The sequence below is a fragment of the Croceitalea marina genome (assembly GCF_042684265.1).
GTDB lineage: Bacteria > Bacteroidota > Bacteroidia > Flavobacteriales > Flavobacteriaceae > Croceitalea > Croceitalea marina.
Genome location: NZ_JBHULB010000080.1, coordinates 1 through 57,671, shown reverse-complemented (window position 1 = coordinate 57,671; position 57,671 = coordinate 1). Strand labels below are relative to the sequence as shown.

General features: G+C 36.5%; 51 protein-coding genes and 3 tRNA genes (1 of these 54 running past the window's edge). 28 read left to right on the top strand and 26 right to left on the bottom strand.

Annotated elements, in window-relative coordinates; all coding sequences use genetic code 11:
* The 9 genes in view from ACFSQJ_RS16650 to ACFSQJ_RS16610 are tightly spaced (at most 46 nt apart) and all read left to right on the top strand, a layout consistent with a single transcriptional unit that may run on beyond the window.
* Positions 1-101, top strand: partial view of a hypothetical protein gene (locus ACFSQJ_RS16650; protein WP_089369763.1) — the 3' portion only. The gene continues 187 nt to the left of window position 1, outside the view; 101 of the gene's 288 nt are visible here — the last part of the coding sequence; its start codon lies beyond the left edge, outside the window; it ends in the stop codon at positions 99-101.
* Between the two features lie 36 nt (positions 102-137).
* Positions 138-422 carry a hypothetical protein gene (locus ACFSQJ_RS16645; protein ID WP_099543814.1) on the top strand — a complete coding sequence of 95 codons (285 nt, stop codon included), beginning with the start codon at positions 138-140 and terminating at the stop codon, positions 420-422.
* Positions 409-2,811: a TraG family conjugative transposon ATPase gene (locus ACFSQJ_RS16640; protein WP_099543816.1), complete on the top strand. Its 2,403-nt coding sequence runs from the start codon at positions 409-411 to the stop codon at positions 2,809-2,811. Before ACFSQJ_RS16645 ends, ACFSQJ_RS16640 begins: the two co-directional genes overlap by 14 nt.
* A 46-nt stretch (positions 2,812-2,857) precedes the next feature.
* Entirely contained in the window at positions 2,858-3,448 is a 591-nt protein-coding gene (locus ACFSQJ_RS16635; protein WP_099543978.1) for a conjugal transfer protein, read from the top strand.
* A gap of 2 nt (positions 3,449-3,450) precedes the next feature.
* A complete protein-coding gene (locus ACFSQJ_RS16630; protein ID WP_099543818.1) occupies positions 3,451-4,293 on the top strand; it encodes a hypothetical protein in 843 nt (280 codons plus the stop codon).
* 11 nt (positions 4,294-4,304) lie between these two features.
* The gene (locus ACFSQJ_RS16625; RefSeq protein ID WP_377768075.1) at positions 4,305-4,919 is read left to right on the top strand and encodes a conjugal transfer protein TraK; all 615 of its coding nucleotides are present in this window, start codon (positions 4,305-4,307) and stop codon (positions 4,917-4,919) included.
* Positions 4,909-5,838, top strand: a complete 930-nt coding sequence (gene traM, locus ACFSQJ_RS16620) for a conjugative transposon protein TraM (RefSeq protein WP_099543821.1) — start codon at positions 4,909-4,911, stop codon at positions 5,836-5,838. Before ACFSQJ_RS16625 ends, traM begins: the two co-directional genes overlap by 11 nt.
* Positions 5,835-6,665 carry a DUF4138 domain-containing protein gene (locus ACFSQJ_RS16615; protein ID WP_099543822.1) on the top strand — a complete coding sequence of 277 codons (831 nt, stop codon included), beginning with the start codon at positions 5,835-5,837 and terminating at the stop codon, positions 6,663-6,665. The genes traM and ACFSQJ_RS16615 overlap by 4 nt, the downstream gene beginning before the upstream one ends.
* 7 nt (positions 6,666-6,672) lie before the next feature.
* Positions 6,673-7,035, top strand: coding sequence for a hypothetical protein (locus ACFSQJ_RS16610; RefSeq protein WP_099543824.1), 363 nt, complete (start codon positions 6,673-6,675; stop codon positions 7,033-7,035).
* A 7-nt stretch (positions 7,036-7,042) separates the two neighbouring features.
* On the opposite strand, the gene ACFSQJ_RS16605 is transcribed toward ACFSQJ_RS16610, so the two are convergent.
* From ACFSQJ_RS16605 to ACFSQJ_RS16570, 8 genes are all read right to left on the bottom strand, one after another.
* Entirely contained in the window at positions 7,043-7,663 is a 621-nt protein-coding gene (locus tag ACFSQJ_RS16605; protein ID WP_099543826.1) for a hypothetical protein, read from the bottom strand.
* A 3-nt stretch (positions 7,664-7,666) separates the two neighbouring features.
* On the bottom strand, positions 7,667-10,771 hold the full coding sequence (locus ACFSQJ_RS16600) for an HsdM family class I SAM-dependent methyltransferase (protein ID WP_099543828.1): 3,105 nt from the start codon (positions 10,769-10,771) through the stop codon (positions 7,667-7,669).
* Between the two features lie 204 nt (positions 10,772-10,975).
* Positions 10,976-12,556, bottom strand: coding sequence for a type IV secretory system conjugative DNA transfer family protein (locus ACFSQJ_RS16595; RefSeq protein WP_099543830.1), 1,581 nt, complete (start codon positions 12,554-12,556; stop codon positions 10,976-10,978).
* Positions 12,557-12,561: 5 nt separating this feature from the next.
* Positions 12,562-13,593: a MobB family relaxase gene (mobB, locus tag ACFSQJ_RS16590; RefSeq protein WP_099543832.1), complete on the bottom strand. Its 1,032-nt coding sequence runs from the start codon at positions 13,591-13,593 to the stop codon at positions 12,562-12,564.
* 11 nt (positions 13,594-13,604) lie between these two features.
* The gene (locus ACFSQJ_RS16585; RefSeq protein ID WP_099543834.1) at positions 13,605-13,985 is read right to left on the bottom strand and encodes a BfmA/BtgA family mobilization protein; all 381 of its coding nucleotides are present in this window, start codon (positions 13,983-13,985) and stop codon (positions 13,605-13,607) included.
* A gap of 429 nt (positions 13,986-14,414) precedes the next feature.
* A complete protein-coding gene (locus ACFSQJ_RS16580) occupies positions 14,415-14,612 on the bottom strand; it encodes a hypothetical protein (protein ID WP_099543836.1) in 198 nt (65 codons plus the stop codon).
* A gap of 9 nt (positions 14,613-14,621) precedes the next feature.
* Positions 14,622-15,071, bottom strand: a complete 450-nt coding sequence (locus ACFSQJ_RS16575; protein WP_099543838.1) for a JAB domain-containing protein — start codon at positions 15,069-15,071, stop codon at positions 14,622-14,624.
* A gap of 76 nt (positions 15,072-15,147) precedes the next feature.
* On the bottom strand, positions 15,148-15,492 hold the full coding sequence (locus tag ACFSQJ_RS16570) for a single-stranded DNA-binding protein (RefSeq protein WP_099543840.1): 345 nt from the start codon (positions 15,490-15,492) through the stop codon (positions 15,148-15,150).
* A 944-nt stretch (positions 15,493-16,436) separates the two neighbouring features.
* Here ACFSQJ_RS16570 and ACFSQJ_RS16565 point away from each other — a divergent pair.
* Together ACFSQJ_RS16565 and ACFSQJ_RS16560 are read left to right on the top strand one after the other, a co-directional pair.
* Positions 16,437-18,809, top strand: a complete 2,373-nt coding sequence (locus tag ACFSQJ_RS16565) for a DEAD/DEAH box helicase (protein WP_262497600.1) — start codon at positions 16,437-16,439, stop codon at positions 18,807-18,809.
* A gap of 15 nt (positions 18,810-18,824) precedes the next feature.
* Positions 18,825-18,909, top strand: a tRNA-Phe gene (locus ACFSQJ_RS16560).
* A gap of 320 nt (positions 18,910-19,229) precedes the next feature.
* Here the strand turns inward: ACFSQJ_RS16560 and ACFSQJ_RS16555 are convergent.
* Positions 19,230-19,311, bottom strand: a tRNA-Leu gene (locus tag ACFSQJ_RS16555).
* 183 nt (positions 19,312-19,494) lie between these two features.
* Between ACFSQJ_RS16555 and ACFSQJ_RS16550 the strand changes: the two genes are divergently transcribed.
* From ACFSQJ_RS16550 to ACFSQJ_RS16530, 5 genes are all read left to right on the top strand, one after another.
* Entirely contained in the window at positions 19,495-20,883 is a 1,389-nt protein-coding gene (locus ACFSQJ_RS16550; protein ID WP_377768074.1) for a dipeptidase, read from the top strand.
* Between the two features lie 23 nt (positions 20,884-20,906).
* Complete coding sequence (locus tag ACFSQJ_RS16545) at positions 20,907-22,148, top strand: DoxX family protein (protein ID WP_377768073.1); 1,242 nt, start codon at positions 20,907-20,909, stop codon at positions 22,146-22,148.
* Positions 22,149-22,272: 124 nt separating this feature from the next.
* Positions 22,273-22,638 (top strand): BlaI/MecI/CopY family transcriptional regulator, encoded by a 366-nt coding sequence (locus ACFSQJ_RS16540; RefSeq protein WP_377768072.1) that lies wholly within the window; start codon positions 22,273-22,275, stop codon positions 22,636-22,638.
* A 2-nt stretch (positions 22,639-22,640) separates the two neighbouring features.
* Positions 22,641-25,055 (top strand): M56 family metallopeptidase, encoded by a 2,415-nt coding sequence (locus tag ACFSQJ_RS16535; protein WP_377768071.1) that lies wholly within the window; start codon positions 22,641-22,643, stop codon positions 25,053-25,055.
* 143 nt (positions 25,056-25,198) lie between these two features.
* The gene (locus ACFSQJ_RS16530; RefSeq protein ID WP_377768070.1) at positions 25,199-26,302 is read left to right on the top strand and encodes a DUF4407 domain-containing protein; all 1,104 of its coding nucleotides are present in this window, start codon (positions 25,199-25,201) and stop codon (positions 26,300-26,302) included.
* A 363-nt stretch (positions 26,303-26,665) separates the two neighbouring features.
* On the opposite strand, the gene ACFSQJ_RS16525 is transcribed toward ACFSQJ_RS16530, so the two are convergent.
* From ACFSQJ_RS16525 to ACFSQJ_RS16480, 10 genes are all read right to left on the bottom strand, one after another.
* Entirely contained in the window at positions 26,666-27,022 is a 357-nt protein-coding gene (locus tag ACFSQJ_RS16525) for an MmcQ/YjbR family DNA-binding protein (RefSeq protein ID WP_377768069.1), read from the bottom strand.
* Between the two features lie 3 nt (positions 27,023-27,025).
* The gene (locus tag ACFSQJ_RS16520) at positions 27,026-27,349 is read right to left on the bottom strand and encodes a Dabb family protein (protein ID WP_377768068.1); all 324 of its coding nucleotides are present in this window, start codon (positions 27,347-27,349) and stop codon (positions 27,026-27,028) included.
* A 72-nt stretch (positions 27,350-27,421) separates the two neighbouring features.
* Positions 27,422-28,048, bottom strand: coding sequence for a DUF4230 domain-containing protein (locus tag ACFSQJ_RS16515; RefSeq protein WP_377768067.1), 627 nt, complete (start codon positions 28,046-28,048; stop codon positions 27,422-27,424).
* An 11-nt stretch (positions 28,049-28,059) separates the two neighbouring features.
* The gene (locus tag ACFSQJ_RS16510; protein WP_377768066.1) at positions 28,060-28,809 is read right to left on the bottom strand and encodes a cyclase family protein; all 750 of its coding nucleotides are present in this window, start codon (positions 28,807-28,809) and stop codon (positions 28,060-28,062) included.
* Positions 28,809-29,942, bottom strand: a complete 1,134-nt coding sequence (gene hemW, locus ACFSQJ_RS16505) for a radical SAM family heme chaperone HemW (RefSeq protein ID WP_377768065.1) — start codon at positions 29,940-29,942, stop codon at positions 28,809-28,811. The genes ACFSQJ_RS16510 and hemW overlap by 1 nt, the downstream gene beginning before the upstream one ends.
* On the bottom strand, positions 29,942-30,493 hold the full coding sequence (gene ruvC / locus ACFSQJ_RS16500; RefSeq protein WP_377768064.1) for a crossover junction endodeoxyribonuclease RuvC: 552 nt from the start codon (positions 30,491-30,493) through the stop codon (positions 29,942-29,944). The genes hemW and ruvC overlap by 1 nt, the downstream gene beginning before the upstream one ends.
* A 1-nt stretch (position 30,494) precedes the next feature.
* The gene (locus ACFSQJ_RS16495; protein ID WP_377768063.1) at positions 30,495-30,974 is read right to left on the bottom strand and encodes a hypothetical protein; all 480 of its coding nucleotides are present in this window, start codon (positions 30,972-30,974) and stop codon (positions 30,495-30,497) included.
* A 44-nt stretch (positions 30,975-31,018) separates the two neighbouring features.
* Positions 31,019-32,158, bottom strand: a complete 1,140-nt coding sequence (locus ACFSQJ_RS16490) for a tetratricopeptide repeat protein (protein WP_377768062.1) — start codon at positions 32,156-32,158, stop codon at positions 31,019-31,021.
* 1 nt (position 32,159) lies between these two features.
* Complete coding sequence (locus ACFSQJ_RS16485; RefSeq protein WP_377768061.1) at positions 32,160-33,965, bottom strand: TonB family protein; 1,806 nt, start codon at positions 33,963-33,965, stop codon at positions 32,160-32,162.
* 106 nt (positions 33,966-34,071) lie between these two features.
* Positions 34,072-34,428 carry a BlaI/MecI/CopY family transcriptional regulator gene (locus ACFSQJ_RS16480; protein WP_377768060.1) on the bottom strand — a complete coding sequence of 119 codons (357 nt, stop codon included), beginning with the start codon at positions 34,426-34,428 and terminating at the stop codon, positions 34,072-34,074.
* A 181-nt stretch (positions 34,429-34,609) separates the two neighbouring features.
* Between ACFSQJ_RS16480 and ACFSQJ_RS16475 the strand changes: the two genes are divergently transcribed.
* The gene (locus tag ACFSQJ_RS16475; protein WP_377768059.1) at positions 34,610-35,122 is read left to right on the top strand and encodes a DUF456 domain-containing protein; all 513 of its coding nucleotides are present in this window, start codon (positions 34,610-34,612) and stop codon (positions 35,120-35,122) included.
* On the opposite strand, the gene ACFSQJ_RS16470 is transcribed toward ACFSQJ_RS16475, so the two are convergent.
* A complete protein-coding gene (locus ACFSQJ_RS16470; RefSeq protein WP_377768058.1) occupies positions 35,119-35,673 on the bottom strand; it encodes a nitroreductase family protein in 555 nt (184 codons plus the stop codon). The two genes, ACFSQJ_RS16475 and ACFSQJ_RS16470, sit on opposite strands and share 4 nt — an antisense overlap.
* 7 nt (positions 35,674-35,680) lie before the next feature.
* Positions 35,681-36,565: a LysR family transcriptional regulator gene (locus tag ACFSQJ_RS16465; protein WP_377768057.1), complete on the bottom strand. Its 885-nt coding sequence runs from the start codon at positions 36,563-36,565 to the stop codon at positions 35,681-35,683.
* An 89-nt stretch (positions 36,566-36,654) separates the two neighbouring features.
* Between ACFSQJ_RS16465 and hutH the strand changes: the two genes are divergently transcribed.
* From hutH to ACFSQJ_RS16435, 6 genes are all read left to right on the top strand, one after another.
* A complete protein-coding gene (hutH, locus tag ACFSQJ_RS16460; RefSeq protein WP_377768056.1) occupies positions 36,655-38,232 on the top strand; it encodes a histidine ammonia-lyase in 1,578 nt (525 codons plus the stop codon).
* Position 38,233: 1 nt separating this feature from the next.
* Complete coding sequence (gene hutI / locus ACFSQJ_RS16455; protein WP_377768055.1) at positions 38,234-39,457, top strand: imidazolonepropionase; 1,224 nt, start codon at positions 38,234-38,236, stop codon at positions 39,455-39,457.
* A gap of 103 nt (positions 39,458-39,560) precedes the next feature.
* Complete coding sequence (locus ACFSQJ_RS16450; protein ID WP_377768054.1) at positions 39,561-41,579, top strand: urocanate hydratase; 2,019 nt, start codon at positions 39,561-39,563, stop codon at positions 41,577-41,579.
* 4 nt (positions 41,580-41,583) lie between these two features.
* Positions 41,584-42,534, top strand: a complete 951-nt coding sequence (gene hutG / locus ACFSQJ_RS16445; RefSeq protein ID WP_377768053.1) for a formimidoylglutamase — start codon at positions 41,584-41,586, stop codon at positions 42,532-42,534.
* Positions 42,535-42,936: 402 nt separating this feature from the next.
* Complete coding sequence (locus ACFSQJ_RS16440; protein WP_377768052.1) at positions 42,937-43,308, top strand: DUF7009 family protein; 372 nt, start codon at positions 42,937-42,939, stop codon at positions 43,306-43,308.
* Positions 43,309-43,320: 12 nt separating this feature from the next.
* On the top strand, positions 43,321-45,624 hold the full coding sequence (locus tag ACFSQJ_RS16435; protein WP_377768051.1) for an FdhF/YdeP family oxidoreductase: 2,304 nt from the start codon (positions 43,321-43,323) through the stop codon (positions 45,622-45,624).
* Positions 45,625-45,629: 5 nt separating this feature from the next.
* On the opposite strand, the gene ACFSQJ_RS16430 is transcribed toward ACFSQJ_RS16435, so the two are convergent.
* The 5 genes from ACFSQJ_RS16430 to ACFSQJ_RS16410 all read right to left on the bottom strand — a co-directional run bounded on the left by ACFSQJ_RS16430 (position 45,630) and on the right by ACFSQJ_RS16410 (position 50,222).
* Positions 45,630-46,904 carry an aminotransferase class V-fold PLP-dependent enzyme gene (locus tag ACFSQJ_RS16430; RefSeq protein ID WP_377768050.1) on the bottom strand — a complete coding sequence of 425 codons (1,275 nt, stop codon included), beginning with the start codon at positions 46,902-46,904 and terminating at the stop codon, positions 45,630-45,632.
* 66 nt (positions 46,905-46,970) lie between these two features.
* On the bottom strand, positions 46,971-48,149 hold the full coding sequence (locus tag ACFSQJ_RS16425) for an acyl-CoA dehydrogenase family protein (RefSeq protein ID WP_377768049.1): 1,179 nt from the start codon (positions 48,147-48,149) through the stop codon (positions 46,971-46,973).
* 55 nt (positions 48,150-48,204) lie between these two features.
* Entirely contained in the window at positions 48,205-48,918 is a 714-nt protein-coding gene (locus ACFSQJ_RS16420; protein ID WP_377768048.1) for a tRNA1(Val) (adenine(37)-N6)-methyltransferase, read from the bottom strand.
* A gap of 114 nt (positions 48,919-49,032) precedes the next feature.
* Complete coding sequence (gene rimM / locus ACFSQJ_RS16415; protein ID WP_377768047.1) at positions 49,033-49,563, bottom strand: ribosome maturation factor RimM; 531 nt, start codon at positions 49,561-49,563, stop codon at positions 49,033-49,035.
* 11 nt (positions 49,564-49,574) lie between these two features.
* Positions 49,575-50,222, bottom strand: coding sequence for a 30S ribosomal protein S16 (locus ACFSQJ_RS16410; protein ID WP_377768046.1), 648 nt, complete (start codon positions 50,220-50,222; stop codon positions 49,575-49,577).
* A 266-nt stretch (positions 50,223-50,488) separates the two neighbouring features.
* On the opposite strand from ACFSQJ_RS16410, the gene ACFSQJ_RS16405 reads away from it, so the two are divergent.
* The 5 genes from ACFSQJ_RS16405 to ACFSQJ_RS16385 all read left to right on the top strand — a co-directional run bounded on the left by ACFSQJ_RS16405 (position 50,489) and on the right by ACFSQJ_RS16385 (position 57,061).
* Complete coding sequence (locus ACFSQJ_RS16405; RefSeq protein WP_377768045.1) at positions 50,489-50,944, top strand: ferritin-like domain-containing protein; 456 nt, start codon at positions 50,489-50,491, stop codon at positions 50,942-50,944.
* Between the two features lie 166 nt (positions 50,945-51,110).
* Positions 51,111-55,499 carry a DNA polymerase III subunit alpha gene (dnaE, locus tag ACFSQJ_RS16400; RefSeq protein WP_377768044.1) on the top strand — a complete coding sequence of 1,463 codons (4,389 nt, stop codon included), beginning with the start codon at positions 51,111-51,113 and terminating at the stop codon, positions 55,497-55,499.
* A gap of 100 nt (positions 55,500-55,599) precedes the next feature.
* On the top strand, positions 55,600-55,917 hold the full coding sequence (gene trxA, locus ACFSQJ_RS16395; RefSeq protein ID WP_339337500.1) for a thioredoxin: 318 nt from the start codon (positions 55,600-55,602) through the stop codon (positions 55,915-55,917).
* 71 nt (positions 55,918-55,988) lie between these two features.
* A complete protein-coding gene (locus ACFSQJ_RS16390; protein ID WP_377768043.1) occupies positions 55,989-56,918 on the top strand; it encodes a DUF58 domain-containing protein in 930 nt (309 codons plus the stop codon).
* 69 nt (positions 56,919-56,987) lie between these two features.
* Positions 56,988-57,061 (top strand) — tRNA-Asp (locus tag ACFSQJ_RS16385).
* Positions 57,062-57,671 lie beyond the last annotated feature (610 nt).

Below are 57,671 nucleotides of genomic sequence, written 5' to 3'. Positions count from 1 at the left end.
ATGCAGACCTTAAAAAAGGGATTACCAGAGTGCTTGTGTTTGTTTTGATTGCTGGCGCAGTTGTTGGCATCTTCACATACTTAATAGGAATCGTAGTATAAATGAACCCTCATCGAGGGCTTTATTAGAATAGCTGTATGAAGAAATACGAGGTCTATAAAAACATTAGGAAAAGGGCAGTCATTTTTGGGCTGCCTGTTTCCCTGTTTGCGTTAATGATGGTTTCCATTTTGGCTTCGCTGCTCATCATAATCTTCTCTTTCAGCTTCGGGATAATAATTGGAATACTCGTTTTTAATGCTGCCTTGTACGTAGCCTTAACGAGAATAACACATAACCCACAAATTTTTCAGATGGCTAAGGCTTTTCCAAGAATAATAAGTAACAAAAGAAACTCTGGCTTCAACTATGAACAAGATTAATCTTTCAGCATATCAACCTATTGCAGATATTCAAGACAATATCATATTTGCCAATAATGGCAATGTAGTCCTGTGCTATGAAGGAACGTTACCAGAGATTTATTCCTTATCTGAAAAAGACTTTGAGGACATACACGGTGCCTGGTTTCAGGCTTTGAAATCATTGCCTATTGGTACAGTAGTCCAAAAACAGGACATCTACCTTAAAAAGACCTATACTTCAGAAGCACTTCCCAATAGAACGTTTTTAGAAAAGGCTACGCACGACCACTTTAAAGGACGTGATTATATGGAACATCGTTGCTTTTTGTTCTTTACGCTCACTAAGAACAAGGCACTAAACAATTCAAAATATGTCAACCCTTTCCGAAAAGTTTCTAAGGGGATTGTCCAACAATTAGATGACAACATTAAAAGCTTTATCGGTTCTGTTAGTGATTCGGTTTCCTTCATAAACAATAGTCGTAAAATGAAGTTTGTTTCGCTCAACGCTCACGACATAAAGCAGTTAACCAATGGCTATTTCAATGGCTTTAATGATGGATTTGATACTGATATCATATTAGATAAAAAAAGCGTCAATATTGGCGAAAACCATTTTGATGCCCTGGCTATCAATAGCGAACTGTGCTTTGGCGAAAGTGTACAGAGTAGCAAAACCAATGAGAAATTCACTTCTGACGATTTTGTGTTTCATCAAGGGTTTATTGATGGCTTAGGGCTTACGCTTAATGAAAATCATATCGTCAATCAAATCTTATATCTGGATGACAAACAAAAGTGGCGTAAACTACTTGATAAGAAAGTTGAGGAACTCAACAAAAGTTCCAACTTCGGTTCGCAGAATAAAGTAGTCCTCGGTAAAATTCAGCATATCCTTGACCAAATCAACGCTGATGATAATGCACGCATTATTCGTGGTCATTTAAACATCATCTATTGGGACAAGAACCCAGAAAATTTAAGTCGAATTGGTTCAAAAATAAAGACCGAGTTTAAGGAACTAGACATTATTCCATACTACCCCAGAGGCGAGGAACGGAAGAACTATATACTAAATAGTTACTGCTGTTTTTCATCCAATTTTTCAAACAACGATTTATATGTTACTGATTTAAAACACGCCTTATGCCTTTTCATTAATAACACCAATTACAATTCCGATGCCATCGGAATCATCTTTAATGATAGGGAACATAACGTTCCAGTTCTAAAGGATGTTTGGGACGAGCGCAAGAAGCGCATTAAGGCACGAAACTTTGCCATTTTTGCCCCAACAGGTGAGGGCAAGTCCTTTTTGGCAAATAACATTCTACGCCAGTATTTTGAAAGTGGTGTCCGCCTGGTTATTATAGACCTCGGCGGATCCTACACCAAATTTGCCAAACTCTATCCCGAAAAATATACTGTGCTTCGCTATGAAAGTGGCAAAAACTTGGGTATCAATCCCTTTTATATAAGTGATACAAATGACCTGACACCTGAACGTTTGGAAGATTTATCAGTCTTTCTGTTTGAATTGTTTGCTTCAGACTTAAAAGTTACCAAAGCACAATCGGTTTCGGTCAAAAAGATATTGCGCCATTATTACAATAACACTACAAAAAATCATTCGCTGGATGGTTTCTACAACTTTATAGAGAGGAATCAGAAAGACCTTCTGGACACCTTAAAAATCCATCCCGACTACTTCAATATTACAAGCTTCTTGCACGTAATGTCCGAATATGTCGGCGATGGTCTATATAGCTTCCTTTTTGAAGTAAGCGAAGACCAGACCTATAAAATTGAGGATAAACGACTGATTGTTTTTGAGCTCGATGAAGTAAAGGATAACAAGGAAATCCTGTCAGTAATGTTGAAACTAATTAAGTCAGCCATCCAAAGAACTATTTGGAAAAACAGAGCTGAAAAAGGCATTATCCTTTTCGATGAGTTTGCAAAGCAATTGAAGTTTGAAAACGTATTGGAAAGTGTGGAATTCTACTATCAAGCGATTCGTAAACAGAATGGTGCGATAGGCATTATTCTTCAATCCATAAATCAGCTTCCCAACAATTCAACATCGGCAAGCATACTAGAAAATACACAGGTCATTTATAGCCTAAACAATGAAAAAGGTTATGACGAACTGGTCAAAAGACTCAATCTATCCAGCCACGATTTAAACCAATTAAAATCCATCAAAAACAATCTTTCTGGACCACGGAAGTATACCGAAATGTTCATCAAAATAGGAAAGGAAAGCAACATTTTTAGGCTGGAAGTTCCCAAAGAAGTGTACGCAGCCTACCTAACCGACGGACAGGAAAACGAGGCCATAATGGCCATTTATGAAAAGACCAATGATATGGAATTGGCTATTAAAAAATTCACATCTAAAACATAATATTATGAAATCGAAGATTCACGAATACCAAAACAAATTTTTTACAATGAGTAAAACAAAAATCAAAACAATCTTGTTCGGGCTATTCTTAACGGTTGGCCTTTTACTGCCTAGCGGTGCTACCGCTCAAGGAATGCCAGTTTATGACAATACCAACTTTGTAAGCTTGGTAAAATCGCTTGTGGAATCTGCAAAACAGACCTCACAGCTTATCAAATCCGTAAAGTTCTTGAAAGATGCAAAAGAGAGTATCGAGAAAGTATCAAGTGTGGTACAACAGCTCAGAGCTGTACAGGAAATTGCCCAGAACAATCAACGCCTTATCAACGTAATGCAAAACGATTTGCAGGATATTTTAAACTCGCCTTACATCAAACCAGAGGAAGTTACAAGGGTTGCGGAATCATTTGATGCCATAGTCCAAAACTCTTTGGACACGGTTGATTTTATGAGTGAAATTTTATCCAGCGATAATCTAAAAATGTCCGATGCCGAACGTGCTGAAGTCTTAAAGCAAAAAGAACAGGAATCAAAGGAAATGGTTTCCAATATAAAGACAAAAACTAAGCGCTATCGTGACATCATTTCCTTCAGAAAAATGCAGGATAAAGTAAATAACCGAGAAACAGAATATTAAAAATGACCGCAACCATACTTTTAGGAATTGGACTGGAATACGTTGATGCGGTGTTTCAAACCATACAGAATAGCAGTTTTTCGCAATATACTATTGCAGGAATGAAAACGCTCGCTGTTTTGTTCTTTCTAGTCAATATCCTAAAAAAATACAATGAGGGCATTGCGGATAAAGACGGTTATACTTGGGGATTGAGCCCAGGGGAATTGACCAAGAACTTTGCAGTCGTTCTTCTGGTCATATTTTCAACACTGGTCCTGGGCTTTTTCGATAGCATCTTAGTTTCTATTGAAGCGCAATATCGTGGTACAGCACCAGCTTTATTGCCTTTACAGATGCAGGATATTCCTATTGAAGAGGATGTAAGTATCATCGAGGTTGCACAAGCGGCAATGACACTGTTATACGAAGCTTTGGTAACACCTCTTTACGGTTTCAAAATATTCGCATTTATCATTAGCCTGTTTCTTTGGATTTTAGACTTGTTTATCTATCCGCTATTTCTTGCTGAACGCTATTTCCTTTTGGGTATAATGCAAGCCTTCTTCCCGCTCGTAATAAGTCTGGCGGTTTTTGAAAAATTCCGTTCGCTTGCTTATACATTTTTCAAATTGTACGCTGCTGTCTATATGTTGGTGCCGGCTTTCTTTTTGGTCAATGTATTTGTAAATGCACTCTATACTGAAATCAATACGAACTTCTGGACAAACCTTTTTGGGACAGATGTTGGCCAGGGCTTTTTTGCGCCTGTGGTTCAGCTTGGTTCAGTTGGTTTCATTGTTTTTCTAAAATTCAAATTATACAAACGTGCCACATCATTTACCCTCAGATTATTTACCAGTTAATTCCAATAACAATGAAAACACCTTATAAAAATATCTATGCAGTCTTAAAATTGAACAGATTTATCGTGTTGGCAGTTGTAATTTTTGCAATGCTATCCAGCACCTTTTCACTATTTATGGTATATAAAATGAATAAAGAAACTCTTAATAGTGCCTTTGCCATTAATACTGATGGAAGTATTATTCCCCTGAAGCTCGTAACCCAAAAAGAAAACTTCAAGGTAGAAGCGTTAGCCCATTTAGACCTGTTCCATAACTACTTCTATAATATCGACGCCAGTAATTATGAGCGTAATTTAGAAAAGGCACTTTGGTTGGGGAATAGTTCCGTGGACAATCTATATCGTCAGAAAAAAGCGGATGGTGTCTATAACCGTTTGCTACAATATTCGCTAGTTCAGAAAGTACTGAGTATTGATTCACAAATCGAAGAACAAAACGGAACATACGTTTTTAGAACTGTTACCATTTTTGAAATCAATAGAGGTTCAATAATCGATACCTACGAACTTGTTTCTAGTGGAAACTTAATTCCGGTAGACCGAAACTTTCCAAGCAATCCCCACGGATTGTTGATTACAAACTATTTCGAGAACACCTTAAAAAAAATAAACGATGAAAGTTGAAAAAAATAAAATTGTATTTGCAGCTGTATTGGTTGTGATTTTCATATTCCTGATATCCTATTCTATGATGGTAATGGGCGATGACGAAAGTGATAATGAAAATCTTGAACAGACCTTGATACCCGATTTAGATGAGAACCAAAAAGAGTATGATTCAAAATTGGATGCCATAAATGATTTAAAGGAAGTACGAGAAAATAATGCACCCAGCATCTATGACGAAAAACTGATTGATTCCTTGGGCTTTTATGACCCTGACCTTCCGGAACGGGAAAAAGAACGCATTGTAGATAGTATTTATGATGCTGGTAAGATTCAGTACTCTGAAAAGAAATATCAAAACCTTGGACAAAAGAAAGTTGCTCAAAACAATATCCAGCAAATAGATTCTGCCGAAATAAGACGAGAACAAAAAATTGAGGCTAAAGAATTGGGGCTGGAACATCAACTGTTCTTTGCCGCTTCGCCTAAACCCAATGAAACTTCGATTATAGGCAATACAGATGCAACTATTTATGTGGTTGTAGATGGTGACCAGGTTGTCAAAGCAAATACTCGATTACGAATGCGCCTTACTAAATCAGCGACTATTAACGGTAAGTTGATGCCTAAGAATACACTTGTTTTTGGGTTTATCAGTTTTCAGCCCAATCGTGCTTTAATCGAGATTGAAAACATAAAGCACCATCCGACGAAACTTAAAGCTTTCGATTTACTGGATGGTAGCGAAGGTATCTATGTGCAAAACAATTTTCGTGCAGAGGCTACCACGGAAGTACTGGATGATGTTATAGGTGATATCAACATTCCAACTGTTCCACAAGTGGGTGGCATTACACAGGTATTTAGACGTCGTAATAGAAGCGTGAAGGTAACTGTGCTTAACAACTACAGATTAATTCTAAAACCAAAATTATGAAAACCCTATTTTTATTATTGATATCATTGATTTCCGCTTTTGCAAAAGCGCAAACAGACATAGTACTAGACACAATTTATGCGAACGACACTAAAAATGTTGCGCTATTTTTCCCAGAACCCATACGACAGGGTATAACTGGTTCAGATAATTTCGTCTTTACCTACAATCGTGAAAAAGAACAGTATTTCGGATTACTTCAGGCAAAGCCTGGTAAAGAAAGTAATCTGCTGGTAATCAACAGAAATGGCACAATTTTTTCGTATATTGTAAGATATAAAAAGCAGCTGTCAAAGCTCAATTATTTCATTCCATTATCAAATAGTATAGGGAATGAAAAACCAATTGTAACCGATTCGATTCAGGTTGTAACTTCTGAAAAAAATATAGATAACAGAACCTACTATTATCAAAAATTCTGCTCCTATCTTCTTAACAGAAACCAGCGTATTGGTCGGATTAAGAAGCGAACACAAGGCATTGTCTTGAATGTTAAAAATGTTGTTTTTGATAAAGAAGAACTCTACTTCGTTATCCAGATTGAGAATAATTCTACGATGGATTACGATTTGAATTTTTTGAACCTCTCCATCGAGACTCGACAAAAAGGGAAAAAGAAATCTTTACAGAGTTTGTATCAAGAACCTATTTACAAGCACTATCTGCCTTCAAAAATTGCAGAAGGTAAAATGGTACGGTTTGTTTATGTAATGCCCAAATTTTCGTTATCGAATGACCGTAGGGCAATTTTGGAATTGAATGAGAATGATGGCGAACGCAATATAAAACTGAATATATCACATAGATATATCAATAACCCAAATTAATAATATTATGAAAAGATTACTCATTTGCTCAATCGTACTTCTATTTATTTCCTGCGCAGGAAATAATAATATGTCACACACCGAAACAGCACAAATTGTTGCTGAAAGTTTTTTCACAAAAGATGAGTCAGCTCTAAAAAAGTATACAACATCAGATGGATATGCCAGTTTAATTACGGTTCAAAATATGATTCCAGAGTCAGACAAAGAAATCAAAGTAGAGATTTTGAATGAGGCTATTGAAGGTGAGATTGCTTGGGTAAAATACAAAACGTCTTTTGATGGAAAGTCAGGTATCTTTAAGCTCGTTAAGGAAAATGACGAATGGAAAGTGACTAGCAAAGGTCCGAGGGAAAAAGGGCCTTTTTAATAAACTTTTAGGCACTATTCAAAGTGGTAAAATCAAACATAAAATGTCTTATTACCATATCATCAGGGTGCTCTGATTCGTAATATTTATCGTGTAAGTGATAAAGTTTGGGTTTCAAAAATTCAGGCTGCCTGTCGTCTTTTTTTAAAAGCTTATTAACTCCGTCCACAGTATTGTCCAAATCTCCTTCAAGCACATACCCAAGTAGGCATCCGTTCTCATATTTCTTGGAAACAAAACTGTTAATTCCAGTATCAATATAACGTCGTTTTAAGCCAGAATCTTTTTCTTTAAGATTTTTGGCTTCCATATGGTATTCATACTCTAAGGAAGAATTTATGGTTACCAATCTAAGGTCTATTCTAGGTAGTTTTGCTGCAAAACCCTTTTCCCTTTCTATATCATCTTTTGGTAAATGCTGCTCAACATTCGTAACGATGCTCCACTTTAATCTTATTGGATTTTCCTTGATGTGTTCGTGCAATTCCGAAGTAATGTCATTTTCATCCCAGTTGAGTTTGATGACTTTGGTTTCCATAGCTGAAACATAAGATTCTGTTATCAGCTGAAAGCATTTTTCTTCAAAGCCTCTTTTGAAGCTGGCAACTATTACTTTGTTTAATCCCATTTACTATACTTCATTAAGGATTTCCAGTATTAATTCTGAAGCATCTTCAATCGCCATCGATTGAGTCCAGAATCGTCTCTGATTGGGACGAACAATAAAAATCTCGTTGCCTGTTTTATAATTTAATTTTTTTCTGAAATAGATGTTAGTTGCTTTCTTTTGCCACAATTCTTTATCCAAGTCCCGCAATATGTCGTGTATATCAACACTAGATATTGAAACTTCCTTTTCAGAATCTCCAAACGCAACCTTAGTTATCATTAAGGGTGAGAAATGTCTTATGTTTTCATAAACGGTACAATTAGCGTAGAGATTCTGATTTTGTAAAAAGTCATTTAAATGCTGCGAAACCTTTATGGCATAATCTTGAATTTCATCTTTGTTAGTTGGACCAAGAACATATTGATACCTCTTAATTAATAATGGAATTGTAAATTCTACAAAATTGTCTACAATTAAGCCTTCATCGATTGAAAAGTTAAAACATTTAGATATATAACTATCAATCTCCTGTTCAAACTTTTTCGTATTTGTGTTAAAAATTTTAGATTCTTCAATTATCATCCTATCGTAAATATCAGCAAGATGATATAAGTTCTTTTTAGACAAAGAAAATGGTAGTCGATAGACTTCATTAGGTTTGATTTCTTCTCTTTCTATTCCAATAGATGCTGAACATAAGAAAAGATAATAATAAGCAAGTTTGGAATTTATAAAACACGTTAACCCTTTAAGTACTTTTGAATCAGTATGACTCAGACCTAGAACTTTACTATTAAACGAACAGGCTTCATCTTCATAAGAAGCACAAATTTTCCAGTTGGAAAGACCTTCTTTAATTAGAATATGTGGTGCAAAATAAGTCTTTTTCGCTCCCACACGTCTAAATACATTAATTGTAGGTAAGTCATCTACCTGCACACCGTAATGCTTAGCATATATTTCTTTTGACCGCTGAGTAAGCCCAGAATTTAAATCTGAAAATGAATGTGAAACGTAACGTCTAATATTCTTAGGGGCAATGTATCTATTTGGAATTTCATTATCTACTTTAGGATTTTTAGTGGAATTATTCAAAAACTGTAATCCAGAGCCCCTATCAATTTTTTCATCCGAAATAAACTGTTCGAGACCGTCTGAAGCATTTAGTTTTTGTATCAAATTTATATCTGCAATTCCACCCCACATTGCAATTTTCCAAATTTTTGAAGTTGGTTTTTTGCATTCTTCCCGTGGAAGATATTTCAAATCTGTGCCATCAATGCTAACACCTTCTATAACATTGGATTTAATGTAAGTCTTTGGCGCATAATAGATAATTGTGTCAGATTTTTTCTTAGGTTGACTTTTTCTATAAAATGCAATACTGATTGGTCCAGTTGCTGAACCAAACAATTGACCACCAAAATCTTTAGGTGCATTTCGTAATATCGAGAAATTATATATTTTCTCTACATAGCACTCATTGAAAAGCCACTTCCTGAAATTTTGATATGTTATTTTGGTATTGGTAAGGATTTTGGTATTGAAAATCAAGGCAATTTCTCCATTATCAGAGAACTTTGTCGCCTTATGAAGAAATGGAAGAACCATCTCCTTTGCGAACCCATATTTATCGCTATAATCTCGAATAGATTGGGATAGGTTCTTAGTGCCAAAAGGTGGATTCCCTACCACTAAATCAAAATCAATTTGTTCTATTTCTGGATTCTCCTTTATAGTATCTGTACGAAACAAATTATTGCCCTGTTCAAATAGAGTATCATCCGAAGGGTCATTTATCAGATATGGTAAGCGATAGTCTTTATTTTGCCAAATAGTCTTTGGATTCAGGTTATCAACCAAAGCCAAATAAAGACTAAAAGCGGCTACCTTGATTGACTGAGGGTGTATCTCTATACCAAATATATTATCCGTCAACAGCTTCTTCAGCTCATTAAAGTCTGTCAGCTTTTCTGAATTGGCATTTTCGTGACGTTTGACTAGACGTTTAAAACTTTCAACCAAAAAAATCCCCGAACCACAAGTAGGGTCTAATACCTTAACATTAAATTCTTTTTCCGTCCTAGAGATTGGTAATTTCTCATTCAATATGAGTTCAACTAGGGAAGGTGGTGTGTAATAAGTACCCGTATCTTGCTTTAAAGTAGGGTTTATTTCAGCGAGGAAATTCTCGTAGATTTCACTCAACAATTCTATTTGAATAATGCTAAAATCGAACAGGCGTAAATCTTCAAAAAGATTCTGCTGTAAGGAATTATCATTACCGTTGATAAAACACTTTCGAATAATTTTTAAATGTTCCCTAGAGATTGACTCATTGCTATCTACAGTAAAAACATTACCGTTAAAATATTCTTCTAGTTTTTTAAAAAGAGAATATGTTTTATCTGCATTGTCCAAAATGTCGAAATAAGACTTTGCACCTTTCTTTATTTCAGAATAAAATTTTTCATCAGTTGCACCTCTATCTTCTAAATACAGAAGAAATAGAGAACGCATTATTATTTTATGGATAAGGTTTATTTCTAATCCTTCTGCCTGTAGTTGCCTAGCAGTATAAGTAAGGCTCTCTACAAGGTACTTATCAACCCTTCGTTGAAGACTTATTTTCTTTCTAATCTCAAAAGCTTCTTCCAATGTCCATATGATACCTGTATCAATGGCAATGGTGGAAAAGAGGTTTTGAAGTTGTTTGAGCTTGGTTTTATCCGAGAACTTGTAAGACTCTATTTCGAGTGTTTTAAGCTCCTTCTTATAGTCAAAATCATCTGATTTGATTATAAGAGGTTTCTCGGCACAATTGTAAATACGGATTTCAGTTTCCGAATAAACATATAGAAAAATTACCTTTTTGAAGTTCCAGATTTTTTTTTGAGCCTTTGCAACTTGATGAAGAGCCCGGTCATCAAATTTTTTAACTTTTTTTAAAAAAACCGCAGGATAACTATTATGATTTTCGTCGGTACTGAAATAAATTTCATCAATACCGAAGTCTTTTACTTGATTAATTACAACTAACTGACTTTCAGAGATTTGATTAGATTCCGAAGTAACAGAGACGGCCTTATCCAAGCCTAAATTTTCTATTATATCAAAATCAATCATATCGAAAGTTGTCCAAAATACCTGATAGTTAGTTACATACTAAATTAATTCCAAAGGTACAAATGATTTTGCGATTTTGATAATCGAAGTTTTACTATTATTTGGACATATTCCAAAAATTTGGACAAATCATTCATTTGCTTCACTAACTAATTCATTAATAATATTATAATTCGGGCCTTAATTAACTTAAGTACAGAAGTGTTACTCAAATATCGACTTCGCTTCCTCATAAACTCTCTCAAAATTAGCCTCTAAATCAGCCTGAGAAAACGGTTTTGATACCATCGGTAATTCTCGTTGAATGTTAGCCAATTTAAACTGAACTTTCTTATCCTTTCCATCAGCATAGGTAATAAACTCGCCTTGTTTTAATCTAAAGAAAACATCTGCTCTAATTTTTGGAATTTCTTTTTCTCCAGTTGTAATACGTGTATCAAAATCGAGATTGTGTCCACGACTAATACTTTTGGTAGGGTCTTTAATTATTTCAAAAAAGCGTTCGTAATATTTAGCCGTGTCAGGGTCGTTTACCTTTCCAAAAAATTGATAGGAAAGATTACTTAATATAGCTTTGCTTGCTTTGTCGCCATACATCATATCGTTTTGAATTTTATCCTGCATCACATAAATAGTAGCGATATCATAACTACGCAAAGTTGCAGGGATTCTGTGCATATTCAATAATCGGATTGTTGGTGCTTCTTCCATCAACAAAAAAGAAGGTTTGGAATTCCGAACGCTCATTTGTTTGGTAATGGTGTGAATAATGGTAGCAATTACAGGCGAATAAGACGTTTCATATTTTGGATTGTTTACTACTGAAATTATTGCAGGGTTTTCTTCGCTATTGATATTCAATGGAACATCATCTACGGATAATGCCATAAAAATGCGCTGTGTGCTAATTCGTTTAAGTGCATTGGCCAGGGTGCTTTTGACGCCAGCTGTCTGCCTATCCGAATCCTTACCACTAATAAATGCATCTGCCATTGCTCTCGACGTGGTGTTGGTTTCCAAAAACTGAATAAGGCTATCTGTGTCCAATAATTGATAAATAGCTATCAAATGTGGAAGAGTACAGTATTTAGGATAGTCGGTTTTTAGTTTCCAAATCAAACCACCAATTAAACCTTCAGCTGCATCGTTAAAGAATTTTGTTGTACCAGTCGTTCCTGATTCCCTTTGCTCCAAAAGGTTTTCAATCAACACCCTAGAAACTTCGTTTACGCTTTCCTCGTTCTCTAAATAGTGGGGTGCGATAGGATTTACCCTATGGATGATTTTATCGAAGGAAATGACCTTAAACGGAATATCACTATCCTTGAATAGTGGATAAGCCATTTCGGTCAGCTCAAAATCTTTATAGTCGTGAATAATTCCGCAAAAACTCTCTTTCCGGAAATGTTTTAGAAATCCATAAACGACACTTTCGGTTTTTCCGCTTCCGGCGGATCCGATGACGGATGCGCCACGTTTAATATTATCTAATTTGAAGTTTCCTTTATTCGTAGAAAAACTGACCTGATATTTAGTGTTTCCATTTTGTGCGTTTTCAGTTTTATGCAGAAAAACGTACAGTCCTGTATTAATTAGCATAAGAGGACACACCAAATAAAGTAATATCGATACTAATTCATTTCCTTCAGAAGTATAGAAAACGAGAAATGAAAGCATAGTGATATTTAATAAAAATGCATATTTGCTTACTCGAAACATCGCATAGAAAACAGTACTGGTCAAACCAATGATTGAAAGTATCGTTATAAGATTGTCTATTTGCATACCCACTATATTCCTATTGAACTTGATTTTATGGCCACCTCTGCACCACGTCTTAATCGTTTGAAAACCCGAAGTGCAATTTGTGCTTGACTAACTGGAATACTGGGAACGATTGGTAATCCTGTTTTTGTAATCATTTTGAAAGCTAATGCTTTTTCGTTGGCTGGTAATTTCATCAAAGCAGCAAAGTAGAGCTTGGGATTTTTTACAAAATCCTTTCGTGCCTTATAGGTTTCGGCAAAGTTTCGTTTGTAGCCAAAAGTCTTGTCAAATGTCTTTTCTGCTTTCTCAAAAAATTTGTCTCTGTCAAAACCTCGTTTCACATTCTTACCGTGCATTTCAACTTCGGAAGCTTTGTGCTTGCTTCCTGGGGAAAGGCTAACAGAGTTGGAAGCGTCCTTTCTGCTCACGATGATATGGATATGACTTTGGTTTCCATCTTTTCGCATTCCCTGGACTATCCGTTTTCCATTTTGTTGATGTGGTGCTTGGCGTTCCAGTTTAGCAATTTCCTTTTTCATCTTTTTGATATTCCCTTCAGCTCGTCCTTCTTGGATGTTTCGGATATCCGTTTTGAGCTGAAGTATTTTTGTAGCAAAAGGTTGATTTTCTTTTATCTGCTTATCCGTTCCTTTAAATGTGCGTTGGTGTTCTATTTTAGCATAGTATTTTATGTCATCGATGGTTATGGGTCGCCCATTAATTTCCCTATTGAATGAAGCCACATAATCCTTCATCAATTCACGAGTGTAGCTTTTTAAATCTTGGCTGTTGTTCTGAAGTTTTCGTAATTCATATTTTGATGGACTGACCGTAATCGAATAAAACTTAGGTTCTTTCTTTTTTAATTTTGCGGTGTTTCCATCAATTTCTTTTACCACTTCTTCAGCAGAAATTTCATCGCCATATTGATTGAAAAAGTGTTCCATATCGTGCTGTTCCAAGCCTTGATTTTCTTTCTCTAAATAGCCTACAAAATCAGCCGAACTTTGTGAATAATTGTTACCTAATTTTTGAGGTGTTATTGTAATATACATAGCTCAAAAATTTATAGTTGGTTACTTGGGTTTTCCTTTTCGCGAAAGCGTACTTCCTTTTTCTCTTCAGCATATTTCTTTTCTACAATCAGCGGTTTTTTTGCTGGTTCTTCTGTTTCAAAGAGCGATTGAATCATAGCCACCGTAGGTTTTGTTTGCGTCTTTTCGACATCCCGCATTATGGCAATGACCGCATTGATTCTTTTGAGTAATTTAGCTTCAATGGTACGTCCTGTTGGTCCTAATTTTTCCTTTGGCGAAATTTCGTTGTAGAAGAAAAAATCCAGCATTGTGGACATTGCTTCGGTGTGCGATTTGAAGTAAGTGCGTGAGAATGTTTGGAAACGTTTTGCTGTTTCCTTTTTAAATCTAATTCCAGTAAATGAGTCCATATTTCGCCGATTTGTCGCAAAATCTTCCCTAAAAATGGGCGTTCCCAGCCTGTTTGTCGCAAATCGTTGATTGTCTAGAAATTATAATAAATTTAATTAACTGATTAGCAGGTAATTAAAAACGAAAAGGAATCCGAAACATCGCGCAGCGTGTTACCCTCTTGCTATTCCTTTTCGTCCCGCGAGCGGGACAAAAATCCATACAATCTGGCTAAAAAGCCGATTGCCATTTTCAAGGAAAATGATTTTCCTGTATGTTAAATTTAGATGTTTAAGGGTATCGGCGAAAGTCAAAAAGTGGATAGCCTTACTTTAATTTGTGCGCTGAATTTCAGCAATGTAAAGATACATTTTTTTCTTGAATTGGATTTAAATTATTTACAAAAACACCTCTAAAAATTCAGAGGTGCTTACTTATTAATTTTAAAATTATATATTAAAAATGAACTTATAGGAATACAAATTCCGTATCGCTTCTTCTTCAATCATTGTTTCAAAATTGGTATGGTTTTCTTTTACGTATTTGCGAATAGCTTCGCCAAATTTTCGTTCCACATCTTTTTTAGAATTTTCTAAAAGTCGGTTTTGAGCCTCTTCGCTCAAATCTGTAAAATTGAGATATACCATAGCCGTCTTTTACAAAATTTCGCTGTCAGCAAAACTATAGTAATCGCCATTAGGCGCAAATATCAAATGGTCAAGAATGGTAATGTCGAATAATCTAGATGCCTTTTTAATCTTGTTCGTTAAATTCTTATCTGCATCACTAGGTTGTAATTTTCCACTTGGGTGATTGTGTGTTAAAATTATAGCTACTGATAAAGATTTTAAAATGACTGCGAACAAAATTCGCAAGTCTATTGACGTGCTTGTAATTCCGCCCTGTGAAAGTTGATATATTCCTTTTACCTTATTGCTATTATTCAACAATACAACTTTAAAGGTTTCTTGTATGCCTATGGTATCTTTATCCCAATCTTCATAAAGTAGTTCAGCTGCATCTTGTGAACTGCTAATTTTCTGCCACATTGAAGATTTCAATCCACCTTTGTAGCTTATTTTTATTTCGTTAACTTGTGCTTTCATTGTTTATAGTATTTAAAATGTGAATAATGAAAAAGAGGGCGCATCTTTCGACGGTTACGCCCTCTTTCATTTTAGTTTACTTATCGCCTTTACTTCCAAGTAAAAGGATTTCATCGGCTACCACTTCCGTTACATAGCGTTGTTCATTATCATCAGTTGTATAGCTTCGAGTTTTTAGTTTTCCCGATATTCCAACTTCTTTACCCTTAGCAACATACTTTTCTACAATTTCAGCAGTCTTGCCCCAGGCTACAATTGTATGCCAATTTGTATCTGTTTGCTTTTCGCCTTTGCTGTCTTTGTAATACTCGTTTGTAGCGAGTGAAAAACGGGCTACTTTCTTTCCGCTTTCAAGGTTCGTAATTGTTGGTTCTTGTCCAACGTTTCCAATTAACTGTACGTGATTTTTAATAGTACTCATAATAAAATATTTAAGTGATTTATATTTCCCCTATTGATTTAAAGCAGATTAAATTTTAAGGGGTGTTTGTTCTTTTCTTTCGTGCACCGCACAATGGATAGAGTGGGTTTTGTCAAGACTTTTAGGGAATAAATCAGGTGTGTTTGCAACGTAGTAAATTCCTTAGAATTTCAAGGAAGTAGAAACCTTATTTTTCGCTAAAACTCTGTACAGTCTTGATAAGTTCCATAAGGGCATTAGCAATTCTTTTAAACGCAGTTGCGTTTGAGCGTACCGACAGTTAAGCGAGATAAGTAGCTGTGGTTAAATTAGAATTGGTTATGTCGTGCCTGTTTTTCGCTGTACCGAAAAACAACAAAGGCTTTATCCATTATAAACCCCTTAAAATGTGTAAGACAGCGGTTCGGTTTTTAAGAATTTTCGAGGAAGCACTCAAGAAGGGCTTACCGCAAATTCTGTCAAGAAAACCGAAGTGATGGCTTTCCGCTTTGGCAAGCGGGCTTAATTCACAATTTTGGCTATGGAATGTAGTGTTCCTTCCCAGAGCATCGGGAAGGGTTAACGGAATGGAAAGCTGAAATTGGGGATTGTGTCCAAGACTTATGTAGCGAAGCTCTTTTTCCGAAATGTAGCTTTTCGTGGAATGAAGGGGAATGTGCTGAGTGGGTTATGAAATTTCTGAATCTATTTATTAGTCATTTCAGTTCAGATAAAATTTTCTCAAAACAAAATAAATATTCCTTATAGTTATATGTTAAATTTTATTACATTATCAAGCCAATAGAATCTGATTATTAATGAATATTTTTAAGAAAAAACTAGAAGATACTACCCCAAAGAAACTCAACTTTGAACCAATTGAACTTTTCCAAACTTTGTTCCATAAGGAAGGATATGCTTATTTACGTGGAATACAGGAAGAGGTTTTAAACTCTTGACATAAAATACGAGAACAACGTGATGTGCTTTGCAAAATGAATACGGGTTCTGGAAAAACCTTGGTTAGCCTTTTAATGTTGTATTCGAAAATGGTTGAAGGTGTTGGACCTAGTTTATATTTATGCCCTGATAAGCAACTATTAGAACAAGCGAAGATTCAAGCAAATTTATATGGAATACCTGTTTGTGAAGTAGAATATGCAGGACAAAGAAGTGTGTTTCCCGATGACTTTTTAAACTCGAAAGCAATACTTCTATGTACATTCCAAAAATTATTCAATTCCCGTTCAATTTTTGAGAGGGACAATATTGATGTTGGTTCTATTGTTCTCGATGATGCACACGTCTGTTTGGATATAGCTAGAGATGCAACTACATTACTAATTCCATTTGGTCACGATTTAGCAAAGAGATTATTGAAGTTATTCAAAGGCGATTTGAAATATCAAGCTCCAGGTACTTATCACAGATTGATACAGGGCGACCCGTATGCTAAAATATTGAAAGTTCCTTATTGGTCTTGGCTTTCACGTAATGATGAATTAATAGAACTCATTGGTGAGTTTAGTGATGACGACGAGTTGTTTTTCAAATGGGGATTAATTGCGGACGACCTTAAATCTTATGATTGTTATGTTGGTCCCAGAGGGATTGAAATAGCACCAGCTTATGTTCCATTTCATAATGTAAGAGCCTTCAATGAGGCCAAACATAGATATATTTTATCTGCCACATTTGAAGACCAGATAGATTTGATTAAAGACTTGGGAATCGACAAAAACAGCATCAAAAATGCTTTGATACCAAAAGACCGTAAAGATGTTGGTCAACGGTTAATACTTGCTCCGCAACGTTTTGATTCCAGAATAGTCGATGAGCAGATAATGACTTTAGCAAGAGATTATTCTAAATCTGGAATTAATGTAATGGTATTGACACCTTCCTCAGAAAGAGCTGTTAAGTGGGAAGATATTGGGGCTGAAATTTTAAAAAATGATAGTATAAATACGGACATTGGGAAATTAAAAGAAAAAAAAGGGTTGTTTTATGTGTTAGTCAACAGATATGATGGGGTTGACCTAAATGGGGATATGTGTAGAGTACTCATTCTTGATGGTTATCCATCTTTTAGCTCTTACGAACAGCTATATGCAGAACTCCGTTTAGAATCTGTCAAAGCATCACTAAAAGCACAGATAATAGAACAAGGATTAGGTAGAGCTGTACGGTCTGGAAGTGATTACTGTACTGTCTTTCTTATGGGAAAAGACCTATTGCAATTTGTGGGTAATAAATCCAACCTTCAATATTTCACACCTGTTACGCGAGAACAGCTTAAACTAGGACTTTCTTTATTAGATGAAGAATCAAAAGACAATGCTCTAGAAACAATTAAAGAAACGGCAAATTTATGCTTGGTGCAAGATATGAGTTGGCGGGAATACCACTCAGATATCTTATCCAAAATCGAAGTCGATAAAACAGATGACCGAATATTGAAAAATTTGGAAATTGCAGATGTAGAGTCAAAAGCTATCGAACAATACAGAAGAAGGGATTATGAGGGCGCAAGTAATCTTATTTTAGATGATATTGTTGACTCGGTTGATTTAACTTCCAAACAGCGTGGTTGGTACTTTGAAAAATCCGCAAATTATTTATTTCTTGATAACGCTCCCAAATCTAATGATTTACAATTAAAGGCTGCGCAAACAACTTCTCATATGCTTCAGTCCAAAAATGGGCATAGCTATACAAAGATTACCGCTAGCGAAGGACAAGCTATACAAGTTCTTCATTTTGTTAAACGTTTTGAAACAACCCAAGACTTTAAAATGTATATTGAAAGTCTTTTTGAAAACCTTAGTTTTAGTCAAGACATACCGCATACAAAGTTTGAAAATGCATTGGCAGAAATTGGAAGTTTAATTGGTTTTTATGCACAAGAACCAGAAGCTGAATTTGGAAATGGACCAGATGTTCTATGGGTGATGACCGACCAGCATTACTTAGTTCTCGAAGCAAAATCCAGAGCCATCCACGATATTATAACAAGGGACAATATCAATCAACTTTTAGGCTCTGGTGAGTGGTTTAAGAATTTATACGGACCAGCAGCTAATCATAATTTGGTTACATTGCAACCGCCAAACATTAAAGGTTGGAATGTAAATACAAGCGAAAACACCCGTGTCATCGATGAAGAATCTTTAAATTTATTGAAGGATAATTTAAGAAGATTTGTTGATGGAATCAATAATTCGGGGTTTACAGCTGCTACAACGAAGGAAATTGCAAACTTATTAGGAATACATAATTTAACGCCCAATGGTTTTAGAACTAGTTATCTCAAGCCAGTTTATTCAAAGAAAGGATAGACTACGGGTCAAAACATAGATGGCTGAGTGGTCTAAGGCTCCTGATTGAAACTCAGGCGTACGGGAAACTGTACCGAGAGTTCGAATCTCTCTCTATCCGCAGATACGTAAGTATTTTAGCCCGCAATTTATTTGCGGGCTTGTTGGTTCTAGAAGCACCACTAATGAACTAAATGTTCTCAATTTTTTGTTAGGAATTATTTCTTAAATCGAATATTGAATGTAGATGCTATTCACTAAAATCTATTAATAGCTGTAATATTTAATAAGGTTTGAGATTAAATGGAAGTAATCATTATCAATACAAATGAAGTTCTTAAAATACTTAAATGTTGTACCTATGTTGTACCCAAGGCTTAAAATCTTGAAGAAATTCCCTTGTTAAAAATAAAAAAGCCGAGGATTTCTCCTCGGCTTTTGTGCGGGCGAAAGGACTCGAACCTTCACACCGTGAGGCACTTGATCCTAAGTCAAGCGTGTCTACCAATTCCACCACGCCCGCATTTTAACAATATTTTAAGAACCTATACTTGGTTAAATCCTAAGTCTAGCGTGTCTACCAATTCCACCACGCCCGCAATAGTCCCATAATAATCGGGATGCAAATATAAATCAATTTTCGAATTGTGAGATAGCAATATTTAAAAACTTCTTTTTGTAATTTTAGCTTCCGATAAAAAAATACATGGGTCAAATAAAAAATTACATCACCGAAAACAAGGAAAGATTTCTAAATGAGCTAGTTGAACTCTTAAAAATTCCATCAATTAGTGCTGACACTGCATATACCAAAGATGTAATTGCAGCTGCAAAATTTGTTGAAAAATCGTTACAAGAAGCCGGTTGCGATAGCACTGAGATTTGCGAAACCAAAGGATACCCTGTTGTTTATGGTGAAAAGATTATCGATAAGAATTTACCAACGGTTTTAGTATATGGCCATTATGATGTACAACCACCAGACCCAGTTGATTTATGGGATTCTCCTCCGTTCGAACCTGTAATTAAAAAGACCGAACTTCACCCAGAAGGTGCAATTTTCGCTCGCGGCTCTTGTGACGATAAGGGGCAAATGTATATGCATGTAAAAGCCGCAGAATTTATGATAAGAAATAATGAGCTGCCCTGTAATGTGAAATTTATGATTGAGGGAGAAGAAGAGGTTGGCAGCGATAGCTTAGCAGAATTCTTAGAAGATCATAAGGAAAAATTATCCAACGACATTATCCTTATTTCCGATACGGGAATGATTGCTAACGATGTGCCATCCATTACCACGGGCCTTCGTGGTCTAAGCTATGTTGAAGTTGAAGTGACAGGACCAAATCGTGACCTACATTCAGGCATTTATGGCGGTGCCGTACCTAATCCGATAAACGTACTGAACAAAATGATTGCCTCTTTACATGATGAGAATAATCATATCACCATTAAAAACTTTTATGATAAAGTAGCGGAAGTTTCAGCGGAGGAACGAGCTGAAATGGCAAAAGCGCCATTTAATTTAGAGGATTATAAAAAAACCTTGGATATAGCAGATGTTCAGGGCGAAGCTGGATATACCACCTCAGAACGTTATTCTATACGACCTACTTTAGATGTAAACGGAATTTGGGGAGGCTACACAGGTGAAGGTGCAAAAACCGTGATAGCTAGCAAGGCCTATGCAAAAATTTCAATGCGATTGGTACCTCATCAAGACCCTGACGAAATTACGGAATTATTTACCGCGCATTTTGAGTCTATTGCTCCAAAAGGTGTTAAGGTAAAGGTCACACCGCACCACGGTGGCCTGCCTTATGTGACCAATATGGATAGCCTTGGCTATAAAGCTGCGGCTAAGGCCTATGAGACCACTTTTGGTAAAACCCCTATTCCCGAGCGAACCGGTGGAAGCATTCCTATTGTTGCACTTTTTGAGCAGGTTTTAGAAAGTAAAACTATTCTAATGGGCTTTGGGTTAGATAGTGATGCCATTCATTCGCCAAACGAACATTTTGGAGTTTGGAACTACCTAAAAGGCATTGAGACCATTCCTTATTTCTATAAATATTTTACCGAGCTTTCTAAATAAGCTAAAAAACTTCTAAAAGGAGTATGCTAATAAGTCAAGAATATAAAGCGCAATGGGGATCTGCTAAAAAAGCATTTTTCAAATTTGTATTCTCCTACTTCGTGCTTTATATCTTTTTAATGTTTTTTAGTGGTTTTGTGAAAGGCCCTACCAGATGGTTTGGCGGTTTACTTGGCATTAATTATAGTTACGAAGCAAGTGGTTATGGTAGTGGTGACAATACCTATGCCTATGCTACCCTTTTCATGAACTTTATTCTGGCAATAGTGATTGCCCTTTTATGGATTGTGTTAGACAGTAAGCGCAAGAGTTACAATCAACTGATGTATTGGTTTATTGTAGTCTTAAGAATCTTCCTCATATTCTTTATGTTTACCTATGGCTTTGTAAAGGTGATACAGTTGCAATTTCCTTACCCTTCGCTTACCCGAATGATGCAACCGTTGGGAGAATTTTCACCCATGGGCTTAGCCTGGACATATTTGGGATACTCAAAAGGCTTCAATCTTTTTATGGGTATTATGGAAATTACCGGTGGCCTTCTCTTAATACCTCGAAGAACATCCACCTTGGGGGCTTTTGTAACGATGGGTGTAATGATCCATGTAGCTGTTATGAACTTTATGTTCGATATTCCAGTCAAGATATTTTCGGTACACCTAACCCTTATGGCATTGTTTATTTTTAGTACCGATATCAAAAGGTTTATTAATGTCTTTATAAATAACAAACCGACCGAAGCTTATGAATTCTTTAACCCAATAAATGATAAAACGTATCACAGGGTCATTTTCTGGACAAAACTAACGTTAACTATCGTGCTGATCGGTTTGTTTTTAATGAGGGGTTATGGTAATGATAAAAGTAAAAACAGCAAAAAACCATATCTATATGGTATTTGGGAGGTTACCCATTTCATAAAAGAAAACGATACCTTACCTCGCTTGGTAACCGATAAAAATCAGTGGCGCTATCTAATTATTGACCGTAAGGATAGGGCAACCATAAAAATGATGGATGACAAAAAATACAATTACACTTTTAAACCTGACTCCATTAGTAAAAAAGCAGCACTTTATGCCCCAGGAGAAAGAAACGAGACTCCAAATTTCACCTATGAGCTTTTAAATTCTGAAACTTTAAAACTAAATGGCGAAATTTATTTGTACAATCATGAAATCATCTTGAAACGAAAGAACCTGGATAGCTTATTGCTTTATTCTAGAGGTTTCAACTGGATTAATGAAAGGCCTTTCAACCGATAAATTTTCTAGCTTCTTAGCCATTTAGCAACAAATAAAGTCTTTCTTATTCCATTTTTTTACTCTACACTTGTAGAATTTAAATATTTATTCTATGTTTGTAGAGTTAATTCTAATCTTGTAGAGAATGCAGTTATCGAAAACCGAAGAGGAACTTATGAATATTCTATGGAAGCAGAAGAAGGCCTTCATGAAAGATTTATTAGATGCCTATGCAGAACCAAAGCCAGCGACTACTACAGTGGCGACCTTACTTAAAAGAATGGCCGACAAAGGTTTTGTGGCCTATAAAAGTTTCGGTCGTTCAAGAGAATATTATCCATTGGTTAAAAAGAAGGATTACTTCTCTAAACATGTAAACGGACTTATTAAAAACTTTTTTAATGATAGTCCGAGTCAATTTGCTTCATTTTTCACCCAATCAACCGATTTAAGCAAAGATGAATTGGAAGCCTTAAAGGCCCTTATCGATAATGAAATTAAAAAGAAATAATCATGCTTATCTATATTATTAAATCGGCGGCCTGCATGGCAATTTTTCTGCTGTTCTACAAACTACTTCTTGAGAAAGAAAACATGCATGTCTTTAAAAGGTTTTATCTGATGCTGGCATTGATAGCCTCGTTAATAATTCCAGGATTAGTATTCATCGAGTATGTAGAACCTGTTGTGACCACTTACACCAGTGCCAATTCATTTATAGAAACTTCAACCTCAGCTTTAATCGAATCACCTGCAAGAGATATTGATGTGGTAAATTGGCCATTACTTGCATGGACAATTTATGGTATTGGCGCTCTAATTTTTGGAATTCGTTTTTTACGAAACCTTTTTCAAATATTAAATAGAATTCGTAGAAATACCAAAGTAAAGCAAGGTTTTAGTATTAAAGTATTGTTATTAGAGCAACTTCCACCACATACGTTTTTCAAATATATTTTTTTGAATAAAGAAAAATTTGAAACCAATACTATCCCTAAAGAAGTGCTACTGCATGAAGAAATTCATGCCAAACAAAGGCACAGTTTCGATGTGGTTTTCATAGAATTACTGCAGGTTATTCTATGGTTTAATCCACTACTTTATTTCTTTAAAAAGAGCATTAAACTTAATCACGAATTTTTAGCAGATAGTGCTGTTATCGCAAAAAATGTTTCAACCAGTAACTATCAAAATACGCTATTATCCTATTTATCACAGGATAGTCTACATAAATATCAGTCCGTTTCGATAGCTATCGGGATGGCAAATGCCATTAATTATTCATCAATCAAAAAACGATTTAAAGTCATGAAAACACGAACATCAAAAAAAGCAATTCTACTGCGCAGTATTTTACTTCTTCCTCTCTTAACTATAATGCTATATGGGTTTAGTGAGACCAAAACTATTCAAAGGACAAATCCTGATGTGGGAAAAAACATCAAAAAAGAATTGGACCATGTGAATCAACTTCAGGTAAATATTTTAAATGCAGAAGGGGCAAGTAAAAAAGAGGTTTCAGAATTCAATAGTCTAGCAGAGAAATACAATGCTATTTCTATTGAAAATAGAGTAATTCCTTTAGGGGATTTAAAAATCTTGGAGTCCATCTATCGTAAAATGAGCAGTGAGCAAAAAGAAAAGGCTCAGCCTTTCCCAGAATGTTTACCTAAAAACATCCAAAAAGGAGCTTCGAGGGAGCAAATGGCTACATACAATGCTTTAGCGAGAAAGTATAATGAAATGGACAGCGATAACATGCGAATTCTAATGAAAGATGTGGAGCAGCTCAAATATATTTATAGCATAATGTCTGACAAACAAAAGGCAGATGCTGAGCCTTTTCCAGATTTTCCAGAGCCACCACCAGCACCAAATCACCCTAATATTCCCAACCCTCCGTCACCAACTAAAAGTATTGGAGTATCAAATGGAGGAGCCACCACAATTCCAAAACCACTAAGCCCAACAGTCATGAATGGCAAAGCAAGTACGATTCCGACTCCACCACTACCGCCTGAACCTATCGAGCCATTAGACCATATCATCGCGATGGCCAAAGAAGGAGCTGTTTTCTTTTTTGAAGGGAAAGAAATCTCTTCTGACAAAGCCATAGAACTTTTTAAAAAGCGTCAAGACCTGAACATTTCAACTACAAACAGCAACTCTAAAAGACCACAAGTAAGAATATCTAAAGAACCTATTAATATAGGTGCAGTTACAAAAAAAGAGAGCGAACTTTTAAAGTATGCACGTGAACTTGAAAAAAAGAATGCTCATTTTTATTTAGATAACAAGCATATCAGCTCAAAGAAAGCGTTATCAATAATCGCAAAAAAAATCTATAACCGGGTAGAAACTTTTCCATACACTTCTAAAACTCCAGAAGTAAGGATATACACAAAACCATTATCACAAAAGAAATCCTCTGGTACAAACCTGGAAACCGGCAATATTAAAGTAAATGGTAAAGAGCTTTTTTATAGTACTAAAAACGGAACCACCAGCTATTTTAATAAAAAAGGGGAACAAGTTGATAAAAAAGGAAGGACATTGGTAAGAGAGCAAGAAAAGTCTCCGACATTCTATTTTAACGGCGAAAAGATTACCTCTGTAAAAGCCCATGAACTTTTAAAAAACAACAAATCTATACAAGTAACCACTGAAGATTATTCTGAGGATGAGTACGCAATAGTTCTGACAGATTTAAGCAAAGTTTCCTATCATAATTACAATAAAAATACCAATCCAAATTCTGTTATTGATTTAACTGAAATGATAGAAAAAGAAGCCTTGTTTTTCTATAATGACCAACCTATTTCTGTTGAAAAAGCATTATGGCTGACTCAAAATGAACATATTGATCGCGTAAATAACGTGGGGTCTAAAAGTGGAAAACCAAAGGTCTATCTCTGGAAAAAAGTTTAAAATCCTAGATATATTAAAATCACAAATCACTGTTAAAGCCTTCATTTCGAAGGCTTTTTGTGTAACAAATTCAGATTGCTTGCGTTCTAATATACAACTTGGCCTAAGCACGGGCCAAGAATCAAACCAAAACGAACACTATCATGTTACAAAAATTCTTCATCTTCTGTTCTGGAGCCGATACGGATATTCTAGAAACTTGCTCAAATGGCGAACGCAATAAATATGCAGGTATAGGTGCCACCGTTTTTTTTACGGCCATAATGGCATTTATAGCCAGCGGCTATGCCCTCTACACTGTTTTTGACAATATATATACCTCTATTTTCTTCGGGCTTATTTGGGGCCTGCTTATTTTTAATTTAGACCGCTATATTGTCTCCACCATTAAAAAAAGAGACAGTTTTAAAAGCGAACTGCTACAAGCGGCACCGAGAATTGTTCTTGCTATTATAATAGCAATCGTCATCTCTAAACCTTTAGAGATGAAAATCTTTGAAAAGGAAATAAATCAAGTACTTCTGGAAGAAAAAAACGCCATGACTTTAGAAAATAAGGAACAGTTGGCCTTGCAGTATACGCCTATTATAGAAAGTTTAAATCGGGATATTGCCAACCTAAAAAATGAAGTTGCCCAAAAAGAAGCAGAAACCAATGCCCTATACGATACTTACATTGCTGAAGCCGAAGGTACTGCAGGAACAAAATTATTGGGCAAAGGCCCGGTCTATGCAGAAAAGCGAGAAAAACACGATGCCTACTTGGCAGAACTACAACAATTAAAACAAAGCAATGCTAAAAAGATAGCCGTTATTGAAAATCAAATTGCAGGGCTAAATACAGATTACGATAAAGCGGTTTCTAATTCACAACCGGTGATAGATGGTTTTGACGGACTTATGGCTCGAATAAATGCTTTAAACAAACTCCCTTGGCTACCTTCGTTTTTTATATTCTTATTATTCCTTGCAATTGAAACTGCACCAATTATCGCCAAGCTTTTAGCCCCAAAAGGTGAATACGATTATAAGCTTGAAGAACAAGAAAGTGTTGTAGCAACATGGGTTACTCAAAAAGTAGCGCAACGAAAATTGCTGATGTCTACAGATGCGGTAATGAATCAGCAAATTTATGAGGACATAAAATCCGAAGAAGAACTGTACCGATATAAAAAAGAAAAGGCTGAAGAATTAATGAGACTGCAAGCAAACTCATTTCACAATACTCAAGTTAAAGGCCTTAGCTAACGCTACATACTCATATGATAATCTAAAATTAGTTCTGTATCATTTACAAATAAATCACAAATCTCGTAATCACTCTCATTATTATTTTCCTTTACAAAGGCTAAGTAATGTTTTACAATTTTATAATCTTCCATTTTTAATTTTATTTGTTTACTACAAAACTATTGGGGATAACCCGGCAACTTTTTAATGTATAGACCGGTAAATAAAAAGTATAGACCAATTACTTTGATTGAATGATTAAAAAGATAACAACATGATATTTAAATAGATAGATTTAGATTAACATCATGTTTTACCGATTACCTACAACAGGCTTAGAGCTTAAAACATTCCTATTCAAAAAATAATAAGTAAATAACTTCAGAGGTTAATCAATTCTTTTTTGAGCTTTTTAACAAGACCAGCAACAACCAAATCGTAAGAATGGTTTATTTGCTGTTTTATAAAATTAGGAGGAAGCTGTTCTAAAAAAATTGTATTCCAATGTTTTTTGCTCATGTGATATCCTGGGATAATAAGGCCATCGTATTCTTCCCTTAAGGCAACTGCTTTCTCTGGATCACATTTTAAGTTGGCTTGGGGTGGCAAACGTTCTAAAGACGCCAAGGCAAACATTTTGCCCATTACTTTGAACACTAGGGTGTACTCATCAAAAGGGAAATCTTCTGTCACTCCCTTTTTGGCTATACAATAATTTCTGAACTCTTCAATATTCATTCCCTAAATTCCATTCGAATCATAAACGATAACCTTAGCCCATAAATCTTTGCACTCTTCAATGAATACTAAATGCGCTTCTTCTTCTTGATATAGCTGCTGAGCTTCGGCAGACTCAAAAGTTACGATTAAAGAATAGGTAAAAGAACCGTCGACCACTTCTCGAGTTGCCATTGGTGGTGTGCCTATAAAATTTGTTTTTGCATATTTAGAGTTATTCAAAAACTTTTGAAGTGAAGCTTCAAACCTATCTTTATCATCTTGACTATCAGGATTGTTAAACCAGAAATAAACAGTGTGGGCAAATGCCGGGTCAAAAGTTTTCATTGTTGTGTTGTTTTGGTTACAAGAAGTGGTGTAACATGCAATAACTAATAAAGTACAAATTATTTTTTTCATTTATTTATTTTCTAAGAATTGTTTCTCTCTATTACTAATTTCTAAGGCTGTGTAGTCTAACTTCCAACCTATGGTTTCGACGATGTTCTCGATTAAAAGTACGGCTTGTAATGCCTCCTTTTTTGCTGTATCAATCAGTCCGCTTTCCGGAATCTTCTCTCGAATGTGTTCTTTGGCGTTTTGATTCAACTTGGTCAAATCATCTGGTGAAAACGAATTAAAAAGGCCGTTTTTTACATCGTAAAACTGAATATCGGGCTCAATAGATAAAATTTCTGGCTCAGGAAATTCGGTAAGAACAATTCTTTTTCGCTCATTATCCGCAGTCATTCTTAATTTCTTCAGGTCATACCCAATTTGAGCTTTTGCATTGATTACGACAAGGGCTTTTTTCTTACTACTTAAAATGCTCATAAAGCCATCTTTGATATTTTCATAGCGATAGATTTCGGCGAAATCACCCTCAACAGAAACCAATTTGCAAACACTTTTTATTCTATCGAGTATTACTGTAGACTGATGTTCAGTAAGTTCACGTCTCTTTTTCTTCGTAAACATTCCATAGAGCCAATACATAAGTATTGCTCCAAGTACCAGTCCTAATAATGCCTCTACAATACTCTCCATGGTTAAATATACTAATCTATTATTTTGTATAATACTGGCCTACTTGGGCTAGCATCATTTTCAAATGGAGCTACCTGAAGGTTTAAAAAATAAGCCCCATCTTCAATATTATTCTCCACAAAAATAAATTCTGTTATGGTAGCTTCTAACCTGATTTTTCCATTTGTATTCCAAAAAGCATTATGACATACCAAAGCCCCATCGTCTTTTTCCTTATCAACGGATGGAAGGTCGATCAAAAGATGTTTTATTCCCTTTTCTCTAAGATAAACAGCAGCCTCCTCCAACAAATAAGGCGGATTGGAATTTGAGTATTGCTTCGTTTTTTTATTACTCAAGTTAGGCAAGGTTCTAATGACTAAAGCTTCGCGTTTTTTGTTTCCTAAAGCATAACGCAATTGCTTTTTAGAGATTACAAAATCATCTCTAAATTTTTCTGGTGCAACAGTAATAAGCTCTGTTAAAAAGAAAAATGTTTTTAGGTTTTTATTGATGGAATAAAAGTCTTTAGTGATATGACCAGCACACTCTGTATGGGTTACGTGAGAATGGGGGTTAAACCAAATATTATTGAAATTCACCGAAGCGCCTTCTGAAACTTTACCTATAAACCCATCCTCTTCATGTGGTTCAATTTTAGGATGACCTAAATACCATGCATTTACATTAGATTCGTTGCCGGTCATCGCGATAGAAATATCCAAGGGTTTGGTTAAATCTATTTTATAGTTTTTTGACCGGTATTGAATGGCAGCTAGCATTATTTCAAATTTAGCATAAACAAATCACTTGCAATTCCGTCTGCTAAAAACTTCCCCTTTTTTGTAGCCAATAAGGTATCATCATCTAAATACAATAAGTGTTGTTCTATATATTTATCTGCCTGTTGTAAAAGATATTCCTTGTATTTATTGCCGAATTCTTCTACTACTTTTAATAAAGAAACCCCCCAAATTGTTCTTAAACCTGTCATTATGTATTCATTATACTTATCGGTTTTGGATAATACTTCCTCTTCCATAGGTAACTCGCCGTTTGTTATAGCCTTAATATATTTTGGATTGTTATTGATATTCCACCCTCTTCGAATTCCGTCAAATGAATGTGCCGATGGTCCTATACCTATATATTTTTTCTGCTGCCAATAGGCGGAATTGTTCTTAGAAAAATATCCCGGTTTTCCAAAATTGGAAATCTCATAACAACTGTACCCCGCTTCAGTCAAGGTATTGTTCAGAATATGAAAATGCTCTTGGGCGACCTCATCTTCTACCGGTTTTACCAGTCCTTTTTTCACGAAATTGGCCAATGCCGTTTTTGGCTCTACAGTAAGTGCATAACTTGAAATATGTGGAATTTGAAATGAAATGGCCTTGTCTATATTTTCCTTCCAACGCTCGTTGGTCATGTTTGGCATTCCGTAGATTAAATCAATAGAAATATTTTGAAAGTGCTTCTTTGCCTGTTGTATGCATTGTTCTGCCTCATTTGCATTGTGAGCCCTATTCATCAGTTTTAGATCTTCCTCAAAAAAAGACTGTACTCCAATACTCAGTCTATTGATTGGACTTTCTGAAAATGAAACTATTTTATCTTCCGATAAATCATCAGGATTAGCCTCCAAGGTAATTTCCGGTTTATCGATTACTCTGTAATTGTCATAAACAGCAGCTACTAATTTTTCAATCTCAGAAACCTCAAGCACCGATGGCGTTCCACCTCCGAAATAAATCGTTTCTACCGTTTCATTCTCAAATTCACTTTTTCGGAGTGCAATTTCCTTTGATAGTGCGTTTATCATAGTTTCCTTTTTACCCATCTGGGTAGAAAAATGGAAATCACAATAGTGACAAGCTTGTTTACAAAAGGGGATATGAATATAAATGCCTGCCATTATCCTAATTTCTTAGGATTATCTTTGATATAAGCACTCCACCCTGTGTATGATTTACCAACTTTAATGCGCCCCTCATTATAAAAGTGGCAAACTGCAGCCGCTAAGCCATCTGTACTATCTAGGTTCTTAGGTAGAGTTTTTAAGCCCAACATCCCTTGAAGCATTTTGGCAACTTGCTCCTTACTTGCATTTCCGTTTCCGGTAATAGCCATTTTTATTTTCTTGGGAAGATATTCTGTAATAGGTATTTGCCTTGATAAGCCAGCAGCCATTGCAACGCCTTGGGCTCTGCCTAACTTTAGCATAGATTGTACATTTTTACCAAAAAAGGGAGCCTCTATAGCTATTTCGTCTGGGTGATAGGTGTCTATTAGTTCTATGGTTCGCTCAAAGATAAGTTTGAGTTTGGTATAAGGATCATCATATTTCTTAAGAAGCAGTTCATTCATTTGAATAAACTCCATCTTCTTATTTACCACCTTAATGATACCAAAACCCATTATAGTCGTTCCTGGGTCTATGCCTAATATGATTTTCTCGTTGGCCAAATTAGTTTGTGGTGTTTAGCACGATTGGTAGTCTAAACTTAATACTTACCGGAGTGCCCCGCTTTAAAGCGGGAGCTACCGTTGTTAAGTTATTTAATCGCTGTGACAGTTCTGTAGTTAATTCTGGAACTGCCTTTTTAATACTATCTTTTTCCTGTATTTCCAACACGGTCATAAAACCATGTTCATCTATTAAAAAATCTATGTAGAGGGTATCGTTGATATCGTTTTCAACTTCAAATTCTACATCATCAAACGCCGAAGAGAAGTAATTTAACATGGTTTCTTGAAAACATTCTTTCTGCACCTGCTTGTTTGCGCTCTCATCACAATTCTCAAACAGTGGATAGGCATCCACATCGTTCCAATCAATTGCCAACAATTTATCGTTAATCAATTGGTCGGTCTGTTTTTCTTGCGATTGAAAATAGTTGCAAGAAGTTAAAACAGCGAGAAGATATAAGCACCAAAACTTACGCATAAGAGCCCTTAGAATTTGGCTGAAATTACAATTTTTTGGCTAATTCATTCGGAGTTAAAATGGATTTCCTCCTTTAACTCCGTGATACGTTTTTTGGCACGTTCTTTTAAAAAGGGGTACACGTTATCAAAGTCTGATAACAACTTTTCATAATGTCTGAGTTTTATTTTAGGGTCTTTATAATACTCATCTGCCAAAATGCAAACCTGCCAATAATTAAATTGATTCACTTTATCCTCTTCCCAAGCTTTCGTATAATAATCCAAAGATTTTTTGAGTTGCCCTTTTAAACGAGCAATGCGCCCTAAACTTCGATATTCATTGTCAAAAATATACCGTCGTTCATCTATTGATTTTAAAAAGTAGATCTCGGCGCTATCCAACTCTTTTTCTAAAAGATAAACCTGCCCTAAACCTTCGTAGGCGTCCGCTTCATAATTAACCATTTCACCTAGTTTTCTATAGGCCTTTTTCGCTTCTTCATACTTCCATCGATTTGCATAAGAATAGCCTAATTTCTTGTAAACAAAAGGTTTCTTCTCACCTAATTCTACTAGTCGCGCAAAAAGTGGTGCTGCCTTTTCATAATATCCAGCATCAAAATTTGCCAAAGCTTTAAGATTTATAAGAGCGACATCATTTGGAGCGGTTTTTAACCCTAAATCAATAATTTCCATAGCATTTGCCGGTTCTTCTACTCCTACATAGTATTTACCCAATAGGTAAATACTCCTTAGGTGAGTACTATCCAGTTCAATAACTTTTTTAAGTGCACTATTTCCTTTGTCATAGTCTAAATTCGATTGATGAGACTTCCCCAAATAATAATAAAATTCCGGATTTGTACTCTCGGGCATTGCCAGTTCTTGAAATAGTTTTATTGCTTCTTTGTACTTTTTGGTTTTATCATAGAGCTTCCCTAATTCAAACTTTGCCAAAACATGCTCGTTATTCTTTTTGAGAATATCTTGGTATTGTAAAATCGCTTTTTCTTTATCGCCAATGGCATTATAAGCTCTTGCTATTTGAAGATTGGAATTCTCATCGCCTATCCCAGCATAAGCATTGATGGCAGCGGTATAATTTCCTAAAAGATAAAGGCTATCTGCGACGGAAGAAGTCGAAGACTGCGCCTCGGCTTTGAAAACCATTAGTGCAGTCAACAAATAAAGGTATTTGTTCAAATCAGTTGAGCTTAAAAGTTATTGGAATAGAAAAAGGCACCTCCACAGCTTGCCCGTCTTGTTTGCCAGGTTGTATTGGTGGTAGACGTTCAATAATACGAACTGCTTCATTTTCCAATAATTCATGCGGGCCTCTTTTTCTAATGTTTTTTATACTACCGTCTGTTGAAATTATAAATACCAAACTTACACGCCCTTGAACACCCATATCTTGTGCTTCTTTTGGGTAGTTAAAATGCTTTTTAATGTGTTCAACCATTTTTTCTTGGAAACATTCCTTTTTATCAGTAGCATTTTCGCAGCCAGGAAAAATTGGAACCTCATCTACAGCCTCAAAGGGTATAGATTCTGAATAGGTAGTCTGCGAAATTGTTTGTTCCTCAGATGAAATAACTTTATTAGCATTTTTAACGCTGGCTATTAAAAATGAACTATTATCGTCAGATAAAAACAGAAAACTTTTACTTCCCTTAATACTTTCTAAAGTGCGATTTATCTTTCTTATCTCTTGCCCAGTTAAATCTTTTACTGAACCAACTTTCATAAACTCTCCAGGCCCTAAATTTTTATCGTCTTTCTGAACAAGGCGCACAGAAAAATCATTAGGATTAATAGAAACCTTTAAATTTTTATCCAATTGCTTAAAAGCTATTTCTCTATTAACATAGCTATTGTACTTTTCTGTTGATGGGTATGGAATATCAACCTTTCGTTCCATTTTACTTTTCTCATAAACTTTATTTATAGCCAGCCTTAAAGAAATCATTCTTCTAAAAAAGTCCTCTTTTGAAAGTAACTTATCTTTAATCTCTCCCTCGTTTCCTAAAATATAAGCCGACCTTATAATTTCTTCTATGCTTTTACCCTCTAACTCATCTTCTATCGAAGCTATTAATCCCGCATCATCATTACTACTAGCTATTAGAACCTCTCTATTATCCAAAGGCAATTCCTCCTCACAAGAAGTATAAAGCAACATGCCCAAAACAAGGGGTACCAATAACAAATACTTAAACTGATAAACCTTTTTAGACTTTGTTTTACTTAACATGATTATTCGTTTTTTGATTAATGATCTTTTAAAAAATTGATTCACAAAACTGATGTTTTGGGTCTGGAAAGCTTCTGCCAAAAGCAGTTGATACTGTTCCTTTTTATTTGTTTTAGCTACAATAGAATCTGCTATAAACTCGTGTAATTCCGATACTCGGTTTTGATATACATAGACCAAGGGATTGAACCAAAAGGCAATTCGCATAATTTCAAAAAAGAGCAGGTCAAGCGAATGCCATTGTTTAATATGTACCAACTCATGCGCAACGATATTAGCTTCGTTTTCTTTTTTAATTTGTTCCCCTAAGAAGATATTTTTAAAGAAGGAAAAAGCCAATTCGCTTTTTTTAACTACAACTTTAGTAAAGTCTTTATAATAGCGAATGGTACCGTTCTCTTTAAGCCTATAAATCTGAAAGAGTTTATAGCCAAACCATAATGCAGAAAGCAAAGCACCTATACCAAAAACTATATATTCTGTTGGGAGTGATGCCAACCAACTGGTTTCTTCTTCCGCTGGTGTTACGGCTATGCCATCCAATTGCCAAAACAACATAGGATAACCTACAAATTCTTGAGAAACGGTCGTTTTAAAAGCTTCAATCTTAATCCATGGTAAAACTATAGCTACTAAAAAAGTACCCATAAGGTAAAAACGATTCCACTGAAAAAAGGTTTCTCTTTTTAAAAACAAGTCATAGACTACTAAAAAGAGTAATTGAAATGCTATTATTTCTAAGATGTACTGAATCATGCTATTTTATTTTTGTCATTCCGATTGAGTCCCGATAGTTATCGGAACGAAGAGGAATCTAAGAATCTATAATTCCCATACTAACGGCGTTCAATTCGAAATGACATTATTCTTCTTTTATCTTTTTAAGGATGTCCTCCAATTCACCTACACTAACATCATTCTTTTTCATAAAAAAAGATACCATACTTTTAAAAGAACCTTGAAAGTATCCGTCGACCAATTTGTTGATTGACTGATTACTATATTCTGATTTCTTAATAAGTGGAAAATATACATGCCCCTTACCCACTTTATCGTGGCCCACAAAACCTTTATCCTCTAGAATACGAACAATAGTAGAAACCGTATTGTATGCAGGTTTTGGTTCTGGGAGTTCTGCTACTAAGGCAGCCACATTGGCCTTTTCTAATTGCCAAAGTAACTGCATTACTTCTTCTTCTGCTTTTGTGAGTTGTTTCATATAAGATTATGATTTATACACTTCGACAAGCTAAGTGTGAAACTATTTAAAACTAAGTTTTTAGTTCAACTATAAAACAAATATAACTAACTATTTAGTTTAAACTAATTTTTTAGTTGAAAATTAGCTGATCTATGTAACAAAACCGACGTAACTTTGTCTAATAGACAGAAATCATACTATGGATATCGTTCTTCTTGTTATTGGGTTCATTTTAATGCTCGTTGGTATTTTGGGTAGTTTTTTGCCTGTGCTTCCCGGTCCACCTATTAGTTGGGTAGGGCTGCTTTTACTTTATTTGACCAAAGCAATACCAGATGATTGGTGGTTATTGGGTATAACGCTAGTTGTGGCAATCGCCGTTTTTGTTCTGGATTATATAATACCTGCGGTAGGTACAAAAAAATTTGGCGGAAGCAAAGCCGGTATGTTTGGCACCGTTGTGGGGTTATTGGTCGCTATATTTTTCCCAGTTCTAGGTCCTTTCGGAATCATCATTTGGCCCTTTGTTGGTGCTTTGGTTGGAGAATTGGCCAATAAAGCAGACCAGAAAACGGCTTTAAAAGCTGCTTTTGGTTCTTTTTTAGGGTTTTTAACAGGAACTTTTATGAAGTTCGTAATTGCCGTAATCTACCTAGGTATTTTTATCTGGAAAGCCATAGAATACGGTCCAGAGCTATTCACCTTCAGTTAATCGAGCCAGGCTACCTTTTCTGTTATTGGTTGTCGCGTACCTTCATTTAGTTCATCATCGGAATATCCCAGATAGAAAAAACCTAGACATTTTTCGCCTTCGTTTAAATCAAAGAACTTGTCCATATATTTTATGAGTCCGGGTGAACTCCAATAACTACCAATACCCATTTCGGTGGCAGCCAACCACATGTTCTGTACCGCCATGGCAGTTGCCGCAATTTCTTCCCATTCAGGCAAACTCTCATTTGGGTCACGCTGCATACAGACAGCAATAATAGCTCCAGCTTTCTTAGGGTTTTCGGTAAGTTTCTTAATCTTTATTTGCTTAGGTCTTGCATCGGTCTCTTGATACTTTTTTGCCAAAAATAGTCCTAGTTCCGCCTTCGAATCGCCCATCATAACTTTAAACCGCCAAGGCTCCGTCTTCTTATGATTGGGCGCCCAATTCGCTGCTTCAAGTAACTTTTCTATGCTTTCTTTTGCAATTGGTTTGTCATTATACTGAACCGGAAAAACACTTCTCCTTTTTTTGATAAGTTCAAAAATCATAGTTCTTTTAGTTTAACAACAAATTTAAGCATTGGCGTAATACTGGATTTCGATTATCAGCTTTCCATGCCACCGAGAGTATCGCTTTTTGTTTGATTTTCTTGAGCTCAATAAACTTCACGTTCATTTTAAAACCATACTGTAAAGCGGTTGGTACAATTGATATTCCCAACCTATTCTCTACTAACTTAAAAATAGTAAGGGCATGTACCGACTTGTGCGAAACCTTTGGTGTAAAACCAGCATCTTCACATATACCCATAACCGTATCATAATACAATGAACTATAATCTTGTGAAAATAGAATAAAGTCTTCTTCGGCCATTTGGTGTATTCCCTTAAAATTTGACTGGTCGATATGAAAATCTATGGGCACCACCAAAGAAAAGGTGTCTTCGAAAACGGGTTTGATCTGCAAACCATTTGGCACTCTTGCCAAACGCACAAAACCAATATCCAACTTATCTTTTTGTAAAGCATTTATTTGCGCATGGTTAGAAAGTTCTTCTAAACTTGTATGAACTTCGGGAGATTTATGTTTTAAATTCAATAACAGGTTTGGTATTACCTTTTGCATTGCAGAGCCTAAAAAGCCAATTCTAATTTCACCTAAATGACCTTCATCAATAAGTTTTAAATGCCTTTTGATTTGACTTAAATGATTCATGATAAACTCAACTTCTCCCTTCAAAAAAGTGCCAGCAGCAGTGAGACTTACCTTCTTTTTATCCCTTTCGAACAATTTTACGCTCAAAATTTCCTCCATTTGTTTGATTTGGGTACTTAGCCCGGGTTGAGAAATAAATAGTTTTTCTGCAGCTTTTCTGTAATGCAATTCTTCTGCAACAGCTAAAAAGTAACTAAAGTGTCTCAATTCAATTTGATAACTCATACTTATTAAATAGTATTAAAAATAGTATTGGTAATTATCAAATATAGCTTTTACTTTTATAAAACAACAAAAGCAATCCTAAATCAATAATGAAGCAATTGAACAAATTTCAATTTGGTGAAGAAAAACTGACAGTAAGCACCGTTCTTTCCATTTCAAGAAACCAGACCAAGGGAATTCTATCCACAGATACAAAAGAAAGAATTAAAAAAAGTGCACAAATCGTAGCTGACATCGTTGAAAAGAACGAGCCCGTTTATGGTATAAATACCGGTTTTGGACCTCTTTGTACCACCAAGATTTCTAAATCGGAAACCAAAATTCTTCAAACCAATATTTTAAAAAGTCATAGTGTAGGTGTAGGCAAACCAATCTCAAAAGAGCTGGCAAAACTCATGTTGATATTAAAGATACATGCTCTTTCAAAGGGTTATTCTGGCATACAACTGAAAACCCTGGAACGAATTTTATGGCATATAGATAATGATGCAATCCCTGTTGTTCCCTCACAGGGTTCGGTAGGCGCATCTGGGGATTTAGCGCCTTTATCCCATTTGTTTTTACCATTGATCGGCTTAGGAAAAGTTTATTTTGAAGGAAACGAAATAGAAACCACTGCGCTTTTTGACAAAACCGGTCTTAAACCTTTAGAATTGGGCCCCAAAGAAGGCTTGGCCCTTATAAATGGAACACAGTTTATTCTTGCCCATGGAGTTCTAGTAGTTGAAAAGTTAAGCTCCTATCTACAACACGCAGATATTATAGGCGCCATGATGATAGAAGGTTTACAAGGTTCCATAAAACCCTTTTTTAAAGAATTGCATGAACTAAGACCTTTTAAAGGCAATCAACATGTTGCAGGAAGGATCAGAACGCTACTCAAAGGTTCTGAAATTTTAGAAGACCATATTGATTGTGAACGTGTTCAAGACCCTTACTCGCTGCGTTGCATCCCTCAAGTACATGGCGCCTCTAGAAACACTTGGTTTCATCTCAAAGAATTGATCGAAATCGAATTAAATTCTGTCACCGATAACCCGGTAATCATCAACAATGAATTGACGATAAGCGGGGGTAATTTTCACGGACAACCCATAGCAATGGTTTTAGATTATGCTACCCTCGCTGCTTCTGAGATAGGAAATATATCCGATAGAAGAATCTATTTGGCCCTCGAAGGAAATAGTCCGGGAGTGCCCAAATTATTAATGGATGATACCGGAATTAACTCCGGATACATGATCTTACAATACACCACCGCAGCTTTGGCAAGCGAAAACAAAAGTTTATGTTTTCCTGCCAGTGCAGACAGTATACCTACCTCTTTAGGGCAAGAAGATCATGTGAGCATGGGTTCGATCAGTGGTCGAAAAGCTTTACAAGTTTTAGAAAACGTTGAAAAAATATTGGCCATTGAATTATTGACCGCTGCGCAGGCATTCGAATTTAGAAAACCATTAAAATCTGGTGTTTTATTGGATAAAATTCATCAATTTGTAAGAACAAAGGTCAGCTTTGCTGACAAAGACCGCGTATTTTCCGATGACATTGAAATAGCCATCGAAATAATCAAAAACGAAGATCTAACCCAACTTGTTGAAGATACTATGACTAAAAACAATTTGAATTGGGATACCGAACATCTTAAAGAATTTGAAACTTTTTGATATGAAAAAAACCTTAATAGGCCCATTTTCGCAGTTACTCACCTTGGCTAATATTCCCTTAAAGGGAGCAATTGAAGATGAAGCACTTTTAGTTATCGAAAATGCAGGGGTCCTAATATCAGATGGAAAAATAAGTGGTATCGGAAAGTTTACTGATTTAAAATCAGAGGATGTTCAAATAGAACATGTTCATGGTAAAAGCGTTTGTATACCAGGATTAATCGATGCGCACACCCACATTTGCTTTGCGGGCTCTAGGGCGAACGATTATGCCCTACGGAATTCGGGCAAATCTTATTTAGAAATTGCTAAAACTGGCGGAGGAATTTGGGACACGGTTACCAAAACCCGAAGAGCGACGCAAGCAGAATTGGTTGATGGAATCATTGAGCGGGCTCAAAATCATTTAAAATCTGGTACAACCACAATAGAAATAAAAAGTGGCTATGGCCTTTCGGTGGACGAAGAGTTAAAAATGCTTTATGCTATTAAAGAAGCTAGTTCTAAAATAGAAACTGATCTTATAAGTACGTGCCTTGCAGCACATATGAAACCCAAAGATTGGGTAGGCTCCGCGTCGGCCTATTTAGATGAAATAAGTTCAAAATTATTTCCCATTTTAAAATCAGAAAAGCTTACCAACAGAATTGATGCTTTCATTGAAGAAAGTGCCTTTTCTTCGTTAGAAATAGCCCCTTACTTCAGAAAAGCAAGAGCTATGGGTTTTAGTATTACGGTTCATGCCGATCAGTTCTCCACGGGTGGAAGTGAAACCGCAGTGCACTACAATGCAGTTAGTGCTGACCATTTGGAAGCGAGCACTCAAAAAGAGATTGAATTATTGGCAAAAAGCAACACCATTGCTGTAGCGCTTCCTGGGGCATCTCTAGGTCTAGGTTGCGATTTTACTCCTGCACGCAAGATTCTGGATGCCGGCGGGGCTTTAGCCATTGCCAGCGACCACAACCCCGGCTCTGCCCCAATGGGTGATTTATTAAGTCAAGCAGCGATTCTTGGAACTTTTGAAAAACTCTCAAATGCCGAAGTTTTAGCAGGAATCACCTTTAGAGCTGCAGCAGCACTAGAATTATCAGACCGTGGGACTTTAGAAAAAGGAAAAGTTGCCGATTTTATAAGTTTCCCTACGGATGATTATCAAGAAATAACCTACCACCAAGGGCAACTAAAACCCAATGGAGTCTGGAAAAATGGGGTGAAACAGTAGGTATTAGGTAAAATAGAATTCAAAAACTTGTCAAATTGAGCCTGTCGAAGTTTAACAAAAAATATTGAACTCAAGTTTGAGTAAAGTTAGAAATTGATACAAAATGAATAAATCAACAATACTTTCATTTAAGGAGGCTATTCTTCAAGGAATCCCTAAACAACTTCCTGAAAAGAAAGTTTATCCTAAAAATGGAAATCCCGCACCCAAGCGAAAAGAGATTTTATCAGTAGAAGAAAAAAAACTGGCCATTAAAAATGCACTGCGTTATTTCCCTAAGACCTGGCACCAAGAATTAGCAATAGAATTTGCACAAGAATTAAAAGAATTTGGTAGAATTTACATGCATCGTTTTAAGCCAGATTATACGATTTATGCAAGGCCGTTGAATGAATACCCAGCTCATACAAACGAGGGAGCAGCAATTATGCTAATGATTCAGAATAATCTAGACCCTGCTGTTGCCCAGCATCCTGAGGAATTAATTACCTATGGCGGAAATGGCGGTGTTTTTCAAAACTGGGCGCAATATCTTTTGACCATGAAATACCTTGCAGAAATGACTAGTGAACAAACTTTGCATATGTATTCTGGTCATCCGATGGGGCTTTTTCCCTCATCAAAAGAGGCGCCAAGAGTAGTAGTAACGAACGGTATGATGATTCCCAATTACTCAAAACCTGACGATTGGGAAAAATATAATGCCCTAGGTGTTACGCAATATGGCCAAATGACAGCCGGCTCATACATGTATATTGGGCCACAAGGTATCGTTCACGGAACTGCAATTACCGTAATGAACGCTTTTAGAAAAGTGTTGGACCAAGGGGATTCCCCTAACGGAAAGGTTTTCTTGACGGCAGGATTGGGAGGTATGAGCGGAGCACAGCCAAAAGCAGGAAACATAGCAGGATGCATAACGGTTTGTGCAGAAGTAAATCCCGCGGCTGCAACCAAAAGACACGAGCAAGGATGGGTAGATGAACTCATATCCGACATAGACGAACTAGTTAAAAGAACCCGAACGGCAATTCATAAAAATGAGGTTGTTTCTATCGCTTTTATTGGTAATGTAGTAGAGGTTTGGGAGCAATTTTATGAAGAAGATATTTATGTTCATCTAGGATCCGATCAAACATCATTGCACAACCCATGGGCTGGGGGTTATTATCCGGTTGAACTCTCATTTGAAGAAGCTAATCAAATGATGGTAGAAAACCCGGAAGTTTATAAAGAGAAAGTACAGGCTTCTTTACGCAGGCAGGTAAACGCAATCAACAGACATAGTGAAAAGGGTACCTATTTTTTTGATTACGGTAATGCTTTTCTTTTAGAATCTTCAAGAGCTGGCGGCGATGTAATGGCCAAAAACAATATCGATTTCAAGTATCCTTCTTATGTTCAAGATATTTTAGGCCCTATGTGTTTCGATTATGGGTTCGGTCCGTTCCGTTGGGTTTGCACATCTGGCAACCCTGAAGATTTGCAAAAAACTGATGCTATAGCGCTCAAAGTAATGGAAGAAATTAAAGCAAATGCTCCTATAGAAATTCAGCAGCAAATGCAGGATAACATTACTTGGATAAGGGAAGCCGAACAAAATAAATTGGTCGTTGGTTCGCAAGCACGAATTTTATATGCGGATGCAGAGGGCCGAATAAAAATTGCCGAAGCTTTTAACCAAGCTATTGAAAACGGTAAAATTTCTGCTCCAGTAGTTTTAGGTCGTGACCATCATGATGTTAGCGGCACCGACTCCCCGTTTAGAGAAACTAGCAATATTTACGATGGGAGTAAGTTCACGGCAGATATGGCAATGCATAATGTTATTGGGGATAGTTTTAGAGGGGCCACCTGGGTATCCATACACAATGGTGGCGGAGTTGGTTGGGGCGAAGTAATCAATGGCGGTTTCGGGCTGTTGTTAGATGGTTCAAAAGAGGCAAGTAAAAGATTGAAGAATATGCTTTTTTACGATGTAAATAATGGCATATCTAGAAGAAGTTGGGCAAGAAATGACGAAGCACTTTTTGCTATAAAACGTGAAATGGAACGCACACCTGAACTAAAAATTACCTTACCTAATTTGGTAAATGAGGATTTACTAGAAAACCTTTTTTAAAGTTATGGCATATCAAAATCCACGACCAGAAAATTGGACAGGAAGGGTTTCTAACCAAGAGCTTTATTTACATGAAAAAGTAAAGTTAATATCGGCTTCATCATTGCCAAAAACCGAAGAAAAAGCTATTGCGATTTTAGGTTATTCCTGCGATGAGGGGGTAAAAAGAAATCAGGGAAGGGTCGGCGCAAAAGAAGGTCCAAATGCAATACGAAAAGCATTGTCTAAAATGCCCAACCACTTATCCAATACTGAGCATGTTTTTGATGTTGGAGATATTGTTTGTTTTGATACTGATTTGGAAAAAGCCCAAGAACTACTCTCAGAGCAAGTTTTTGCCTTACTGCAAAAAAACACCTTTCCTATTCTCCTAGGTGGCGGACATGATATTGCTTATGGTCATTACAATGGTATTAAAAAATACCTAGCTTCAAAAAATAAGAACCGTACTATTGGAATTATAAATTTTGATGCGCATTTTGATTTGCGTGCAAACCTTGACGGAAGTAATTCTGGCACTCCTTTTTATCAAATAGCAAAAGAGAATACTACATTCAAATACCTTTGTTTGGGAATTCGAAAAGATGCGAATGATGCCCAACTTTTTAAAACTGCCAAAGAATTCAAAGTTGATTATGTGCTAAGAAACAAGTTCGCCCTATTTAATTTAAAGGCCATACTAAAACAACTGCAAATCTTTATTGATACCGTTGACAAAGTTTATGTCACCATTGATTTAGATGGCTTTTCTTCAGCTTATGCTCCGGGAGTTAGCGCAGCATCTCCTATGGGCTTCGAGCCTAATGTTGTGATGGCCTGTTTAAAAATAATCTTAGCCTCCAAAAAGGTAATCAGTATTGACATGGCCGAGATGAATCCTAAATATGACAGGGATGGACAAACCGCAAAACTCGCTGCTTCTTTAGTGCATCATGTAATTCACACCAAGTTTTAAACACAAAAAAAGCCTCCCAAAAGGAAAGCCTTTCATTGGTTTGCAAATTAATGCAATACCTAGCTTTAATTCTGTGTATCGAATTAAAGCCCAACACAACACTACAAAGATAGTAAAGCTTTTACTTTTAAAATAAAAAAGTGGATTCGACTTCTATCAAGGCCATAATTTATCTGCAACAATCCTTTAACTCGTTTGTAAACTCTACCAACTAAAAAAGGGCTTCACCAGTTGGCAAAACCCTTTTACGAGAACACTATATGAAAATGAAAAAATTTACTTTCTTAATTAGTAACAAGATAAAAGTATACTGAAACAGTGGTAATACATAAAAAATGATGTGAACTCATAGATTGTTATGGTTTAATCCCATAATTTTAGTGGTAAGCCATTTTTTTTGAAATGAAAATTAGAATTAAAGGAAATACAATACGGTTTAGATTAACCAAATCTGAAGTACAAAGGCTTTGTAGTACAGGGCATATAGAAGACAAAACCGAATTTTTAAATCAAGACTTTGTTTATGCAGTTGAATTATCAAAAGAGCATGATACCCAAAGTGTAAGCTTTCACGATAATAAAATCATATGTTATCTGCCCTACAACATTGGCCACGATTGGTACAATACAAATGAAGTTGGTTTTGAAAATGTACAAAAACTAACTAAGAACAAAACTCTCTTTATACTTGTAGAAAAGGATTTTACATGTTTAGATAATAGACTAGAAGATCAATCCGATAATTACCCTAATCCAAAATCAACTGAAGCTTAAATTCGGCTCCCTATGAAAAAAGATAGTAAGAGAAAGGTTTCTTATACCGGCAAAATAGCATTCACGGGGCTTGAATTAAGTGAATCTGTCACCCATGCCGCAGGTTTATTGGGTGTAAAGGAGGCATTACGCCATGGTTTTAAAGAAATGGGAATTGTAAGGTCAATGAGGGGCTTGTTGGAAATGAACCAAAAAGACGGCTTCGATTGCCCTAGTTGCGCCTGGCCAGACCCTGAAAAACCTTCAAAAATTGCAGAATATTGCGAAAATGGTGCAAAGGCCTTAGCTGATGAAGCCACCACCTCAAAAGCAGACATAGACTTCTTTAAAAAGCACTCTGTGGAAGAACTTTCTCAACTCACAGATTATGAGCTCAACAAAGTTGGAAGATTGGTAGAGCCCCTTGTGCTAAAGCCTGAAAGCAGTCATTACGAACCCATTACTTGGCAAAATGCGTTTGACTTAATAGCCCAACAATTAAAAAAATTAGATTCCCCAGATGAAGCTATTTTTTATACCTCTGGTCGCTCTAGTAACGAAGCTGCCTTTTTATACGGAATGTTCGCCCGCGCGCTGGGTACTAACAATATGCCCGATTGCTCTAATATGTGTCATGAAAGTAGCGGTGTAGCACTGGGTGAAACTTTAGGAATTGGCAAAGGCTCCATAAAATTAGAGGATTTGTATGGAGCAGAAGTGGTCATTGTTGCAGGGCAAAACCCAGGCACAAATCATCCGAGAATGTTAACCGCCTTAGAAAAATGTAAGAAAAACGGAGGCACGGTTATTAGTATAAATCCATTAGAGGAAACTGGGCTCATCAATTTTCGAAATCCGCAAAATTTAAAAGGTCTGGTAGGTAATGGCACAGATTTGGCCGATATTCATTTACAGGTAAAAATCAATCAAGATATTGCTTTGGTCAAATTAATTTTAAAACGATTGGCAAAGCTTGACGCTATAGACAAATCGGTTTTTGATCACGATTTTATCAAGACCTATGTACAAGGATATAATGAGTTACTAGAGAATATCAATAGCTATGATGAAAAAGACTTACTGGAAAAATGTGGCGTTCTTGAAGAAAAAATAAACCAAACTGTAGCGCTGCTGGCCAAAAAATCCAAAATTGTTGTCTGCTGGGCAATGGGCCTTACCCAACATAAAAATGGGGTAGAAAATATACGAGAATACGTAAATCTCCTTCTTTTAAAAGGTGCTATTGGAAAACCCTTTGCCGGCACTTGCCCAGTTCGTGGTCACAGTAATGTGCAAGGTGATCGCTCTGTTGGTATTCAACATTTTGTAAATACCGAGTTAAACGCAACTATTGAAAAACACCTAGGCTTTATACCACCCACAAAGGAAGGGGTAGATACAGTTGGGGCCATGAAGGCCATGCATGAAGGCAAAGCCAAGGTATTTATGTGCTTAGGTGGTAATTTTCTAATGGCCGCATCAGATACAAAATATACAGCCGAGGCATTGCAACAGTGTGAGCTTACTCTGCAAGTGAGTACCAAATTAAATCGCACCCATTTGGTTACTGGGAAAACTGCTTTGATTTTACCAACCTTAGGACGTTCAGAAAAGGATTTAAAAAATGGAAAACAACGGAATTTTACCGTTGAGAATAGTATGGGGCGAGTTACGCAGTCGAAAGGGATATTAAAACCTGCTTCAGAAAACCTAATGAGCGAACCTGAAATTATTGCCAACCTGGCGCATACTTTTTTTGAAGGCAAACATGCCATGGATTGGAAAACACTTGGTCAAGATTATGGTCTGGTGCGACAACTTATTGATAAGGTCATCAAAGGTTTTGAAAAAACCGACGAACGTTCTAAAGGTGTGGGGTACTATTTACCCAATAACGTTCGCGAACTTGATTTTAGCAAATTACCCAACGGAAAGGCGCAATTGACCATTAATAGATTGCCTAAGCATGATTTAAAGACCAATGAATTTATGCTCATGACCATACGCTCACACGATCAGTTCAATACTACTATTTATGGTCTCGACGACAGATATCGTGGGGTTTACAATGAAAGAAGAGTGTTGTTTATGAATGAAAAAGATATGGAAAGGTTACAGCTACAAAAACAGGATATCGTGAATATCGCAAGCAACTATAATGATACCAAAAGGGTTGCGCACAATTTTATTATCGTACCCTATAAAATTCCAAAGGGAAATTTGGCTGCCTATTTTCCGGAGACAAATGTTTTGGTGCCCCACAATCATTTTGCAGATAGAAGCAAAACCCCAATTAGCAAGTCGATTAAAGTGCAGATTCAAAAAAAAGATTCTTAAGTTATTCAACCGGCAACTGCATCAAGTGCATCGACCAAATAATCAATATCTTTTTTGGTCATATAAATAGCAAAAGATAATCTGAGGGCATTGAGCCCATGACTGCTCATGGGTCTGCAATCAATACCATGCTTTTCCCAAAGACTTTGTTTCACCTCTTTTACATTTTTTCCGTTTACCTCAACTACTTGTATTGCCGAAGAAAGTTGACCTGAAACAGGACTCTTTAAAGTAAAACGATTATCATTTTCTAATTTCGAGCGGAAGTAAGACTTAAGTTCAAAACTCCGTTTATGTATCTCTTCTGCACCTATGGTATTATGAAAATCGATAGAAGCCCCTAAGCCCAAAACCTCTGGAAGATTTCGTGTGTTATAATTCTCCAATCGGCGAATACTCTGGTCTTGATAACCCCTAGCGACCATTAGAGGTTTTAGATATTTTTGACTTTCTTGTTTTGCATAAAAAATACCGACTCCCTTAGGTGAAAAAAGCCATTTATGTGAACTGGCAGTATAAAAATCACAGCCTAGATTATTTAAATCGATTGTAAACATTCCTGCAGATTGCGCACCATCTACAGCAACTAAAATCCCTTTTTCATGTGCCATTTTTGACACCTCTTTTACAGGTAATATCATCCCATTGGTATTCACGATATGGCACATGGATATTAGCTTTGTTTTAGGTGTAATTGCCTTTCTATAAACTGTGGTCAATTCCTCAATACTTTTGGGTAGAATAGGTAATTCTGGCCGCACCAACTTGACACCTTTAGTTTCTTGCCAAACTTCCCAAGGAATGGTTCCGCTTGCGTGTTCATGATTGGCCAGAATAATTTCATCTCCTGGTTGCAAATCAAAACTTCTAGCAATAAGATTCATACCTTCTGTAGTATTATGAATCAATGCGATTTCTTCGTCAGTGACTGAGAATAACCTAGCAACTTTTTTACGCACCGCTTCTTTTTCATCATACCACCCTCCCCACATATATTTCGATGGAAAACCATCCAGTAGATTTCTGAACTTTTGGGTTTCTTGTTGAATTTTAACTGATGAAGCTCCAAGAGAAGCATTATTAAAATATCTTAGCCCTTCTGCTAGGTTGAATTGAGATTTTACAAGCTCCCAGTAGGCTTCAGTATTAGCCTCTCCTTCAAAAATACCTTCAGCCTTCCAATCATCTTTTAAGGTATTACCAAATACGGGCATTGTCATCGATGCTAAGGCACCTTGACCAAAACGTTTTAAAAACTTTCTTCTATTTTCAGAATCCATCACTCTTTTCTTTATACACCTGCTACGATGTTAAAAGTACAAGAGAAATTCTTAAGACCGATAAATTTATTTGAATGCTTGATGCCCCGTAATATCAGCACCAGTGATTAATAAATGGATGTCATGAGTACCTTCATAAGTAATCACACTTTCAAGGTTCATCATATGCCGCATAATACTATACTCGCCAGTAATACCCATTCCGCCTAACATTTGTCTGGCTTCGCGCGCAATTTTAATGGCCATATCAACATTATTACGTTTGGCCATAGAAATTTGAGCCGTAGTAGCTCTACCTTCATTCTTTAATTGCCCCAAACGAAAAGCCAATAATTGAGCTTTAGTGATTTCGGTAATCATTTCAGCTAATTTTTTCTGCTGTAATTGGAAAGCAGCAATTGGCTTTCCAAACTGAATACGTTCTTTGGCATAACGTAACGCCGTATCATAGCAATCCATGGCCGCGCCGATAGCACCCCATGCAATACCATAACGAGCAGAATCTAAACAACCAAGCGGTGCTCCAAGTCCAGATTTATTTGGTAATAAATTTTCTTTAGGCACTTTTACATTGTCAAAAATAAGTTCACCCGTAGCGGAAGCGCGCAAAGACCATTTATTATGTGTTTCGGGCGTTGAAAAACCTTCCATATCACGCTCTACAATTAGACCATGTATTCTTCCTTCTTCATTCTTGGCCCACACAACGGCAACATCTGCAAAAGGAGAATTTGAAATCCATAATTTAGCGCCATTCAACAAATAATGGTCTCCCATATCTTTGTATTTGGTTTCCATACCACCTGGGTTTGACCCATGATTCGGCTCCGTAAGTCCAAAACAGCCCATCCATTCTCCTGTAGCCAGTTTTGGCAAATATTTTTTACGTTGCTCTTCTGTACCATACGTAAAAATAGGATACATTACCAACGAAGACTGTACCGAAGCTGTAGACCGAACACCACTATCGCCGCGTTCGATTTCTTGCATTATTAAGCCATAACTGATTTGGTCAAGACCTGCCCCACCATATTCTTCTGGAATATAAGGACCAAAAGCACCGATTTCTGCCAAACCTCCGATAATCTGTTTTGGAAATTCTGCCTTTTGGGCATAGTCTTCAATAATTGGGGAGATATCACGCTTTACCCATTGGCGAGCAGCATCGCGAACCAATTTGTGTTCTTCAGAAAGTAAATCGTCTAAATTGTAATAATCAGGAGCTTCAAATAAATCAGGCTTCATGCAAAAAAATTTTACCAAAGGTACTAATGATATGTAACATTTCACATCACGTCTGTTACATTTTCAAGTAGAAAGCTTTTGTTAATTCTTGATACTCTTGCGTATATTCATGTCTGCTTATTTCAATAACAAGCTCATCTTCTTTGAGCTCATTTTCTTCAAATGAAAATTGCAATAAGCTTCTTTTTATTTCTGAATCTGGACTCCCTTTTACCCTTGTAATTCGATTAGCATATAAATTAGAATTTAAGGCCAGAGAACAAAATTCTTTCTCCTCTTTAAAAGGAATAATAGTAGCAAAGCTGCCGTTTGAAGAAAGTAAATTTTCCGCTGCCCTTAAAAGCATATCAAAAGGTAATGCTAAATTTTGTCTCGCATTGTCCCGTGCTTTATCACCACTAGAGACGTCTTCCGAATAAAATGGTGGATTTGAAACAATTAAATCATAACTGTCATCCATTTCCTCAACAAATTCTTGCAGACTTGCATGATAACAGAAAAGCCTATCACCCCAAGGCGAAGCTTCAAAATTCTCAACACATTGCTCATATGCATCATCATCCAACTCAATAGCGTCTATAGTTTCTGCTGCTGAACGTTGAGCAAGTTGTAATGCAATTAACCCAGTACCTGCTCCAATATCCAAGACTGATTCAGGGTTATTTTCTAATGTTGTCCATGCCCCAAGCAAGACCCCATCCGTACCTACCTTCATAGCGCATCGGTCTTGATTTATGATAAATTCTTTAAACTTAAAGGGTTTGGACATTAATTTAGAAATTACAAAATCACTTTATGATTATTAACACACTTCGACAAGCTCAGTGTGACCAATACACTTAAAAATCTTGAGTTTGAATTTGATGCTTGAACTTGAACTTAATTAGTACCCAAGATACAAATCCACCAACCCTTCCGGTGTAGTAACATAGATTTTTTTGGATGCTCTATCCACTTTGGTAATGATATCGTCCGAAACCGGAATCAGCAATTCTTTATTCCCCTTTTTGGCTTCAAAAAGCACCTGTGATGCAGAATCGTTGATCGATTGTATCACCCCAATATCGCCATGAACTTCGTCCATCAAAGTAAATCCTATGACTTCATGAAAATAAAACTTGTTGCCACTGAGTTTTGGGAGCATTGCAAGCGGTAAATACAATTCTGCACCCAAAATTCTATCTGCAGCAGATTCATCTTTTACTTCTTCAAAGTCAATACGAAGTAAGGTTGATTTATGTAAACGACATCTATCAATAAAAAATGGAACCAGATTGTTCCCTAGTGAAACAAAAACTGATTCCATGTTTTCGTAAATCTCCGGTTCATCGGTATCGATTTTAGCCAATACCTCCCCTTTGAAACTATATTTTGAAACGACTTTGCCTAGGTAGAAACAATCTTCCTTTTGCATCGTCTAAATTTCTACTCTTCTTCTGAGCTAGCCTCTGGAGCAGCTTCTTCGGCTTTAGCTTCTACTTTTGCAGGAGCTTCTTCCTTAACTTCTTCTACAGCCTCAGCTACTTCCTCTTTAACCTCTTCTGCAACTTCAGTTGCCTCTGCAGCAACTTCTTCTACAACTGGCGCACTTTCTTCAACTACTTCTTCTGCAGCTTCTTCAACTTCTGGCAATGCAGCAGCGGCTCTTTTTTCACTAAATTCTTTTTCGGCTTCTAGTGCTTTTGCTTTCGCATCTGCCTGCGCCTTATCAAGACCATCTACTTTAGCAGCTACCGACTTTTCTTTCTCGGCTACCCAAGCTTGAAATTTTTCTTCAGCCTGCTCTTCGGTAAATGCTCCTTTACGAACACCACCCAATAAGTGATGCTTCATAAGCACTCCTTTGTATGACAAAATTGCCCTTGCAGTATCTGTAGGTTGTGCTCCATTGCTTAACCATTGAACAGAACTGTCTACATTTACATTAATCGTAGCAGGGTTTGTATTAGGATTATAAGTTCCTAATTTTTCCAAAAATTTACCGTCTCTTTTTGCACGAGAATCCGCAGCAACGATCCAATAGAATGGTTTTCCTTTTTTACCGTGGCGTTGCAATCTAATTTTTACTGGCATATCACATTAATTTGTAGGGTGCCCGACCCAGATTATTAATTCTTTTAATCACTTTACTTACAAAGCGGGTGCAAAAATACATTTAATTTTAAAATATTCAACTATTACAGCCTTAGAAAGTTAAATCTCTTTAACACTACGGCCCCAATCCTCTAAATCTTTGTTAAACCCCTGTATCTACTTGACTTTTTGCAAAAAAACTGTAGGTTATATAGTGTAGTTATTGAGAGACAATAACAGACAAATTAAAAATGAAGATGAATATTATGAAGTACACAATTGAAATGTCGAACAAATTAAACGATTTATTAGAAAGAACCTATGACGCCGAAAAAGGCTTTAAGCAAGTAGCGGAAAAGGTAAACAATACGATTATCAAAGAATTTTTTCAAAAAAGAGCCCAACAACGATATGATTTCGGGCATGAGCTAAAGGCTGAAATCAAAGCATTTGGCCAAGAGCCAGAAAAAGGAGGAAGCTTAAAAGGAAAATTACACAGAACGTGGATTGATTTCAAATCGTTATTTAACAACGAAAATGAAGAAGCAATGTTAGAAGAGGTAAAATGTGGTGAAGAAGAAGCCATTGAAACCTACAATGACATCTTACATGACAAAGAGTTCGTATTACCACCATCTACGGAAAGTTTATTAATGAGACAACGCAATGCGATTAGAGAAACGCTCAAAACGGCCGACCTCTATGAAAATGCAGTCTCGTAATAGGTTGTTTTGATTGATTGATATGTAAAAGCTGGGCTAATGCCCAGCTTTTTTTTGGTTGATAACTCATTACAACTCTCCTTTACCTAAATAAGCTTTTTAGCTATTTTTATTCCTTACTTTTTAATAGGTTCTTGCCTCCGCCCGAACTGACAGAATTTAACATATGTACCTAATCTTTGATACTGAAACCACAGGTCTTCCCAAACGTTGGGATGCCCCTATAACCGATACTGATAATTGGCCACGTTGCATACAAATTGCATGGCAGTTGCATGACAGCATGGGAAACTTGGTAGAACATCAAGATTATTTGGTACAACCAGAAGGGTTTAATATTCCTTATGAAGCAGAACAGATCCACGGAATTTCTACCGGGCTAGCCGAACAAGAAGGGATTCCGTTAAATGAGGTTCTGGAACGTTTTAATGAAGCTTTGGCCAAAGCCAAATTTGTAGTCGGGCAAAATGTTGGCTTTGACGTTAACATTATGGGAGCGGAGTTCCATCGAGAAAATGTTGCTAATCCCTTACAAGATTTACCCGTATTGGATACTTGTACGGAACATACGGCCCAACTTTGCCAAATACCAGGAGGGCGTGGAGGTAAATTCAAGCTTCCTACCCTTACGGAACTTCATGAGTATCTTTTTAACGGACCTTTTGCCGAAGCCCACAATGCCACCGCAGATGTTGAAGCAACGACCCGCTGTTTCTTAGAGCTTGTACGAAGAAAACAATATACCAAGAAGCAGTTAGACGTTCAACCCGATTATTTTCAAAATTTTTCGGAAGCTAATCCAAACGAGATTCAGCTCATTGGTTTGAAACACCTCAATCTAAAGAAAGCATCTAAAAAAATAGCCGATGCCCTTTGGAATAAGGATACCGGTGGAATATCGGAACAAGAGCTTAAGGAAAATGCTAAAGATTTAGCCGGTGTTGATTTTGTACACCTGCATAATCACTCGCAGTTTTCTGTTTTGCAATCCACCATGTCGATGAAAGAACTGGTAAAGCAAACCGCTAACGCCAATATGCCGGCAGTAGCTTTAACAGATCATGCCAATATGATGGGCGCCTTTCATTTTGTAAAAGAAGTAAAAGCGCATAACATGGCGGCTAAAGAAAAAAACGCTGCAGCTCTAGAGAAGGGTGAACCAGAAACAGAAAAAGAAATCACCCCAATTATAGGCTGCGAATTTTTTGTTTGTGAAGACCACACCAATAAAAATGTAAAAGACTACGGCTATCAAATTGTGCTACTTGCTAAAAACAAAAACGGCTACCATAACTTGGCAAAAATGTCTTCTATTGCCTATACCGACGGATTTTATTACGTTCCAAGAATTGATAAAAAGGTAATACAGCAATACAAAGAAGATATCATTGTACTCTCTGGAAACCTGTATGGAGAAATACCCGGCAAAGTACTCAATGTGGGCGAAAAACAAGCCGAAGATGCCTTATCATGGTGGAAACAAGAATTTGGAGAGGACTTCTATCTTGAAATCATGCGCCATGGGCAAGAAGATGAAGACCGTGTCAATAAGGTACTTTTAGAATTTGCCAAAAAGCACGATGTAAAATTGGTTGCATCGAACAACACCTACTATGGTAACAAAGAAGATGCAGAAGCCCACGATATTCTGTTATGCGTAAAAGATGGCGAAAAACAGACCACACCCATAGGTAGGGGTCGTGGTTACCGCTATGGCCTACCTAACCAAGAATACTACTTCAAGTCTTCTGATGAAATGAAGACCTTATTCAAAGACATTCCAGAAGCTATATTAAATCTGCAAGAGATTGTAAGCAAGGTAGAAGCTTTTGATCTGGCCCGTGACGTTTTGTTACCCGAATTTGATATTCCTGCCGAGTTTAAGGTAGAAGAAGATGCAATTGATGGAGGCAAAAGAGGTGAAAATGCATATCTAAAACACATCACCTACAAAGGAGCGGAAAAACGCTATGGGGAGGTAACAGATGAAATTAAAGAACGAATAGATTTTGAGCTAAAAACAATTGAAAACTCCGGTTATCCAGGTTATTTTTTAATCGTAGAAGATTTTATTCGCGAAGCTCGTAATATGGATGTTTCCGTTGGGCCTGGTCGTGGTTCGGCAGCAGGTTCCGTAGTTGCATACTGTTTAAAAATCACCAATATAGACCCGCTTAAGTACGATTTACTTTTTGAGCGATTCTTAAATCCAGATAGGGTTTCAATGCCCGATATCGATATTGATTTTGATGATGAGGGTCGTGGTCGGGTGATGGAGTATGTCATCAATAAATACGGCGCCAACCAAGTAGCTCAGATTATTACTTACGGTACTATGGCCGCTAAATCATCCATTAGAGATACCGCTCGTGTTTTAGATTTACCCTTGAATGATGCCGACCGTATTGCCAAGCTGATTCCGACCATGTCTAAATTAGGTAAGATTTTTGGGCAGTCGGATGCGGACTTAAAAAAGAAATTTAGAGCTGATGACCTAGATAAGGTTCATCAATTGCTCAATATTTCAGAAGGAGATGATTTAGAAGGTAGAACTGTAAATATGGCCCGTGTTCTAGAAGGGTCATTGCGAAATACAGGAATACATGCTTGTGGCGTTATTATTACGCCAGATGATATTACCAATTTCGTACCAGTGGCCACTGCAAAAGATTCTGATTTATATGTCACCCAGTTTGATAACTCAGTAGTAGAAAGTGCGGGGCTTCTAAAGATGGATTTCTTAGGATTAAAAACCTTGACACTTATTAAAGACACGGTTAAAATTGTAAAAGCAAGAACCGGTGAAGATTTGGTGCCAGATGATTTTCCTCTAGATGATGAGAAAACTTATGAATTGTTTCAACGTGGTGATACGGTTGGTATATTTCAATACGAATCTCCGGGGATGCAAAAGCATATGAAAAACCTTAAACCTTCGGTTTTTGATGATCTCATTGCCATGAATGCTTTGTATCGTCCAGGACCAATGGAATACATTCCCAGTTTTATCGCCCGTAAACATGGTGAGGAAGAGATAACCTATGACCTTCCTGAAATGGAGGAGTATCTAAAAGACACCTATGGCATTACGGTTTATCAAGAGCAGGTGATGCGTTTGTCACAAAAGATTGCAGGTTTCTCTAAAGGTGATGCCGATGTGCTAAGAAAAGCCATGGGTAAGAAGATATTTGCCCTACTACAAAAATTAAAACCGCAATTTTTAGATGGCGGAGAAAAGAACGGACATCCGAGGGAAGTCTTAGAGAAAATATGGAAAGATTGGGAAGCCTTCGCATCTTATGCATTTAATAAAAGTCATTCAACCTGCTACGCATATATTGCTTACCAAACGGCCTATCTAAAGGCCCACTACCCTGCCGAATATATGGCAGCGGTTTTGTCTAACAATATGAACGACATTAAGCAGGTAACTTTCTTTATGGAAGAATGTAAACGCATGGGCCTAGATGTACTTGGCCCTGATGTAAACGAATCGTTCTATAAATTTGCGGTAAACAAAGACTACGCCGTGCGTTTCGGTATGGGTGCCATAAAAGGAGTTGGCCGTTCTGCCGTACAATCCATTGTAGATGAACGCAAAGAGAATGGCCCCTTCAAATCGGTTTTTGATATGGCCAAACGCATCGATTTACGTGCCGCGAACAAAAAAGCTTTTGAAAATTTAGCGGTTGCTGGTGGATTTGATTCTTTTGGCGATACTTTACGGGCACAATACTTTCATGACGAAGGTGATGGAATTTCGTTTCTTGAAAAAGTAATCAAATACGGGGCAAAGTTTCAAGAAAATGAAAACTCTTCACAAGTCAGTTTGTTTGGTGATTCTAGCGAAGTGCAAATTCCAGAACCGACGGTCCCCCCATGCGAAGATTGGGGCACTATGGAAAAACTAAGACGAGAGAAAGAGGTCGTAGGCATTTATCTTTCTGGTCACCCTCTAGATGATTTCAAAAAAGAAATTACCGCTTTCTGTAATACAAGCGTATCAGTTTTTAAAGACGACCTAGATGGCTACGTAAATCGCGAACTGTCTTTTGCGGGCGTTATTACCGATGTGCAACATCGTATTTCTAAAAATGGAAAAGGGTGGGCAGCTTTTACCCTAGAAGATTACACCGATACGCATGAGTTTCGAATTTTTGGTGAAGAATATCTAAAATTCAGGCACTTTTTAATGATCAACTCTTTTGCCTATATCAAAGTATTTGTGCGTGAAGGGTGGACAAATAGAGAAACCGGTAAAAAGGGAGACCCTCGACTTCAATACAATGACTTTAAGCAATTGCAAGACGTCATGGATTCTTATGCAAAGAAATTGACCATAAAACTTGATATTGCTGCCTTGCAAGAAAAACGCATTATCGCCTTAAAAGACACTTTACGTTCTCATAAAGGCAGTCATCCTTTAAATTTTATTGTTTATGAAATGGAAGAGGAAATAAAATTAAGCCTATCCAGCAGAAAACAAAAAGTAAATATAACAAGTGAATTATTGCATACATTGGAGGAGCAAGAAGTTCATTATAAACTTAATTAATATAAGTTTTACTGATATACCAATAACCAAAACGAATGTTAAATCCGTAAGGAAACACCCCTGTATTTGACTAACTTTGCGAAATAGTAAATAAAAAAACATGGCACTAGAAATAACAGATGCAACTTTTGACGAAGTTGTTTTAAAAAGTGATAAACCAGTAGTAGTAGATTTTTGGGCAGCTTGGTGCGGTCCATGTCGTATGGTTGGTCCAATTATTGACGAAGTAAGTACAGAATACGATGGTAAAGCCGTTGTTGGTAAGGTAGATGTAGATGCAAACCAACAATTCGCAGCCAAATACGGCGTACGTAACATTCCAACGGTATTGGTTTTCAAAGATGGCGAAATCGTTAGTCGTCAAGTAGGGGTATCTCCTAAGAAAGTATATACCGATGCTATCGATGCCTTATTATAATAGTTAGCAATCGTTAAATTTTAGAAAAGGTCTGGCCATTGCCAGACCTTTTTATTTTATCTTAGTTTTTCATGGATATCAAATCTGAGCTAAATAAGGCCAAACTATTTTCTAATCTTGAACTTTTGGCAAAGCAAGTGGTCGAAGGCTTTATCAGTGGCATCCATAAAAGTCCGTTTCACGGATTTTCTTCAGAATTTGCCGAGCATAAAATTTACAATACCGGAGAAAGCACCAAACACATAGATTGGAAACTTTTCGCTCGCACCGATAAACTATACACTAAGCGTTACGAAGAGGAAACCAATTTGCGTTGCCATATGATTTTGGATAATTCGGCCTCAATGTACTACCCCAAAGTCAAAAACTTAGCAATCGATAATTTAAATAAGATAGGTTTTGGTGTTTTGGCTATTGCATCTTTAATGAACATCCTTAAAAAGCAAAGAGATGCTGTTGGTTTAAGTATTTATTCTGATGCTTATAGTTTTTATGTGAACGAAAAAAGTAGTGAACGCCATTTTCAAATGTTGTTGGATAAACTCAACACTGTTGTTTTAAACGAAAATCCGGCAGAAGACACCCGATCTTATCATTATTTACAACAGATTACAGAAAAACTCAAACGTCGAAGTTTAATTTTTCTTTTTTCCGATATGTTTCAAACAGAAGTTGAAGAAACTAAACTTTTTGAAGCCCTTCGTCATCTAAAATATAACAAGCACGAAGTAGTGCTCTTTCACATATTGGACAGAAACCGTGAACTAAACTTTAATTTTGACAATAGCCCCAAGCGTTTTCTTGATGTAGAAACCGGTAAACATATTGACCTGTATGCAGAAAATATCAAACAACGTTACGAAGAAAAAGTAACCGATTATTTAAGAAACTTAAAACTTAAATGCTCACAATACAAAATAAAATATGTAGAAGTAGATGTTGCTTCTAATTTTTCCAACGTATTGAACACCTTTATGACGGAACGTCAAAAATTTAATTAGTGAGATTTTATACAAAAAAAGGTTGTTGATATGAAAAAGTGTAGGTATATTTGCCTCCGCTAAAAGCGAGGTCTGGTAGTTCAGTTGGTTAGAATACCTGCCTGTCACGCAGGGGGTCGCGGGTTCGAGTCCCGTCCAGACCGCTTATAACCTCTCTAAGTATTTGATTTAGAGAGGTTTATTTATTTTAGGGGCTACTATTAGGGCTACTAATACATTTTTATTCTCTAAAACAGTACTTTTTCCAATACTTCTTCTGCGGGTTAGATATAAGTAGAGATTAATATTCTTGAATTAAAATTTCTGCGGGTATTCTTAAATGTTTATTAATTGACCGAATATCCTTCAAATCTAGCTTACTAGTACCATTTAAAATTTCAAAAATTTTTACATTGTTTAAAATTGTGCAAGCCTAGATTCATCTATTTCGTTTTGAGCCATCATGAAACGGATTGCATCCAGTGGATGGCAATTTTCTATTGGAAAATTTTCTTCCTCATATTTTTCTAATACCATAGACAGCAAATCGAATTCTTCAAGTTCAGGAGATCCCTTCTGAGCATCGAAAATATTTTTTAACCGCTTTAAGTAAACTTCATATTGTTTTTGATTTCTAATAATCTTTATTTGAATATCCGTAATTACTCATAATTTATTATATTTGACTGAACCTAAATCACTTGGCTTATGAATTTATTTACGTTTAGTGCTCATTTCGGGGACGAGGAGGCCTGTAGATTACATTTTAAAGAA

Coding starts and splice junctions, on each gene's coding strand:
- ACFSQJ_RS16595 (WP_099543830.1), bottom strand. CDS start 12,556: ATGCAAATAGACAATCTTATAACGATACTTTCAATCATTGGTTTGACC.
- ACFSQJ_RS16630 (WP_099543818.1), top strand. CDS start 3,451: ATGACCGCAACCATACTTTTAGGAATTGGACTGGAATACGTTGATGCG.
- rimM (WP_377768047.1), bottom strand. CDS start 49,563: ATGCAAAAGGAAGATTGTTTCTACCTAGGCAAAGTCGTTTCAAAATAT.
- hutG (WP_377768053.1), top strand. CDS start 41,584: ATGGCATATCAAAATCCACGACCAGAAAATTGGACAGGAAGGGTTTCT.
- ACFSQJ_RS16645 (WP_099543814.1), top strand. CDS start 138: ATGAAGAAATACGAGGTCTATAAAAACATTAGGAAAAGGGCAGTCATT.
- ACFSQJ_RS16515 (WP_377768067.1), bottom strand. CDS start 28,048: ATGGAGAGTATTGTAGAGGCATTATTAGGACTGGTACTTGGAGCAATA.
- ACFSQJ_RS16575 (WP_099543838.1), bottom strand. CDS start 15,071: ATGAAAGCACAAGTTAACGAAATAAAAATAAGCTACAAAGGTGGATTG.
- ACFSQJ_RS16465 (WP_377768057.1), bottom strand. CDS start 36,565: ATGAGTTATCAAATTGAATTGAGACACTTTAGTTACTTTTTAGCTGTT.
- ACFSQJ_RS16635 (WP_099543978.1), top strand. CDS start 2,858: ATGAGTAAAACAAAAATCAAAACAATCTTGTTCGGGCTATTCTTAACG.
- ACFSQJ_RS16545 (WP_377768073.1), top strand. CDS start 20,907: ATGCTAATAAGTCAAGAATATAAAGCGCAATGGGGATCTGCTAAAAAA.
- ACFSQJ_RS16390 (WP_377768043.1), top strand. CDS start 55,989: ATGGATATCAAATCTGAGCTAAATAAGGCCAAACTATTTTCTAATCTT.
- hemW (WP_377768065.1), bottom strand. CDS start 29,942: ATGGCAGGCATTTATATTCATATCCCCTTTTGTAAACAAGCTTGTCAC.
- ACFSQJ_RS16495 (WP_377768063.1), bottom strand. CDS start 30,974: ATGCGTAAGTTTTGGTGCTTATATCTTCTCGCTGTTTTAACTTCTTGC.
- ACFSQJ_RS16570 (WP_099543840.1), bottom strand. CDS start 15,492: ATGAGTACTATTAAAAATCACGTACAGTTAATTGGAAACGTTGGACAA.
- ACFSQJ_RS16580 (WP_099543836.1), bottom strand. CDS start 14,612: ATGGTATATCTCAATTTTACAGATTTGAGCGAAGAGGCTCAAAACCGA.
- trxA (WP_339337500.1), top strand. CDS start 55,600: ATGGCACTAGAAATAACAGATGCAACTTTTGACGAAGTTGTTTTAAAA.
- ACFSQJ_RS16450 (WP_377768054.1), top strand. CDS start 39,561: ATGAATAAATCAACAATACTTTCATTTAAGGAGGCTATTCTTCAAGGA.
- ACFSQJ_RS16480 (WP_377768060.1), bottom strand. CDS start 34,428: ATGAAACAACTCACAAAAGCAGAAGAAGAAGTAATGCAGTTACTTTGG.
- ACFSQJ_RS16435 (WP_377768051.1), top strand. CDS start 43,321: ATGAAAAAAGATAGTAAGAGAAAGGTTTCTTATACCGGCAAAATAGCA.
- mobB (WP_099543832.1), bottom strand. CDS start 13,593: ATGTATATTACAATAACACCTCAAAAATTAGGTAACAATTATTCACAA.
- traM (WP_099543821.1), top strand. CDS start 4,909: ATGAAAGTTGAAAAAAATAAAATTGTATTTGCAGCTGTATTGGTTGTG.
- ACFSQJ_RS16540 (WP_377768072.1), top strand. CDS start 22,273: ATGCAGTTATCGAAAACCGAAGAGGAACTTATGAATATTCTATGGAAG.
- ACFSQJ_RS16610 (WP_099543824.1), top strand. CDS start 6,673: ATGAAAAGATTACTCATTTGCTCAATCGTACTTCTATTTATTTCCTGC.
- dnaE (WP_377768044.1), top strand. CDS start 51,111: ATGTACCTAATCTTTGATACTGAAACCACAGGTCTTCCCAAACGTTGG.
- ACFSQJ_RS16600 (WP_099543828.1), bottom strand. CDS start 10,771: ATGATTGATTTTGATATAATAGAAAATTTAGGCTTGGATAAGGCCGTC.
- ACFSQJ_RS16420 (WP_377768048.1), bottom strand. CDS start 48,918: ATGTCCAAACCCTTTAAGTTTAAAGAATTTATCATAAATCAAGACCGA.
- ACFSQJ_RS16640 (WP_099543816.1), top strand. CDS start 409: ATGAACAAGATTAATCTTTCAGCATATCAACCTATTGCAGATATTCAA.
- ACFSQJ_RS16525 (WP_377768069.1), bottom strand. CDS start 27,022: ATGAATATTGAAGAGTTCAGAAATTATTGTATAGCCAAAAAGGGAGTG.
- ACFSQJ_RS16510 (WP_377768066.1), bottom strand. CDS start 28,809: ATGCTAGCTGCCATTCAATACCGGTCAAAAAACTATAAAATAGATTTA.
- ACFSQJ_RS16410 (WP_377768046.1), bottom strand. CDS start 50,222: ATGCCAGTAAAAATTAGATTGCAACGCCACGGTAAAAAAGGAAAACCA.
- ACFSQJ_RS16535 (WP_377768071.1), top strand. CDS start 22,641: ATGCTTATCTATATTATTAAATCGGCGGCCTGCATGGCAATTTTTCTG.
- ACFSQJ_RS16425 (WP_377768049.1), bottom strand. CDS start 48,149: ATGAAGCCTGATTTATTTGAAGCTCCTGATTATTACAATTTAGACGAT.
- ACFSQJ_RS16520 (WP_377768068.1), bottom strand. CDS start 27,349: ATGAAAACTTTTGACCCGGCATTTGCCCACACTGTTTATTTCTGGTTT.
- ACFSQJ_RS16485 (WP_377768061.1), bottom strand. CDS start 33,965: ATGATTCAGTACATCTTAGAAATAATAGCATTTCAATTACTCTTTTTA.
- ACFSQJ_RS16475 (WP_377768059.1), top strand. CDS start 34,610: ATGGATATCGTTCTTCTTGTTATTGGGTTCATTTTAATGCTCGTTGGT.
- ACFSQJ_RS16530 (WP_377768070.1), top strand. CDS start 25,199: ATGTTACAAAAATTCTTCATCTTCTGTTCTGGAGCCGATACGGATATT.
- ACFSQJ_RS16405 (WP_377768045.1), top strand. CDS start 50,489: ATGAAGTACACAATTGAAATGTCGAACAAATTAAACGATTTATTAGAA.
- ACFSQJ_RS16440 (WP_377768052.1), top strand. CDS start 42,937: ATGAAAATTAGAATTAAAGGAAATACAATACGGTTTAGATTAACCAAA.
- ACFSQJ_RS16470 (WP_377768058.1), bottom strand. CDS start 35,673: ATGATTTTTGAACTTATCAAAAAAAGGAGAAGTGTTTTTCCGGTTCAG.
- hutI (WP_377768055.1), top strand. CDS start 38,234: ATGAAAAAAACCTTAATAGGCCCATTTTCGCAGTTACTCACCTTGGCT.
- ACFSQJ_RS16615 (WP_099543822.1), top strand. CDS start 5,835: ATGAAAACCCTATTTTTATTATTGATATCATTGATTTCCGCTTTTGCA.
- ACFSQJ_RS16625 (WP_377768075.1), top strand. CDS start 4,305: ATGAAAACACCTTATAAAAATATCTATGCAGTCTTAAAATTGAACAGA.
- ACFSQJ_RS16430 (WP_377768050.1), bottom strand. CDS start 46,904: ATGGATTCTGAAAATAGAAGAAAGTTTTTAAAACGTTTTGGTCAAGGT.
- ACFSQJ_RS16550 (WP_377768074.1), top strand. CDS start 19,495: ATGGGTCAAATAAAAAATTACATCACCGAAAACAAGGAAAGATTTCTA.
- ACFSQJ_RS16605 (WP_099543826.1), bottom strand. CDS start 7,663: ATGGGATTAAACAAAGTAATAGTTGCCAGCTTCAAAAGAGGCTTTGAA.
- hutH (WP_377768056.1), top strand. CDS start 36,655: ATGAAGCAATTGAACAAATTTCAATTTGGTGAAGAAAAACTGACAGTA.
- ACFSQJ_RS16585 (WP_099543834.1), bottom strand. CDS start 13,985: ATGGACTCATTTACTGGAATTAGATTTAAAAAGGAAACAGCAAAACGT.